Origin of the sequence: Flagellimonas flava (assembly GCF_050617915.1) — a bacterium.
Taxonomy (GTDB): Bacteria; Bacteroidota; Bacteroidia; order Flavobacteriales; family Flavobacteriaceae; genus Flagellimonas; species Flagellimonas flava_A.
Map to the genome: position 1 here is coordinate 749730 of NZ_JBODQE010000001.1, position 56367 is coordinate 806096.

General features: G+C 41.9%; 60 protein-coding genes (2 of these 60 running past the window's edge). 39 read left to right on the top strand and 21 right to left on the bottom strand.

The window, feature by feature from the left end:
• Positions 1–227 carry the 5' end (the start) of a cysteine desulfurase family protein gene (locus tag ACRHOZ_RS03315; RefSeq protein WP_431122349.1) on the bottom strand. It extends 922 nt beyond the left edge of the window, so 227 of the gene's 1149 nt are visible here — the first part of the coding sequence; its start codon is at positions 225–227; the stop codon falls past the left edge of the window.
• Between the two features lie 111 nt (positions 228–338).
• Between ACRHOZ_RS03315 and ACRHOZ_RS03320 the strand changes: the two genes are divergently transcribed.
• Positions 339–857, top strand: a complete 519-nt coding sequence (locus tag ACRHOZ_RS03320) for a hypothetical protein (RefSeq protein WP_431122351.1) — start codon at positions 339–341, stop codon at positions 855–857.
• On the opposite strand, the gene ACRHOZ_RS03325 is transcribed toward ACRHOZ_RS03320, so the two are convergent.
• The gene (locus ACRHOZ_RS03325; protein ID WP_431122353.1) at positions 854–1396 is read right to left on the bottom strand and encodes a Smr/MutS family protein; all 543 of its coding nucleotides are present in this window, start codon (positions 1394–1396) and stop codon (positions 854–856) included. The two genes, ACRHOZ_RS03320 and ACRHOZ_RS03325, sit on opposite strands and share 4 nt — an antisense overlap.
• A 174-nt stretch (positions 1397–1570) precedes the next feature.
• On the opposite strand from ACRHOZ_RS03325, the gene ACRHOZ_RS03330 reads away from it, so the two are divergent.
• From ACRHOZ_RS03330 to ACRHOZ_RS03340, 3 genes are read left to right on the top strand one after another with little or no spacing between them, the layout of a single operon-like run.
• Positions 1571–1789, top strand: a complete 219-nt coding sequence (locus ACRHOZ_RS03330) for a DUF2752 domain-containing protein (protein ID WP_431123323.1) — start codon at positions 1571–1573, stop codon at positions 1787–1789.
• A gap of 10 nt (positions 1790–1799) precedes the next feature.
• Positions 1800–2123, top strand: coding sequence for a CCC motif membrane protein (locus ACRHOZ_RS03335; RefSeq protein ID WP_138834348.1), 324 nt, complete (start codon positions 1800–1802; stop codon positions 2121–2123).
• A gap of 12 nt (positions 2124–2135) precedes the next feature.
• Entirely contained in the window at positions 2136–2444 is a 309-nt protein-coding gene (locus ACRHOZ_RS03340; protein ID WP_431122355.1) for a CCC motif membrane protein, read from the top strand.
• On the opposite strand, the gene recQ is transcribed toward ACRHOZ_RS03340, so the two are convergent.
• Positions 2441–4642: a DNA helicase RecQ gene (recQ, locus tag ACRHOZ_RS03345; RefSeq protein WP_431123325.1), complete on the bottom strand. Its 2202-nt coding sequence runs from the start codon at positions 4640–4642 to the stop codon at positions 2441–2443. The genes ACRHOZ_RS03340 and recQ overlap by 4 nt on opposite strands.
• Before the next feature lie 189 nt (positions 4643–4831).
• On the opposite strand from recQ, the gene ACRHOZ_RS03350 reads away from it, so the two are divergent.
• The 4 genes from ACRHOZ_RS03350 to lptB are packed head-to-tail and all read left to right on the top strand — an operon-like array spanning position 4832 to position 7768.
• Positions 4832–5797 carry a KpsF/GutQ family sugar-phosphate isomerase gene (locus ACRHOZ_RS03350; protein WP_431122357.1) on the top strand — a complete coding sequence of 322 codons (966 nt, stop codon included), beginning with the start codon at positions 4832–4834 and terminating at the stop codon, positions 5795–5797.
• A complete protein-coding gene (tatC, locus tag ACRHOZ_RS03355) occupies positions 5797–6630 on the top strand; it encodes a twin-arginine translocase subunit TatC (protein ID WP_431122359.1) in 834 nt (277 codons plus the stop codon). The genes ACRHOZ_RS03350 and tatC overlap by 1 nt, the downstream gene beginning before the upstream one ends.
• On the top strand, positions 6620–6970 hold the full coding sequence (locus tag ACRHOZ_RS03360; RefSeq protein WP_431122361.1) for a carboxymuconolactone decarboxylase family protein: 351 nt from the start codon (positions 6620–6622) through the stop codon (positions 6968–6970). The genes tatC and ACRHOZ_RS03360 overlap by 11 nt, the downstream gene beginning before the upstream one ends.
• Before the next feature lie 57 nt (positions 6971–7027).
• Positions 7028–7768, top strand: a complete 741-nt coding sequence (gene lptB, locus ACRHOZ_RS03365; RefSeq protein WP_422348560.1) for an LPS export ABC transporter ATP-binding protein — start codon at positions 7028–7030, stop codon at positions 7766–7768.
• A gap of 5 nt (positions 7769–7773) precedes the next feature.
• On the opposite strand, the gene ACRHOZ_RS03370 is transcribed toward lptB, so the two are convergent.
• Complete coding sequence (locus ACRHOZ_RS03370; protein WP_431122364.1) at positions 7774–8202, bottom strand: PH domain-containing protein; 429 nt, start codon at positions 8200–8202, stop codon at positions 7774–7776.
• A gap of 2 nt (positions 8203–8204) precedes the next feature.
• Positions 8205–8939, bottom strand: a complete 735-nt coding sequence (locus ACRHOZ_RS03375; RefSeq protein WP_431122366.1) for a CDP-alcohol phosphatidyltransferase family protein — start codon at positions 8937–8939, stop codon at positions 8205–8207.
• Positions 8940–9044: 105 nt separating this feature from the next.
• On the opposite strand from ACRHOZ_RS03375, the gene ACRHOZ_RS03380 reads away from it, so the two are divergent.
• From ACRHOZ_RS03380 to ACRHOZ_RS03430, 11 genes are all read left to right on the top strand, one after another.
• Positions 9045–10223 (top strand): DUF4105 domain-containing protein, encoded by a 1179-nt coding sequence (locus tag ACRHOZ_RS03380; RefSeq protein ID WP_431122368.1) that lies wholly within the window; start codon positions 9045–9047, stop codon positions 10221–10223.
• 18 nt (positions 10224–10241) lie between these two features.
• A complete protein-coding gene (locus ACRHOZ_RS03385) occupies positions 10242–12119 on the top strand; it encodes an ABC-F family ATP-binding cassette domain-containing protein (RefSeq protein ID WP_431122371.1) in 1878 nt (625 codons plus the stop codon).
• A gap of 37 nt (positions 12120–12156) precedes the next feature.
• Positions 12157–12621, top strand: a complete 465-nt coding sequence (locus tag ACRHOZ_RS03390) for a hypothetical protein (protein WP_431122373.1) — start codon at positions 12157–12159, stop codon at positions 12619–12621.
• 16 nt (positions 12622–12637) lie between these two features.
• Positions 12638–12793 carry a hypothetical protein gene (locus ACRHOZ_RS03395; RefSeq protein WP_431122376.1) on the top strand — a complete coding sequence of 52 codons (156 nt, stop codon included), beginning with the start codon at positions 12638–12640 and terminating at the stop codon, positions 12791–12793.
• Between the two features lie 46 nt (positions 12794–12839).
• Positions 12840–13139 (top strand): hypothetical protein, encoded by a 300-nt coding sequence (locus ACRHOZ_RS03400; RefSeq protein ID WP_431122379.1) that lies wholly within the window; start codon positions 12840–12842, stop codon positions 13137–13139.
• 70 nt (positions 13140–13209) lie between these two features.
• A complete protein-coding gene (locus tag ACRHOZ_RS03405) occupies positions 13210–13770 on the top strand; it encodes a cob(I)yrinic acid a,c-diamide adenosyltransferase (RefSeq protein ID WP_431122382.1) in 561 nt (186 codons plus the stop codon).
• A gap of 120 nt (positions 13771–13890) precedes the next feature.
• Entirely contained in the window at positions 13891–14115 is a 225-nt protein-coding gene (locus ACRHOZ_RS03410) for a DUF2795 domain-containing protein (RefSeq protein WP_013551418.1), read from the top strand.
• 293 nt (positions 14116–14408) lie between these two features.
• The gene (gene secA / locus ACRHOZ_RS03415) at positions 14409–17771 is read left to right on the top strand and encodes a preprotein translocase subunit SecA (RefSeq protein WP_431122384.1); all 3363 of its coding nucleotides are present in this window, start codon (positions 14409–14411) and stop codon (positions 17769–17771) included.
• Positions 17772–17931: 160 nt separating this feature from the next.
• Complete coding sequence (locus tag ACRHOZ_RS03420) at positions 17932–19149, top strand: sensor histidine kinase (RefSeq protein WP_431122386.1); 1218 nt, start codon at positions 17932–17934, stop codon at positions 19147–19149.
• Between the two features lie 43 nt (positions 19150–19192).
• Entirely contained in the window at positions 19193–21706 is a 2514-nt protein-coding gene (locus ACRHOZ_RS03425; RefSeq protein WP_431122388.1) for a M14 family zinc carboxypeptidase, read from the top strand.
• Between the two features lie 6 nt (positions 21707–21712).
• Positions 21713–23290, top strand: a complete 1578-nt coding sequence (locus ACRHOZ_RS03430) for an amidohydrolase family protein (RefSeq protein ID WP_431122390.1) — start codon at positions 21713–21715, stop codon at positions 23288–23290.
• A 64-nt stretch (positions 23291–23354) separates the two neighbouring features.
• Here ACRHOZ_RS03430 and ACRHOZ_RS03435 read toward each other — a convergent pair whose 3' ends face one another.
• Both ACRHOZ_RS03435 and ACRHOZ_RS03440 read right to left on the bottom strand, forming a co-directional pair.
• Complete coding sequence (locus ACRHOZ_RS03435) at positions 23355–23501, bottom strand: hypothetical protein (RefSeq protein WP_420400329.1); 147 nt, start codon at positions 23499–23501, stop codon at positions 23355–23357.
• Positions 23502–23503: 2 nt separating this feature from the next.
• A complete protein-coding gene (locus ACRHOZ_RS03440; protein WP_431122392.1) occupies positions 23504–23740 on the bottom strand; it encodes a hypothetical protein in 237 nt (78 codons plus the stop codon).
• 327 nt (positions 23741–24067) lie between these two features.
• Between ACRHOZ_RS03440 and ACRHOZ_RS03445 the strand changes: the two genes are divergently transcribed.
• On the top strand, positions 24068–24751 hold the full coding sequence (locus tag ACRHOZ_RS03445) for a metal-dependent hydrolase (RefSeq protein WP_431122395.1): 684 nt from the start codon (positions 24068–24070) through the stop codon (positions 24749–24751).
• A gap of 74 nt (positions 24752–24825) precedes the next feature.
• A complete protein-coding gene (gene msrA, locus ACRHOZ_RS03450) occupies positions 24826–25506 on the top strand; it encodes a peptide-methionine (S)-S-oxide reductase MsrA (RefSeq protein ID WP_431122397.1) in 681 nt (226 codons plus the stop codon).
• A 177-nt stretch (positions 25507–25683) separates the two neighbouring features.
• Here the strand turns inward: msrA and ACRHOZ_RS03455 are convergent, their stop codons facing one another.
• Genes ACRHOZ_RS03455 through ACRHOZ_RS03465 form a run of 3 tightly spaced genes read right to left on the bottom strand, consistent with a single transcriptional unit; the run spans position 25684 to position 28253 of the window.
• The gene (locus ACRHOZ_RS03455) at positions 25684–27153 is read right to left on the bottom strand and encodes a hypothetical protein (protein ID WP_431122400.1); all 1470 of its coding nucleotides are present in this window, start codon (positions 27151–27153) and stop codon (positions 25684–25686) included.
• A complete protein-coding gene (locus ACRHOZ_RS03460; RefSeq protein ID WP_431122403.1) occupies positions 27125–27727 on the bottom strand; it encodes a hypothetical protein in 603 nt (200 codons plus the stop codon). Before ACRHOZ_RS03460 ends, ACRHOZ_RS03455 begins: the two co-directional genes overlap by 29 nt.
• Complete coding sequence (locus ACRHOZ_RS03465; RefSeq protein ID WP_431122406.1) at positions 27711–28253, bottom strand: RNA polymerase sigma factor; 543 nt, start codon at positions 28251–28253, stop codon at positions 27711–27713. The genes ACRHOZ_RS03460 and ACRHOZ_RS03465 overlap by 17 nt, the downstream gene beginning before the upstream one ends.
• A 126-nt stretch (positions 28254–28379) precedes the next feature.
• On the opposite strand from ACRHOZ_RS03465, the gene meaB reads away from it, so the two are divergent.
• The 3 genes from meaB to ACRHOZ_RS03480 are packed head-to-tail and all read left to right on the top strand — an operon-like array spanning position 28380 to position 31321.
• On the top strand, positions 28380–29471 hold the full coding sequence (gene meaB, locus ACRHOZ_RS03470) for a methylmalonyl Co-A mutase-associated GTPase MeaB (RefSeq protein ID WP_431122408.1): 1092 nt from the start codon (positions 28380–28382) through the stop codon (positions 29469–29471).
• A gap of 34 nt (positions 29472–29505) precedes the next feature.
• Positions 29506–30468: a glycosyltransferase family 2 protein gene (locus ACRHOZ_RS03475; protein WP_431122410.1), complete on the top strand. Its 963-nt coding sequence runs from the start codon at positions 29506–29508 to the stop codon at positions 30466–30468.
• Positions 30449–31321, top strand: a complete 873-nt coding sequence (locus ACRHOZ_RS03480; RefSeq protein ID WP_431122412.1) for a lysylphosphatidylglycerol synthase transmembrane domain-containing protein — start codon at positions 30449–30451, stop codon at positions 31319–31321. The genes ACRHOZ_RS03475 and ACRHOZ_RS03480 overlap by 20 nt, the downstream gene beginning before the upstream one ends.
• On the opposite strand, the gene ACRHOZ_RS03485 is transcribed toward ACRHOZ_RS03480, so the two are convergent.
• The 6 genes from ACRHOZ_RS03485 to mazG all read right to left on the bottom strand — a co-directional run bounded on the left by ACRHOZ_RS03485 (position 31318) and on the right by mazG (position 37663).
• Positions 31318–32976, bottom strand: a complete 1659-nt coding sequence (locus tag ACRHOZ_RS03485) for an ArnT family glycosyltransferase (RefSeq protein ID WP_431122414.1) — start codon at positions 32974–32976, stop codon at positions 31318–31320. The genes ACRHOZ_RS03480 and ACRHOZ_RS03485 overlap by 4 nt on opposite strands.
• Entirely contained in the window at positions 32973–33542 is a 570-nt protein-coding gene (locus ACRHOZ_RS03490) for a phosphatase PAP2 family protein (RefSeq protein ID WP_431122417.1), read from the bottom strand. Before ACRHOZ_RS03490 ends, ACRHOZ_RS03485 begins: the two co-directional genes overlap by 4 nt.
• Positions 33543–33773 carry a hypothetical protein gene (locus tag ACRHOZ_RS03495; protein ID WP_431122419.1) on the bottom strand — a complete coding sequence of 77 codons (231 nt, stop codon included), beginning with the start codon at positions 33771–33773 and terminating at the stop codon, positions 33543–33545.
• Positions 33774–33804: 31 nt separating this feature from the next.
• Complete coding sequence (locus ACRHOZ_RS03500) at positions 33805–35175, bottom strand: MATE family efflux transporter (protein WP_431122422.1); 1371 nt, start codon at positions 35173–35175, stop codon at positions 33805–33807.
• Between the two features lie 69 nt (positions 35176–35244).
• Positions 35245–36822, bottom strand: a complete 1578-nt coding sequence (locus tag ACRHOZ_RS03505; protein WP_431122425.1) for a sulfatase family protein — start codon at positions 36820–36822, stop codon at positions 35245–35247.
• Between the two features lie 67 nt (positions 36823–36889).
• Positions 36890–37663 (bottom strand): nucleoside triphosphate pyrophosphohydrolase, encoded by a 774-nt coding sequence (gene mazG / locus ACRHOZ_RS03510; protein WP_431122428.1) that lies wholly within the window; start codon positions 37661–37663, stop codon positions 36890–36892.
• 103 nt (positions 37664–37766) lie between these two features.
• On the opposite strand from mazG, the gene ACRHOZ_RS03515 reads away from it, so the two are divergent.
• On the top strand, positions 37767–38438 hold the full coding sequence (locus ACRHOZ_RS03515; protein WP_431122431.1) for a GDSL-type esterase/lipase family protein: 672 nt from the start codon (positions 37767–37769) through the stop codon (positions 38436–38438).
• 2 nt (positions 38439–38440) lie between these two features.
• Positions 38441–40021: a family 20 glycosylhydrolase gene (locus tag ACRHOZ_RS03520; RefSeq protein ID WP_431122433.1), complete on the top strand. Its 1581-nt coding sequence runs from the start codon at positions 38441–38443 to the stop codon at positions 40019–40021.
• Between the two features lie 3 nt (positions 40022–40024).
• On the opposite strand, the gene ACRHOZ_RS03525 is transcribed toward ACRHOZ_RS03520, so the two are convergent.
• From ACRHOZ_RS03525 to ruvX, 3 genes are read right to left on the bottom strand one after another with little or no spacing between them, the layout of a single operon-like run.
• A complete protein-coding gene (locus ACRHOZ_RS03525; protein WP_420400347.1) occupies positions 40025–40459 on the bottom strand; it encodes a DUF5606 family protein in 435 nt (144 codons plus the stop codon).
• A gap of 52 nt (positions 40460–40511) precedes the next feature.
• A complete protein-coding gene (def, locus tag ACRHOZ_RS03530; protein WP_431122436.1) occupies positions 40512–41102 on the bottom strand; it encodes a peptide deformylase in 591 nt (196 codons plus the stop codon).
• Positions 41103–41105: 3 nt separating this feature from the next.
• Positions 41106–41516, bottom strand: a complete 411-nt coding sequence (gene ruvX, locus ACRHOZ_RS03535) for a Holliday junction resolvase RuvX (protein WP_431122439.1) — start codon at positions 41514–41516, stop codon at positions 41106–41108.
• A gap of 99 nt (positions 41517–41615) precedes the next feature.
• On the opposite strand from ruvX, the gene ACRHOZ_RS03540 reads away from it, so the two are divergent.
• Both ACRHOZ_RS03540 and ACRHOZ_RS03545 read left to right on the top strand, forming a co-directional pair.
• The gene (locus ACRHOZ_RS03540; protein WP_431122441.1) at positions 41616–42431 is read left to right on the top strand and encodes a 2,3,4,5-tetrahydropyridine-2,6-dicarboxylate N-succinyltransferase; all 816 of its coding nucleotides are present in this window, start codon (positions 41616–41618) and stop codon (positions 42429–42431) included.
• Positions 42432–42706: 275 nt separating this feature from the next.
• Positions 42707–43510, top strand: a complete 804-nt coding sequence (locus tag ACRHOZ_RS03545) for a glycosyltransferase family 2 protein (protein WP_431122444.1) — start codon at positions 42707–42709, stop codon at positions 43508–43510.
• Here the strand turns inward: ACRHOZ_RS03545 and ACRHOZ_RS03550 are convergent.
• On the bottom strand, positions 43492–44304 hold the full coding sequence (locus ACRHOZ_RS03550; RefSeq protein WP_431122446.1) for a glycosyltransferase family 2 protein: 813 nt from the start codon (positions 44302–44304) through the stop codon (positions 43492–43494). The genes ACRHOZ_RS03545 and ACRHOZ_RS03550 overlap by 19 nt on opposite strands.
• 74 nt (positions 44305–44378) lie before the next feature.
• On the opposite strand from ACRHOZ_RS03550, the gene ACRHOZ_RS03555 reads away from it, so the two are divergent.
• The 8 genes from ACRHOZ_RS03555 (at position 44379) to ACRHOZ_RS03590 (ending at position 52174) form a co-directional block, all read left to right on the top strand.
• The gene (locus ACRHOZ_RS03555; RefSeq protein WP_431122448.1) at positions 44379–45425 is read left to right on the top strand and encodes a glycosyltransferase family 52; all 1047 of its coding nucleotides are present in this window, start codon (positions 44379–44381) and stop codon (positions 45423–45425) included.
• Positions 45426–45436: 11 nt separating this feature from the next.
• Complete coding sequence (locus ACRHOZ_RS03560; RefSeq protein WP_431122450.1) at positions 45437–46609, top strand: cytidylyltransferase domain-containing protein; 1173 nt, start codon at positions 45437–45439, stop codon at positions 46607–46609.
• Positions 46599–47468 (top strand): N-acetylneuraminate synthase family protein, encoded by an 870-nt coding sequence (locus ACRHOZ_RS03565; protein WP_431122452.1) that lies wholly within the window; start codon positions 46599–46601, stop codon positions 47466–47468. Before ACRHOZ_RS03560 ends, ACRHOZ_RS03565 begins: the two co-directional genes overlap by 11 nt.
• On the top strand, positions 47469–48041 hold the full coding sequence (locus ACRHOZ_RS03570; protein WP_431122454.1) for an L-threonylcarbamoyladenylate synthase: 573 nt from the start codon (positions 47469–47471) through the stop codon (positions 48039–48041). It abuts the gene before it with no gap.
• Between the two features lies 1 nt (position 48042).
• Positions 48043–49482, top strand: a complete 1440-nt coding sequence (locus ACRHOZ_RS03575; protein ID WP_431122456.1) for a CCA tRNA nucleotidyltransferase — start codon at positions 48043–48045, stop codon at positions 49480–49482.
• On the top strand, positions 49469–50482 hold the full coding sequence (locus tag ACRHOZ_RS03580; RefSeq protein ID WP_431122459.1) for a COX15/CtaA family protein: 1014 nt from the start codon (positions 49469–49471) through the stop codon (positions 50480–50482). The genes ACRHOZ_RS03575 and ACRHOZ_RS03580 overlap by 14 nt, the downstream gene beginning before the upstream one ends.
• 44 nt (positions 50483–50526) lie before the next feature.
• Entirely contained in the window at positions 50527–51021 is a 495-nt protein-coding gene (locus ACRHOZ_RS03585) for an IS1096 element passenger TnpR family protein (protein WP_431122461.1), read from the top strand.
• Between the two features lie 94 nt (positions 51022–51115).
• The gene (locus ACRHOZ_RS03590; RefSeq protein ID WP_431122463.1) at positions 51116–52174 is read left to right on the top strand and encodes a nucleoid-associated protein; all 1059 of its coding nucleotides are present in this window, start codon (positions 51116–51118) and stop codon (positions 52172–52174) included.
• 136 nt (positions 52175–52310) lie between these two features.
• Here ACRHOZ_RS03590 and ACRHOZ_RS03595 read toward each other — a convergent pair whose 3' ends face one another.
• Positions 52311–53381: a hypothetical protein gene (locus ACRHOZ_RS03595; RefSeq protein WP_431122465.1), complete on the bottom strand. Its 1071-nt coding sequence runs from the start codon at positions 53379–53381 to the stop codon at positions 52311–52313.
• A 74-nt stretch (positions 53382–53455) separates the two neighbouring features.
• Between ACRHOZ_RS03595 and ACRHOZ_RS03600 the strand changes: the two genes are divergently transcribed.
• The 3 genes in view from ACRHOZ_RS03600 to ACRHOZ_RS03610 are tightly spaced (at most 28 nt apart) and all read left to right on the top strand, a layout consistent with a single transcriptional unit that may run on beyond the window.
• A complete protein-coding gene (locus ACRHOZ_RS03600) occupies positions 53456–54352 on the top strand; it encodes an ABC transporter ATP-binding protein (protein WP_431122467.1) in 897 nt (298 codons plus the stop codon).
• A gap of 11 nt (positions 54353–54363) precedes the next feature.
• Positions 54364–55197, top strand: a complete 834-nt coding sequence (locus ACRHOZ_RS03605; RefSeq protein WP_431122469.1) for an ABC transporter permease — start codon at positions 54364–54366, stop codon at positions 55195–55197.
• 28 nt (positions 55198–55225) lie between these two features.
• Positions 55226–56367 carry the 5' portion of a T9SS type B sorting domain-containing protein gene (locus ACRHOZ_RS03610; RefSeq protein WP_431122471.1) on the top strand. 1573 nt of this gene lie beyond the right edge of the window, so only the first 1142 of its 2715 coding nucleotides appear in the window; its start codon is at positions 55226–55228; its stop codon lies off the right edge, out of view.

Below are 56367 nucleotides of genomic sequence, written 5' to 3' on the forward strand. Positions count from 1 at the left end.
TTATCCGCTTCTGTTCCTCCCGAAGTGAAAATAATTTCCGCTGGTTTGGCGTTCAAGGTCTTTGCAATGGTTTTACGGGCCTGCTCAACTGCAGTTTTGGCCGATCTTCCATAACTATGGGTAGAAGATGGGTTCCCGTAAAAATCAGAAAGTGCTACTTGCATTTTTGCAATTACCTCAGGTCTTACCTGTGTTGTGGCGGCATTATCCAGATAAACTTTTTGCATGGGTCAGCTATCAATTTTCGAATCATCAAAAATAGGTGAAATAAAGTTAATTTCTTTTAAAGATTATGCCTTCCTTAGGGTATTAAATTGGAATTCCATTAAATTTGGCGCATGAGAAAATTATGCTTCCCAATGCTGCTTGTGCTCATCTTGTTTTCTTGCAGTGATGGCGACCTACAGATTGAGACCATTGACTTTAATGATCAAACGATTCAATTTTGTGATGACCCTGTACCGAACGCCAGCAACATCCTTTTTAAAATCAATGAAAGCGAGGCACTTATTCTCGACCTACAAAGCGGTGTTTTAAACAATGGTGTTGTAGGGGAAACCATTAGTACTGAGAGTACCATTCCAGGGCAATCGCAGTTGACTTACCGTAACTTTTCAGGGACAGTGAGTTCCACCTATTTTTGTTCCGATATTCCGCCCGCTACCCCAACGGTATCGCAAGAAGTGGAGGCTGAAGATGGCACAGTCACCATTGAAACGGTGGCCAATGCGGACGAAACGGGATTCGACCATGTAATTCTCTTAAGCGGCGTTTCTTTTGTTACCGAGAATGGGGAACGAATCACTAATCTGACCATTGACGAATTTGGAACGGTAAGTACGACAATCACCAATTAGGCCTTTTGGGTAATATATACCTCAGTAGCTCCCAAACCATATTTTTGATAATCCGCATCGTACCATTTTACCCCTTCATATTTTTTAAAGAGGTATTGGAGTTCTTCTTTAAGAATGCCCTCTCCCACCCCATGGATAAACACTACTTTTTGGATACGTTTCCGAATAGCGAATTCCAGCTGGCGTTTGGCGGTTTCCAGCTGCAAATTCATCATATCGAAATTGCTTAAACCCTTGGTGGTTTTTACCAATTGATGGATGTGAAGGTCCACTTCCATTTTTGGGGCATTCCGTAATTTGGGCTTAACCGTAACGGGTCGATTTCTTTTCGGATTTTCCTTTTCTTTTTTTACTTGCGAAGCTTCAAAATTGGTCACTTGGATACCCTCTTTTTTAAGCAGCAGTTCCCTGAAGTGATATTGCAATGGAAAACCATCCTCAGTGATGAGCGTGACCATCTCCCTATCTATGGATTCCACATAGCCGGAAATGTCCTCGTCCAATACTTCTACCTTATCTCCTATCTGAAATCCGGTCATTGTCTGTGGCAAAATTATTTTGAAATTTCAACAGCAATATCAAAAATAATAGTAATTTACTTGGCAGTAACCATGACCATGTTTTCACAACTAACCATTCTTCTTAGCGCCAAGGACTATATGCTTCCTTGTCTCAATAAAAAGCTTTTTGGAATTGATTGTCCCGGTTGTGGTATGCAAAGGGCTGTGAACCTGCTCTTACATGGCGATTTTGTAGAGGCATTTAAAATGTATCCGGCAGTATATCCCATTGTGCTATTGTTACTTTTTTTGATTTCCAACCTCTTTTTAAAATTAAAGTACGCACATCAAATAAAATTTTTTTTGATGTTGGTTACGGCAGGGACCATTATAATAAGTTATATATTAAAAATGAATAGTTTATTCAATTAAATTTCAAATTATGGAAAAACAAAAACTCCCAAATTCAACGCTGATTCTGGTTTTCGGAATCGTTTCCATTGTAACATGTTGTTGCTATGGTGTTTTAGGACTCATCTTTGGTATTATTGCCTTGGTCCTAGCCAATAAAGCAACAAAACTCTATATGGAAAACCCTGAGAACTATGAAGGTTTCAGTAATGTTAAAACCGGAAAAATATTGGCCATCATTGGTATTATATTGAACGTTCTTTATTTGGGTTATACTATATTCTTGTTTAGCACCATTGGAATGGACGGCATTCAAGAGATGCAAAGGGAGCTCATGGAACAATACGGTGGATAATCCCAGTTAGATATGAGTCAACAACCTTTACCAGGAGCAAGTACAGTGCTGACAATGGGGATTATCTCCATTGTTGGCACCTTTTTCTGTTGCGGTCCTTTTGGAGCCATCTTCAGCATAATTGCGTTGCTGAAAGCCAAAACGGCCAATGAACTGTACTTGCAAAACCCGGAAGCTTATACCGATTACAGCAATGTAAAAACAGGTAAAATCCTAGCCTATATTGGCCTGGCGCTTGCCCTGGTTTATTTGGTTCTGGGAATAATTTACTTCGGATTTATATTGGCCGTAATTGGTGCAGAAGAATGGAGCGGCTACTAGTTGGCCACTTCACTGATAAATTTGAGGCGGTAGAGCCGTAACTCTTCATCCTCATAATCTCCTTCAAATTCCTCTATTGCTTCGGATATGGAATCAGATTCGGCTTCTAAGAAATATTCATGGATTTCCTCTTGCTGGTCCTCATCCAAGATTTCGTCTATCCAGTAGCCAATATTCAGCTTGGTTCCACTGAAGACAATCTGCTCCATTTCCTTGATCAGGTTGGGCAGTTCCAAACCTTTGGCCGATGCGATATCATCCAGAGGTAATTTTCTATCCACATTTTGAATAATATACAGTTTCAGACCTGAATTGGCCCCTGTACTTTTTACCACCAAATCATCGGGTCTAATTATATCATTTTCCTCAACATAACTGGCTATCAACTCTACAAAAGGTTTTCCATATTTCTTGGCCTTCCCCTCGCCCACACCATGAATTTTCAGCAGTTCTTCCATGTTAACCGGATATTTCAACGCCATATCATCCAAAGAAGGGTCCTGGAAAACCACAAAGGGGGGCACTCCCAGTTTTTGTGCCTCTTTTTTTCTTAAATCCTTAAGGATTTTCAAAAGATTGTTATCCGCTCCCCCACCGGGAGACTTGGCTGCGGCCACAATAGCTTCATTGTTTTTCTCGCTATATTCATGGTCCTTGGTCATTAGAAATGACCTAGGGTCCTTCAAGAAACATTCCCCATCGGATGTCAAATGTAAAATGCCATACTGCTCTATTTCCTTTTTAAGTAATCCGGCAACCAATACTTGTCTTACCAAGGCCATCCAGTACGATTTGTCATGTTCCTTTCCAATGCCAAAAAACTCCTTTTCGTCTGTTTTGTGTGATGAAATCATGGCGTTTACCTTGCCTACCAAAATCTTGACAATTTCCTTGGTTTTGAATTTTTCCTTGGTATCCCTAACCACGCTCAAGAGTTTGGCCACTTCGTTCATGGCCTCCTCCTTGGGCTTCGGATTCCGGGTATTGTCATCCATATCCGCCCCTTCTCCGTTAACCTCATCAAATTCTTCCCCAAAGTAGTGTAGGATAAACTTTCGTCGTGACATAGAAGTTTCCGCATAGGCCACAATTTCTTGAAGTAGCGCATTGCCTATCTCCTGTTCCGCCACAGGTTTGCCCGACATGAATTTTTCCAATTTTTCCACGTCTTTGTAAGCATAAAATGCCAAACAGTGACCTTCGCCCCCATCTCTACCAGCGCGTCCGGTTTCCTGATAGTAGCTCTCTATACTTTTAGGAATATCGTGATGGATTACAAAACGAACATCGGGTTTATCAATTCCCATCCCAAAAGCGATGGTAGCCACTACCACATCCACTTCCTCCATCAAGAACATATCCTGATATTTGGATCGTGTTTTGGCATCAAAACCGGCATGGTAGGGTACGGCGCTTACACCATTAACCTGCAGTACTTGAGCCAATTCCTCCACCCGTTTACGGCTTAGACAATACACAATTCCGGATTTCCCCTCATTTTGTTTGATAAATCGGATAATATCCGCATCCACGTTTTGGGTCTTGGGACGCACCTCGTAAAAAAGATTGGGTCTATTGAAAGAAGCTTTAAACACTTTGGCATCCGTCATACCCAAATTCTTGATGATGTCCTCCTGTACTTTCGGTGTTGCCGTGGCCGTAAGCCCAATGATGGGAATATTATCCCCCAATCGGCTTATAATGTTCTTCAAGTTGCGATACTCCGGTCTAAAGTCATGGCCCCATTCGGATATACAATGCGCTTCGTCCACAGCCACAAAAGAGAGTGTGACACCTTTCAGAAATTCAATGTTCTCCTCCTTGGTCAGCGATTCTGGCGCCACATATAACAATTTGGTAATGCCATTGGTAATATCCTCTTTGACCTGTTTTACTTCCGTCTTGGTCAAGGATGAATTGAGTACATGGGCAATTCCATGGTTTTCGGAAACCCCACGAATAGCATCCACTTGATTTTTCATTAAGGCGATCAGTGGGGAAACCACAATGGAAGTCCCTTCTTTCATTATGGCCGGAAGCTGATAACAAAGGGATTTACCGCCTCCTGTAGGCATGATAACAAAAGTGTCATTATCATCCAATATATTTTGAATAACCTTCTCTTGAAGACCTTTAAACTGTGAAAATCCGAAGTATTTTTTTAGCGAGGTATATAAATCAGTACTGGTAAGCCCCATTCCCATGCGTTCTTTTAATATCAAGCAACCTAATCTGGAGGTGGTTCATATTCTAATTTTAAATATCAATTTAAAAGAAGAAGCAATCTATCTTTCCTAAATGGTCAGTAAGCGATAGTTTGTTTAGTTTTGTAAACTTAAATATAAGACATTCTTTTAGGAATACAATTAGATAATCAGTTAATTACCTTGGACGAAACCCAATCTATTCTATCTATTGCGAAAAGGACGCTTGAAACTGAAAGCAAAGCCATCCATAATTTGATTAACCAATTGGATGAACAGTTTGCCCAAGCCGTGCAGCACATACTAAAATCCCAAGGCAGGGTGGTGGTGACCGGTGTTGGAAAAAGTGCCATTATCGCCTCCAAAATTGTGGCAACCCTCAATTCCACTGGAACCCCAGCTATATTTATGCATGCGGCGGATGCCATCCATGGCGACTTGGGAACCATCCAAAAAAACGATGTAGTGGTCTGCCTTTCCAAAAGCGGGAACACTGCAGAAATCAAGGCATTGCTACCCTTGATTAAAAATGGCGGCAACAAACTTATTGGCATCACGGGCAATATGGATTCCGTGCTATCCAAACAAGCCGATTTTGTGCTTGGCGCCTATGTGGAAAAAGAAGCCTGTCCCAATAACCTTGCCCCCACCACCAGCACTTCGGCGCAATTGGCCATAGGGGATGCCCTTGCCATCTGTCTTTTGGAACTGCGGGGCTTTAGCAGTTCGGATTTTGCCAAATATCATCCAGGGGGGGCCTTGGGCAAAAAACTGTACCTAAGGGTGGCAGATATCGTGGTGAACAATCAAAAACCTTTGGTGGACATAAATTCCAGTGTTAAGGAAGTGATCGTGGAGATTTCCGAAAAAATGCTTGGGGTCACTGCGGTCATGGACAACAATAAAGTTGTTGGAGTGGTTACTGATGGGGACATCAGGCGTATGCTAAGCAAATATGATAATATTGGGGAGCTCACCGCCAAGGATATCATGACCCAAAACCCCAAATCCGTTGATGTGGATACCTTAGCCGTAAAAGCCCTGAAAATGTTGCAGGACAATGGCATTTCACAATTGTTGGCTTTTGACAATGGGACTTATTCTGGTGTGGTCCATTTACATAATCTCATAAACGAAGGCATCCTTTAATGGCAAAAAAGCAGAACAACCCCGACGAAATGTCCTTTTTGGACCATTTGGAAGAATTGAGATGGCACTTGATCCGATCCGTAGCAGCAATTGTCATTGTAGCCTGTGGTGCCTTTATCATGAAGGATTTCATTTTTGATACCATCATATTTGGGCCAAAGAAAATGGACTTTCCTACCTATCAATTCTTTTGCAAGATTGCCACATTTTTTGGAATGGAATCAGAATTTTGTAGTGATTCCTTACCATTTACCATTCAAAACCGAACCATGGCGGGGCAGTTCTCAGCGCATATTTGGACATCCATTTGGGCTGGTTTCATCATTGCCTTCCCCTATGTACTATGGGAGTTATGGCGTTTTATCAGTCCAGGGCTGCATGCCAACGAACGCAAACATTCCCGAGGCTTTATCTTAGTAGCTTCATCCCTGTTCTTTTTGGGTGTTTTGTTTGGATATTATGTGGTCGCCCCTCTCTCCATTAACTTTTTGGGAACCTACCAGGTGAGTAAGGAGGTAACAAACGAAATTGACATAAGCTCCTTCATAGCCAACGTTAGATCTTCCGTAATTGCCTGCGGGGTGATGTTTGAACTGCCCATTATCATCTTCTTTTTAACCAAGGTAGGATTGGTCACACCTGAAATACTCAAAAAATACCGGAAAATTGCATTGGTAGTGGTATTGATCTTATGTGCAGTAATTACCCCTCCTGATGTTACCAGTCAAATCATTGTTGCCATTCCCGTACTGATGTTATACCAAGCCAGTATCTATATCTCCAGTATTGTAGTAAAAAGAGAAGCTAAAAAAGAAAAACAAAATGCCAAATAAAGTAGAAGAATTCAATGCGTATCGCGCCAAGATGAACGATAAGCTCTTGGCAGAAAACAACAAAGTAATCAAGCGCATTTTTAATCTGGACACCAATGCCTATATGGCCGGTGCCCTGGATGTTAAGACCAAGGAATTATTGGGACTTGTAGCTTCTGCCGTTCTACGATGTGACGACTGCGTTAAATATCATTTGGAGAGTTCCAAAAAGGAAGGAGCCACCAAAGAGGAAGTTATGGAAACATTGGGGATAGCCACCTTGGTAGGTGGTACGATCGTTGTTCCCCATCTTAGACGTGCTTACGAGTATTGGGAAGAATTGGAATCCATCGAGGCATAAAAAATTCCCAAAGTCCATGATCCCAAAAAAGAATATGTTTAGTTTTGGCGAATTCTTATGAAGCTACGTGCTGAAAATATCATGAAGGCCTATCGGGGCCGTAAGGTTGTAAAGGGCATCTCCCTGGAAGTAAACCAGGGAGAAATTGTGGGATTATTGGGACCCAATGGGGCTGGAAAGACCACTTCATTTTACATGATTGTTGGCTTGATCAAGCCCAATGGGGGGCAAATCTTTTTGGATGACATGGAAATTACCACCTTTCCCATGTACAAAAGAGCCCAACACGGCATTGGATATCTGGCCCAAGAGGCTTCGGTGTTTCGGAAACTAAGCATTGAGAAAAACATTTTAAGCGTCCTCCAATTGACCAAGTTGTCCAAAAAAGAGCAACACATGAAAATGGAGTCGCTTATTGACGAATTTGGATTGGGACACATCCGTAAAAACCGTGGGGATTTGTTATCGGGTGGAGAGCGCAGGCGTACAGAAATAGCCCGCGCCTTGGCCACGGATCCCAAATTTATTTTATTGGATGAACCCTTTGCCGGGGTAGATCCCGTGGCCGTGGAAGATATTCAGCGGATCGTTGCCCAGCTAAAAAATAAGAACATTGGAATTTTGATCACGGACCACAATGTTCAGGAAACCTTGGCCATCACCGAACGTTCCTACCTTATGTTTGAAGGTGGCATTCTTAAGGCAGGTGTCCCCGAAGAGCTTGCTGTGGATGAAATGGTACGTAAGGTGTATCTAGGTCAAAACTTTGAGCTTCGAAAAAAGAAGTTGGATTTTTAAATGGCCTATTTGCCCTCTTTTCTCATTTGAATTTCAATCTCTGGATTTATGGATTTAAGGTGATCGATGAACCCCTTCTTTTTCTTGGGGGACACCAAAATAAATCCATTTCCATAGCTTATTCCCAAACGATCCAACGAAGCGGCAGGTGCGCCCATGGGATTTCGGGTTTCCTTGATGCGATTGATAGTGGAAATTTTAATCCTCTTTTGATAAAAAGCAGCATAGTTAACGAGTAGATCATCGCCCTTTATATCATAGGAAATATAGAAGAGCAGATAAAGAACGGATCCCATTACACCAATATTAATCATTGCCCCTATCCAACTCCATTCCATGCTCAAGAAATAGAATACCACGAGAAAATTCAGTAGTGTCAATATAAACAACCAAAGATCTACTTTTGATCTATATCTGACGATTTCAGCGTCCATCCTCAAGTATTTTTATTGATCAAGGACAGCAGAATATACAATATCACAATTACAGGAATCGCTAAAAACCTGAGGGTAATCAAGAGCACCAAACTGGCAATCAAAAACAAATAACGTACGGCATTGTCCTTAAAACTCCAATTACCGAATTTCAAAGCGAAGAGTTCGATCCTGGAATTGAGCAAATAAGCACTCACTAAGGTCAATCCCAACAAAAACCACTGATTTAAAATAATGTTGTTGAGCGCATCATTATGATGGTACAACAAAATTAAGGGCAGGGACAAGATCAAAAGCGTATTGGCAGGAGTGGGCAGACCAATGAAGGATGAAACCTGGTTTTCGTCCACATTAAATTTGGCCAAACGATAGGCAGACGCCAAGGTGATTATAAAGCCAAAAAAGGAAATGGGGGCCACATCCGCTCCCAGCCATGGAATACCTCCCAATTGCCCTTCACTCCAACCAGAGGCCTGCGACATATCCAATAATTGAAACATCACTATACCTGGAACCACTCCGCTGGTAACCATATCGGCCAAAGAATCCAATTGGACCCCAATTTCACTTTGGACATTGAGCGCACGAGCGGCCAAACCATCAAAAAAGTCAAAGAAAATCCCAATAAACACAAAAATGGCGGCCATTTCCAATTGGTTCTGCACTGCAAACACCGTGGCCACACATCCGCTGAAAAGATTCAGGAGCGTTAAAAAATTCGGGATATAAGATCGCATAGGTTTTCTGGTTTTCGTAAAAATAAGCTAAAAAATGAACTGGTTTAAGTAATCGCTTCAGCCGAAGATACACCATGTCCTAATTATTCTGATATTTGCGGGACTATGTCGCAAATGAGACTGTTGGTTTTGCTATTGATGTTCGTTCTGTTGTCAGGAGGACGATTACTTTCACAGACCCCATCACTTTCGGAAAATTCCCAAATAAGCCTGTTGACCTGTGCCTCGGGAGATGAACTTTATTCCATGTTTGGCCACACAGCATTTCGGGTTCAAGATTCTGTATTGGGCATCGATGTAGTCTATAATTATGGTACTTTCGATTTTAACCGCCCCAACTTCTATTCAAATTTTGTTAAGGGTAGATTGATCTATTCCTTATCCAGAAGAAGTTTTGACCGTTTTTTGTTTGAGTATGAGCTGGAAAAAAGATGGGTAAGGGAACAGATTTTAGATCTGAGCTTGGAAGAAAAGAACCAGCTACTTGATTTTTTTGAGACCAATTACCGTCCCGAAAACCGGGATTACCTTTACGACCCCTTGTTGAACAATTGCTCCAGTATCACTGGGGTTATTTTAAAAGACCAATTTGGGAATGCCCTCGTCTTTGATGGCTCTCATTTGGACCAACAATACACTTTTAGGCAGTTGGTAAGACAAAACATGGATTTAAATTCATGGGCAAGCTTTGGCATAGATGTGGCCTTTGGCTCCGTGGTGGACCGAAAGGCATCGGTACAAGAGCACATGTTCCTACCCTACTATGCCATGAAACAAATCAGGAACACCACCAAGGACGGTAAACCCTTGGTAAAAAGGGAGCGGAGCATCCTGGACTATGCAGAAATAACACCGTCTGGCTTTTTTCCGCTTTCTCCCTTGTTTTGGTTTGCGTTGTTACTATTGTTTACCGCAATTGTGACCTATCTTGATCATAGACATGGTACCCGAAGTAGGTGGCTGGATTTTACCCTTTTTCTATTGACTGGGCTTATAGGTACGTTCCTTTTGATTCTTTGGTTGGCCACCGATCATACCTCAACACCTTGGAACTTTAATGTACTGTGGGCGTTACCCGTCAATTTGATAGTGGCCTATGTCTTTGTGTTTCCGCAACATTTGCCTTCATGGTTTGTAAAGTATCTTTGGGCAGCTATTGCCCTATTGGGGATTATGATCATTCTGTGGGTGTTTAAGGTCCAGATTTTTTCACCGGTTCTGATTCCCTTACTTTTGACCCTGGCCATACGATATGGTTATCTCTTGAAATTCGCAAAGAGTTAACGGTCCAAAAAACTTGCAATGAACTTACTGACAGTAGAAAACATATCTAAATCTTATGGTGAACTGGTCTTGTTTTCCCAAATTTCCTTCGGAATCAACAAAGACCAAAAAATAGCCTTGATTGCCAAGAACGGAAGTGGAAAGACTTCCATTCTCAACATCATGTCAGGGAAAGATGTGTCTGAAACGGGTCAGGTGGTATCTAGAAAGGGAATTAAAATCTCCTTTTTGGAGCAAGAACCCAATCTGAATCCCAATTTGACTATCGAGGAAACCATTTTTACTACTGATAATGAAATCCTGAAAGTTATTGCCAACTATGAAAAAGTTGTACTCAATCCTGACGAGACCGACCGTTACCAACAGGCATTTGATGCCATGGAGCAGCACAATGCCTGGGATTTTGAGACACAATACAAACAAATCCTGTTTAAACTGCATCTAAACCAATTGGATGCCAAGGTGAGCACTTTATCTGGCGGGCAAAAAAAACGACTGGCCCTGGCCAATGCCCTTTTGAACAAGCCGGACTTACTTATTCTGGACGAACCTACAAACCATCTGGACCTGGAAATGATCGAGTGGCTGGAAGCTTATTTTTCCAAGGAGAACATCACCCTGTTTATGGTGACCCATGATCGGTATTTTTTGGAAAGGGTCTGTAATGAGATCATTGAACTGGACAACAACCAATTATTTAGTTACAAAGGAAATTACTCCTACTATCTTAGGGAAAAAGAAGCCCGGGAGGAAAGAGAAGCTGTGGAGCAGCACAAGACCAAACTGCTGTTCAAAAAGGAATTGGACTGGATGCGCAGACAACCCAAAGCACGAACCACCAAATCCAAATCCAGGATTGACGATTTCAAGGAAATCAAAAAGAAAGCACACCAGAGAAGGCAAGATCACCAAGTGCAATTAGAGCTGAACATGGAACGCCTGGGCAGTAAGATTTTGGAACTTCACCATGTTTCCAAGGCTTTTGATGAAAAGACCATCCTTAATAAGTTCGATTACAACTTCACCAAAGGGGAACGTGTTGGAATCATTGGTCAAAATGGAACTGGGAAATCCACTTTTTTGAACCTGATTACCCAAAGTGAAAAACCTGATGGCGGAAAGATCGTGGTTGGCGACACCCTAAAGTTTGGTTACTACACCCAAAAAGGAATCCCCATCAAGGAAGGACAAAAGGTAATTGATGTGATTAGGGAGTTTGGCGACTATATTCCCTTAAAAAAAGGGAAGCAGATATCCGCCCAACAACTTCTGGAGCGTTTTCTGTTTGATCGCAAAAAGCAGTATGATTTTGTGGAAAAATTAAGCGGTGGGGAACGCAAACGCCTTTATTTGTGTACCGTTCTGATCCAAAATCCAAATTTTTTGATTCTGGACGAGCCAACCAACGACCTGGACATAGTGACTTTGAATGTCCTAGAGAGCTTTCTTCTGGATTTTCCGGGTTGTTTGATCGTGGTATCCCACGACCGCTATTTTATGGATAAAATTGTGGACCATCTTTTTGTTTTTAAAGGCAATGGCCTTATAGAGGATTTCCCCGGTAATTATTCGGATTATAGAGCTTATGAAAACAGCAGGGTCTTGGCAGAAAGGGAGGCCAAAAGCAATGCTTCGGACAAAGCCGGGAAGACATCCTGGAAGGAAAAGGATGATTCCAAAAAACTGTCCTATCTGGAACAAAAGGAACACAAACAATTGGAAAAGGAAATCCAAAAGCTTGAAGAACAGAAGGCCACCTTACAAAATCAATTTCTGGATCCTGAATTGAGCGGAGATGCGATCGCTAAATTATCTGTAGAGTTAAACGAAATAACAGATCAAATAGAAACCAAAACGGAACGTTGGTTCGAACTTTCCGCAATTTTGGAAGGTTAACATGTATTTCAGGATAACTTCTTATCTAAACTTTCTTTTGAAATCCACAAATGAGCATGGGGTACACTCTCCCTTTGTTTTCAGATTTGTGACCCAATGCTTGTACAGTAAGGGTAAAGCACATAAAAGCAAAAGCATAGATGTCCTTTTAAAGTGTATCTTCTATTTTGATGTAAGCAAGGTGGCCATTTTAGATCATTTGCAGGCCGCCCAAACCATAATGAATTCCTTTCCACATTTGGAATATGACAAACAATCATCTGATGTTGTCTTTGCCAATCAGTTTGATCTATTTCATTTCAATCAACTGTTGACCGAAGGAAAACTTCATAACGATAGTGTGGTTTTAATTGATGGAATACATCAAAATCCGCAAAAACAAGAACAATGGCAATCATTGATAACCTCCCCAAAGATTACGGTAAGCATTGATATGTACCATTTGGGGGCTATTTTCATTCGAAGCGAGCAAGAAAAGGAACATTTCACCATCCGGATTTAAAAAAGTAATTTTAGGTATGGAAAGTGCAACAACAGATTACACCATTTGGTACGTACTTGGAATCCTCTTTCTTATTTATCTGATTATCCTTTTCAGTAACAGAAGAGGCAAAAGGCGCAGAAAATCAAGAAGATTCATGGACGGTAAAAGACGTCACGATAAGAACAGTTGACAATAATCAATGGACAATTAACAATTACCAATAAGTTCCAAACCACTTGAGAAAAATTCTTTATACAAGTTTGATTACCCTTCTGGTTTTAGTAATTGTTCTGGCTACAATTGGTGGAGGGCACGGAACATTTCTAGTAGCCAAATTGATCTATCCATGTTCTATGATAATAGCAGTATCAAATGACCAGATCGGAATAGCTGGGATAATTCTAGCAATCCTCCAAATACCGATTTACGTTATGATTATTAGTAAAAGACCTAAATTGGCATATCAAATATTTGGAATACATATGGTTGCTATAATTATAGTTTTAAATATGTCAACAGAAGCCTTTTCAGGGTAAGTACTACTTAATTTATTGAACCCAGTACTGGTTATTAACCATTGATAATTGTCCATTGATAATTGAATACATGAAAATTTACACCAAAACAGGCGATAAAGGAACCACCGCGCTATTTACAGGCAAACGCGTCCCCAAGCACCATATCCGAATAGAGAGTTACGGAACCATTGATGAGCTGAACTCTTTTTTGGGATTGCTACGAGATCAAGATATGGATAGTCATACCAAAGATGTGCTATCCCTTATCCAGAACAAGTTGTTTACGGTTGGTGCCATCTTGGCTACGGAACCCACCAAGGAAAACCGATTAAAAATCCCTCGAATTGCTGATGAGGACATCAATTTATTGGAGAAAGAAATGGATCAAATGAACGAAGAACTTCCAGAAATGACCCATTTTATTCTTCCTGGCGGACATACAACCGTGTCATACTGTCATATTGCCAGAACTGTTTGCCGAAGGGCCGAAAGAATGATCTCCTACCTTCATGAAAATGACCCCGTACCCGAAAGTCTGTTGTCATATATCAATCGTCTTTCCGACTACCTTTTTGTATTGGCACGGAAGTTGTCAAAAGAACTGCAAGCAGAAGAGGTCAAGTGGATTCCCGAAAAATTGAAAGAATAAATCCTAATTTTCTGCGTTTCAGATTAACACGCTAAAAATATTTTTTAAATAATACCGATTTTACTTGACAAATTCGGTTTAAAAATTATTTTTGCAAAAAATATAAATCAAACCGTAACTATGTACTGGACATTAGAATTAGCTTCATATTTAAGTGATGCGCCTTGGCCAGCCACCAAAGACGAATTAATAGATTACGCCATCCGTACCGGAGCTCCTTTGGAAGTTGTGGAAAACCTACAATCCATGGAAGAGGAAGGTGGTGAAATATACGAGTCCATTGAAGAAATCTGGCCTGATTATCCCACCGAGGAAGATTACCTCTGGAACGAGGACGAATATTAAACTCCAAAACAAAATCAAATTAAAAGCCCTATTCAGGGCTTTTTTTTGTGCTGTTCTTTAAGGAATGCCAACAAAGGAGGACATCAGTTCTTGTATTGGGTATCAGGTATTTAGAGACGATTCAACTGAGGAACATGGGTTGGAAACCCTAATTTGTGGGAGCAAAGGTTAATTTTATAACCAATTTTAATGTGTTTATAAGCAGTTCTCTGTAATTTTGACAGCCTTGCAAGGGCATTCCAAGCCGTTCTGGACAATGGAACAACTTTTGCAATTCAAAAGAAAATTTATTCATGAGCTTTATTAATTCCGTACTAAAGGTTTTTGTTGGGGATAAGTCCGAGAAAGATGTAAAAGCACTACAGCCTTTGGTAAAAGAGATCAGGTCCTTTGAACAAACATTGGAAGGATTGTCACATGATCAACTCCGTCAAAAAACAACTGCGTTCAAATCGCAGATAGCAGAGGATTGTAAGGAAATCAATGATCAAATCGCTGCGCTTAAAGAAGAAGTTCAAAACTCTACCGATATTGATCGTAATGAGGAAATCTACTCCGAAATAGATAAGCTCAATGAAGAGGCCTATAAAATTTCAGAGCAGACCTTAAATACCATTTTGCCCGAAGCGTTTGCTGTGGTTAAAGAAACCGCCAAACGTTTTGCCAACAATGAGACCCTTACCGTAACCGCTACGGAATTTGACCGAAGCTTGTCCGGCACCAAGGACTATGTTATGCTGGAAGGAGATGATGCTGTTTGGAAAAATTCGTGGGATGCCGCCGGTAAGGAAGTGACCTGGGACATGATTCATTATGATGTCCAGCTCATAGGAGGAATTTCCTTGCATCAGGGGAAAATTGCAGAAATGCAGACTGGAGAGGGAAAAACGCTTGTGGCCACTCTCCCACTCTATCTCAATGCACTTTCTGGAAAAGGAGCGCATCTGGTTACCGTAAATGACTATCTGGCAAAGCGGGATAGTGCATGGATGGCCCCCATCTTCGAATTCCATGGCCTATCCGTGGAATGCATAGACAAGCATCAGCCCAATTCTGACGGAAGGAGAGCTGCATACAACGCAGATATTACCTACGGAACCAACAATGAATTTGGCTTTGATTACCTCCGTGATAATATGGCCCATACGCCAGGGGATTTGGTACAACGACCCCACCATTATGCCATTGTGGACGAGGTGGATTCCGTATTGATCGATGATGCCCGTACCCCGTTGATCATATCAGGGCCTGTTCCTGAAGGGGATCGCCATGAGTTCAATGAGTTAAAGCCCAAGGTTTCAGATATCGTCCAAAAACAACGCCAGCATTTGACAGGGGTTTTGGCTGAGGCCAAGAAGCTCATCAAGGAAGGGGATACCAAAGAAGGCGGATTTCTTTTGCTAAGAGTATACCGTGGCTTGCCTAAAAACAAAGCACTTATTAAGTTTTTGAGCGAAGAAGGGGTAAAACAACTACTTCAAAAAACGGAAAACTTCTATATGCAGGACAACAACAGGGAAATGCCCAAAGTGGATGCCGACCTGTTGTTTACCATTGATGAAAAAAACAACCAGATTGAGTTGACCGATAAAGGGGTCGATTATATCTCTGGAGACCAAGACAAGGATTTCTTTGTGATGCCCGATATTGGTGGAGAAATCGCCAAGATTGAAGAGCAAGAGCTGGAAATTGAAAAGGAAGCAGAGCTTAAAGAAGAGCTTTTCAAGGATTTTGCCGTAAAGAGTGAGCGCATCCATACCATGAGCCAATTGCTGAAGGCCTACACCCTCTTTGAAAAAGATGTGGAGTATGTGGTGATGGACAATAAAGTGATGATCGTAGATGAGCAGACGGGTCGGATTATGGACGGTAGACGTTATTCCGATGGTTTGCACCAAGCTATTGAGGCCAAGGAGAATGTGAAGATTGAGGCCATGACCCAAACCTTCGCCACCATCACATTGCAGAATTACTTCAGGATGTATAACAAGCTTGCTGGGATGACCGGTACGGCGGTTACCGAAGCTGGGGAATTCTGGGAAATCTACAAGTTGGATGTGATGGAAATCCCAACCAATAGACCAATCGCTAGGGACGATAGACACGATTTGATCTACAAAACCAAAAGGGAAAAATACAACGCCATAATTGAAGAGGTGACTGATCTCTCCAAGGCAGGAAGACCGGTATTGATAGGTACAACTTCTGTGGAGATTTCGGAATTGTTATCCAAATTGTTGAGCGTTCGTAAAGTTCCACACAACGTACTTAACGCCAAATTACACAAAAAAGAAGCCGACATTGTTGCCGAAGCAGGGAATGCCGGAGTAGTGACCATCGCCACTAACATGGCAGGTCGTGGAACGGATATTAAACTAAGTGACCAGGTAAAAGCTGCTGGCGGATTGGCGATTGTCGGTACAGAAAGGCACGATTCCCGAAGGGTGGACAGACAGCTACGTGGACGTTCAGGACGTCAGGGTGATGTGGGTAGTTCCCAGTTCTATGTGTCACTGGAGGATAACCTTATGCGTTTGTTTGGCTCCGACAGGGTTGCCAAAATGATGGACCGAATGGGACTGGAAGAAGGGGAAGTAATCCAACATTCCATGATGACCAAGTCCATTGAACGGGCCCAGAAAAAGGTAGAGGAGAACAACTTCGGAATTCGTAAACGTCTTTTGGAGTACGATGATGTTATGAATGCGCAACGTGAGGTGGTTTACAAACGAAGACGACACGCGTTGCAGGGTGAACGCTTAAAGGTGGATATAGCCAATATGATCTATGACACCTGTGAGGTTATTGCAGAGACCAACAAACTGGCGGAAGATTATAAGAATTTTGAGTTTGAGTTGATCAAATACTTCTCCATTACCTCTCCGGTTACGGAGGAGGAATTCAGAAAATTGAGCTTCCAAGAAATCGCCAACCAAGTCTACAAAGGCGCGTATGATTTCTATCAGCAGAAGATGGAACGCAGTGCCACAGTGGCCTTTCAGGTAATCAAAAAAGTATACGAGGACCAAACCAACAAGTTTGAGCGTATTGTGGTTCCATTTACGGATGGTATCAAGACCTTGAATGTGGTCACCAACCTGGAAGAGGCCTATAGCAGTGATGGAAAACAGCTGATCACAGACTTCGAAAAGAATATCTCACTGGCCATTATAGACGATTCCTGGAAAACACATCTGCGTAAAATGGACGAGTTGAAGCAATCCGTTCAATTGGCGGTGCACGAACAAAAGGACCCCCTATTGATCTATAAGTTTGAGGCCTTTGAGCTTTTCAAGGACATGATTGACAAGGTAAATAAAGAAGTAATATCCTTTTTGTTCAAAGGGGAGCTCCCATCCGAGAATACCAATCAAATCCAAGAGGCCAGAAACGTAAGGAGACCCAAGGAAAATCTAAAAACCTCCAAAGAGGAAATCCCGAACAGTGATGAACTTGCGGCTCAAAATAGAGCTGCCGGTCAAACCCAGGGCAGAAGACCACAGGTCACGGAAACCGTAGTACGGGAAAGACCAAAAATTGGAAGAAACGAGCGGGTGACCATAAAAAATGTGATGTCGGGAGAAAGCAAGACCGTAAAGTTCAAACAAGCTGAGCCTCTGATAGATAAGGGCGAATGGGTCTTGGTTGAGGATTAACCCGAAATGCAAAAATTGAAAAAGCGGCAGTCATTTACGGCTGCCGCTTTTGTTTATAACAAAAACATAGTTAGTTTTACATCCCAAACACCCCCACATAGCTACTTTTACCACTGCTTTTCAACCATCTGTGGTAAAATGGAATAACCATACCATGACTATGAACATGCCCAACGAGGAAAATCGTCGTTTGCAGGATAAAATCCAGTTGATTCTTAAGGTCAACCACAATTCCATCTTGACTTCCATAATTTTTGGGCTTGTTTGCATTTTTCTCCTGGATATAAAAGGCATTATCCCTTATGTTTTCTTCGGTTACGCCGCTATAAATTTTCTGAATACTTATCTGTACAACAAGCATAAAAACCTTACGGCAACCTACAATATTGCGTCTTTGCTGGCAATGGCTGGCGGAATATTGATCACCATCCATAGCGGAGGTATTCAAAGCCCCTTTATTTTGGTGTTGGCCATTGTGGTATTTGCAGGCTATGTGACCACCAAAATGTATGGACAGTTTTACCTCATTGTAAATCTGATATTGGTAGCTGCCATCTTTGTGTATGATCTTGCCGATTTGAATCTTACGGCAAATATGGTTCCCGAGGGTTCCAGAAGATGGTTTGCTTTTTTAAGCGTTGTGTTTGCCGTGTATCTATTGGGAGGAGTATTTGGAAGGAACCTGTTGCGCGCCCATCACAATTTATATAAGTCCAGAAAAGAAGTACAGGAGCGGATTGAGGAAAAAGAAACCCTACTCAAAGAAGTACACCACAGAGTTAAAAACAATCTTCAAACTGTTTCCAGCTTGTTGAGTTTGCAATCCAGGGCTGTTTCCGATGAGAAAATAAGCAGCATCATCAAGAGTAGCCAAAATAGGGTGGTCTCCATGGCCATGGTACATGAAATGTTGTACAAACGGGACGACTATTTGTCCAAGATAGAGTTGCGCCCCTATGTGGAGGAGCTTTGCAATTATCTCGTTCGGTCTGTAAAAGGCAATACCAATAAAATAAAGGTCAACCTTCATGTAGATGATTACAAACTCAGCATTGACACCGTAATTCCACTAGGTTTGATCATCAACGAAACCATCACCAATGCGCTTAAATATGGAATAAAGGGCGATGATGCCGGTGAAATCCTGATTTCCTTACGCCAGTTATCTGAAAAACGCTATGAAATGCATCTGGGCGATAATGGTGTGGGCTATGCAGATACTATCGGCCCAGAAACTTCAAAGTCCCTTGGTCTTAAACTGATATACAACCTTGCTCGACAACTTAGGGGCACCATTGAACGAGACCCTGAAAAACAAGGCACCTATTACCGGTTGGAATTCGAGGAAATTATAGAGGAAATCAAGGCCATTGATTAAATCCTTTTTCTATCTTTAGAAGATTAACTTAATCTTTCCCAACATGTTGAAAAAACTACTCTTGGCAGTACTTTTTATGGGTACTACAGTTTCAGCACAAGACTATTTCTTCAAAAAATACCATCCTTTTAATTCCGATATCCCTTCACCAGAGGAGTTCCTCGGTTACCCCATTGGTCAGCACCATACCAGACACGATCTAATTGTGGCCTATATGACCAAACTGGCAGAGACTTCTGATAGAGCCAGTATCTATGAATACGGAAAAACCCATGAAGGCAGAAAATTGGTCATCTTAACGGTGACATCACCAAGTAATCTGAATAATCTGGATCAAATCAAAAGTCAGCATTTGCAGTTTGTGGATCCAAACCAAAGCCCCACCAACTACAATGATGTTCCCATTTTTGTCAATTTGGGATATAATGTTCATGGTAATGAGCCTTCCAGCTCTGAAGCGGCAATGCTAGCTGCATATACCCTAACTGCATCCAACCACCCTGAAATTCTCAACTATATCAATAATGGGGTGATTTTTATTGACCCCACCATCAATCCAGATGGAAGGGATCGGCATACCCAATGGGCCAATATGTATCAAGGTAGTCCATTGGTGGCAGATCCGCAGGATGCTGAACATAACGAATACTGGCCTAGAGGAAGAACCAACCACTATTGGTTTGACCTGAACCGGGATTGGCTTTTGGGTATTAATCCAGAAAGTCGGGGTAAATTGACTTGGTACCATCAATGGTATCCCAATGTGGTCACGGATTTCCATGAAATGGGCACCCAAAGCTCCTATTTCTTCGAGCCGATGAAAGACAACGCTTCCTGGGATCCCATAATGCCCAAGGAAAATTATATCGACCTCAACAACCTATTTGGGGACTACTTTGCCAAAGCCTTGGACAGTATTGGTTCGTTTTACTTTACCAAAGAGGTATTTGACGGGACTTATCCTGGATATGGTTCCTCCTACCCCGATTTACAGGGCGGATTGGCTTTGTTGTTTGAGCAAGCCAGTTCAAGAGGCCATAAACAAACCACGGCATTTGGGGAGATTACCTTCCCGTTCACCATAAGAAACCAATATGTTTCCAGCATAGCCACTGTTAAAGCGGCAGTTGAAAACAAAGCGCAATTAAGGAAATACCAACAGGATTTCTTCAAAAGTGCGTTGTCCATTGCTTCAAAAAGTAGAGTCAAAGGCTATACGTTTAGGGATGATCATGATCCAAATAGGGTCAAGGCATTTGTAGACAAATTGCTCCTCCACAAAGTGGACGTTTACCGCTCTGGAAGCCAATTTGTGGTTCCTACCAGACAACCTCAATATCGGATGGTTCAGACGATGTTCGAAACTTATGAAAAGTACCGGGACAGTGTATATTACGATGCATCGGCCTGGTCTGTGGCCAACTTTTACAACATGAAGTACAAACCGGTTTCCAACTTAAACCTGGGAGAGCAAATCACCTCCTTGGATAATTTGGTAAATCCCAATGGGGTGTCAAAGACGGATTATGCCTATATCATTGATTACGATGATTACAACGCTGTTGCCGCATTACATTATTTACAGTCCAAAGGCTTGGTGGTATCATCATCTTTTAAACCCTTTACGGCAAAAACCGTAATTGGTAATCAAAGGTTTAATTATGGGGCCTTGGTTGTGGCGGTAAGTCTTCAAAAAAAGGACTCCGATGAAGTATATAAGCTGATTCAGCAAGCCCAAAAGAAATTTCAGGTGCCCATTTATACTGCGGCTACGGGTTACAATGCTGCGGGGATCGACCTGGGGAGCAGATACGTGGAACCTATTACCCAACCCAAGGCTGCTTTGCTGATTGGGGACGGCGTCCGCTCTTATGACGCAGGAGAAGTATGGCATCTTTTGGATACCCGAGTGCACATGCCCATCACCAAAATCCCAATGCGCAACTTTGGAGGAGCCAATTTGGACAAGTACAATACCTTGGTCATGGTGTCCGGAAGCTATGATTTATCCAAAAAACAGCAGGAAAAAATCAAAAATTGGGTTAGTAATGGGAATACTCTGGTTACCATTGGAACAGCTTCCAAGTGGGCCATTGAAAAGAAACTTGTTAAGGAACGATTGACGGAGAAGGAAGAGGATTCCACTAAGACGGTGGTGAGAAAACCCTATGTTGATGCCCCTGAACATCTAGGGAAAGAGAGTGTTGGCGGTGGAATCTTTAAGGTAGATTTGGATGTTACCCATCCCCTGGCCTTTGGGTATCACGACAGCTCTATCCCGGTATACAAGAACAATTCGGTTTGGTTGGCTCCAAGTAAAAATGAATATGCCACGGTGGCCAAATACGCCAAAAACCCACATATTGACGGTTTCATTACCAAGAAAAACATGGAAGACTTCCTAAAACCCTCCGCTTCCTTAATTGTAAGTAAAGTTGGTAGTGGAAGAGTGGTTCTCTTTGCGGATAATCCGAATTTTAGAGGGTCTTGGTACGGTACCAATCGACTTTTCCTAAACGCACTGTTTTTAGGTGATAAAATTGAAATTCCAGAATAAGATATCATGAAAAAGCTTCTTATCCTTTTGCTTCTTTGCAACGGTTACCTTGTTTTAGGGCAAGACCATCTCAGCGAAGGCCCCTTTCCGCAACTTATAATACGGGGAGTCACCTTAATCAACGGTAACGGAGCACCACCACGCGGGCCCATCGATATTGTGGTTGAAAACAACAAAATTGTGGATATCCAGGTTGTGGGTTATCCGGGGGTCAAGATTGATGAAAGCAAAAGACCCCAACTTAAGCCAGGCGGTAAGGAGCTGGACTGCGAAGGCATGTACCTTTTACCTGGGTTTGTGGACATGCACGGCCATATTGGCGGTGTGGCCCAAGGTGCAGATTCCGACTATGTATTTAAACTTTGGATGGCCCATGGCATTACAACAGTTAGGGAACCCGCTGGAAGAGGGATTGCTTGGACTTTGGATCTTAAGAGAAAGAGCGAAAAAAATGAAATCATTGCTCCCAGAATCCGGGCCTATACCGCATTTGGACAAACCACTAAAGATTTCAACCCTCTGGATAATGGTCCCATTAGTACGCCAGAGCAGGCAAGAGCATGGGTAAGATCCAATGCAAAGCAAGGTGCGGATGGCATCAAGTTTTTTGGGGCAGCTCCTGAAATCATGGCCGCAGCCTTGGACGAAAACAAGAAATTGGGGTTACGTTCGGCTTGCCACCATGCCCAAATGGACGTAGCACGATGGAATGTGCTGCATTCTGCTAGGGCTGGACTTACCAGTATGGAACACTGGTATGGGCTTCCCGAGGCCTTGTTTGAAGACAGGACTGTACAAGATTATCCCTTGGACTACAATTATCAAAACGAACAGCATCGGTTTGAGGAAGCAGGAAAACTGTGGGAACAAGCGGCCAAACCCTATTCAGAACATTGGAACAAGGTAATGGACGAGTTAATCGCACTGGACTTTACACTAGACCCCACTTTCAACATCTATGAAGCCAGTAGAGATCTACATAGGGCGCGAAGGGCGGAATGGCATGAGGATTATACCCTGCCAACCCTTTGGACCTTCTACCAACCCAGTAAAATATCCCATGGCTCTTACTGGCACGATTGGGGTACAGAACAGGAAGTGGCCTGGAGAAACAATTACAAACTATGGATGACTTTCGTCAATGAATACAAGAATAGAGGCGGTAGGGTAACCACAGGTTCCGATTCTGGATTTATCTTCCAGCTTTATGGTTTTGCATATGTTCGGGAAATGGAATTGTTACGGGAAGCTGGGTTCCATCCGTTGGAAATTATTCGCTCCGCCACCTTAAACGGGGCAGAAGCATTGGGCATGTCAGACCAAATAGGTACTGTGGAGGTGGGAAAATTGGCAGATTTTGTGGTTGTTGACGAAAATCCACTAAAAAACCTGAAAGTTCTTTACGGCACAGGAGCTGTGAAACTCACGGAAGATAACAAGGTTGTTCGTGTGGGCGGGGTTACTTATACCATCAAAGATGGCATTATTTACGATGCGAAGGGGCTTTTGCAAGACGTAAAGACAATAGTACAGCAGCAGAAACAAAAACTAAACTACAAAATAAAGCAACCGGGATTAGAATGATGTCCATAATGGGGGTGTGTTGATTAGATATTTCTAAAATAGGTGAATATGCAGGTGTAATGGCTTAAAAATCGCTCTCCTGCGATTTAATCCGATTAAGCGTATCGGTATTGGATTCTGGCCTTCTTTTGCGCAAGGAGAACAAAATGGATGCCACCACAAAGGCGGTGCTAAGAAATAAAGCAAATGGTATTGCGATTTCCAATATCATGATTAAGCCAATTTAGACTTGTTTCTTTTAGTTCTGAAAGAAAGAGCTTTCTTGATTCTGGAGTTCTTGAACATATATAGTCTAGCTACTTCGCTATTCTTTTTAGTCTCTTCCTGAATCTCAACAATCAATTCAACACCTACAGTAGTAGTTTCTACTTTTACCTCTTTGGAAACGTTTTGCGCCATAGCTACAGTTCCGAAAAAGACGATTGCGATGATGGTTAAAATTGCTTTCATGACTTGGGTTATTTTTACATGGTAAAGTTACCTTGGGGTCTATCCGGCTCAGATTTTCATCGCTTAACCCTCCTTTTTTTTCGGTGTGGGAACTTTTTTCGGCTGAAGTGCATTTTATCCTCGATGAAAGATTTCAAGCAAAAAAACAGGCTGCCGATAGCTTGTGCATTTCATCGATATTCCCAGTAATAGCCAATGGTACAGACCGCGCACTTCATCTGGTTTTTTGGTGAAATCATCGGATGAAAGTTTTGGGTCAATACCGTTTATTTCATAATTTCAGGAGCAATTCGCGAACCTTAATCCCGATTTTTTGAATCTTCCATTATGAAAATTACTTTTCTCGGCCATGCAACCATCCATCTTGAGATTGGCGACTCCAAAATCATTATTGATCCGTTTATCAGTGGAAATGAACTTGCCTCCCACATCGATGTGAATTCCATTGAGGTAGATTACATATTATTGACCCATGGCCATCAGGACCATGTGCTGGATGTGGAGGCTATTGCAAAGAACAATCCAGACGCCCTTCTCATTTCCAATTTTGAGATTGTACAGTGGTTTGCCGAAAAAGGAATCCAAGGTCATCCCATGAACCATGGAGGTAAACACAGTTTGGAATTTGGAACCATCAAATATGTGAACGCCATTCATTCCAGTGTACTACCTGATGGCACTTACGGAGGTAACCCTGGAGGGTTTGTTATCAACGCTGCTTCCAAAACCATTTATGTTGCAGGGGATACGGCCCTTACCATGGATATGAAATTGATTCCCCTCACCTCACCTCCCATAGATTTATGCATTATGCCTATTGGCGACAATTTTACCATGGGATATGAAGATGCTGCAATGGCTTGTGATTTTGTGGAATGTAATACAGTGTTGGGCTGCCATTATGATACTTTCCCACCCATTGTATTGGATAAACAAGCTGCCAAATCTTATTTTAAGGCCCAAGGCAAGGAATTGTTGCTTCCAGAAATTGGGGAAAGCATTGAGATTTAGTTTTTAATTAACCTTGAACTACAGTAATGCGCACACCTTCTGCCCGACCAACAAGAAAATTTAAGTTTACAATAATGAAAGTAATTCTCTTTGCGATGCTTTTCATCGCATCCACGGGTTGTAAACCCAAAACTATACAACAGGATAAGTCCGTTGCGGTGAAGCAAGAAAAAGTTGAAAAAAAGCCTGCGGCGGTGCAGAAGGACCTTCAAAATTATGAAACAGCATATTTTGCAAGTGGTTGTTTTTGGTGTGTTGAGGCCATTTTTGAAAGTGTCAAGGGAGTTGCAGAGGTGCATTCAGGGTATTCAGGAGGTTTTGAAAAGAACCCAACCTATGAGGAAGTGGCCTACGGCAGAACCCATCATGCAGAGGCGGTTGAAGTATACTATGATCCTGAAGTAATCAGTTTTACCGAATTGGTCCAGGTGTTTTTTGGCTCACATGATCCAACTTCACTAAATAGGCAAGGGCCAGACAGGGGTGCCCAATACCGTTCCATTGCATTTTATAAAGACAAGGAGCAGAAAAACATCATTAAGAAATATATAGAAACCTTGGAAGCTTCCGAGGTATATGGGAGACCCATTGTAACCCAGGTGGTGAAATTCAACAAGTTCTACAAAGCTGAGGATTATCACCAGGATTATGAGAAGAGGAATCCGAACAATTCCTATATTAGGAATGTGTCCATCCCCAGATTGAATAGGTTCAAAGAGAATTTCAAATCGTACTTAAAGGAAGAAAGCCACTAACCTATTGCTTTACTAAACCAGTACTGTTTTTAAAGAATGGAGAATTGAAAATGGAAAGTTAAAAAGGGAAAATTGAAACCACTTGGTTACCTGCCTCTTAGGAATTGATGCCTGATTTTGGAATTTGGGATTTGGGATTTGAACTTTTTGACTTTTGACTGTGCTTGTCACATTCGTCTATTGATCTAGCACTACTTCGCTATACTTGGAATTAATGTTGATGGTTTTATCACCTTTATTGTTGATGTGGTAGCCTTTGTGCACTACGGTATTGTAATTCTTGGAACTGTCCATTTGTAAACTTTCAGGAAACTCAAAGTCGGACAAAGTCTCGTTCACATAGATAGCAAAAGGTACATTGGGCAATCCGAAATCCACTTCTCCGTTCTCCACAGTGATATCAATATTGGAGAAGGAATCCGCCACAGACTCAATATGCACCGAACCCAAATTATTGGTAACAAAGATCTTGTTCACTAATTTATCAATGGAAACTCTGGAGGAAACCGCATTCAATCTCAGTTCCTTCACTTCCTTAAGATCCACTTTTTCCGAAAAATCCGTCTTTAACTGACCATAATTCCATTTTTGAACCACAACAGGCGTATAGGATGCCCTAATATCCGTTCGATCGCCATCAATGGTGGAAGCAAGCAAGCTTGCATGGGACAAGCTTGCTTTAATGTTTTTGGTATTGGCGGAAAGCTTTACCTCCCCATGCCTAACGTTCATTTTTAATTTCACCGACTTTGGCATTTTAATCTTGATTCGTTTTTTCACCTTGTACTCTCTATGCTCCCCATCATCCGAAGAAAAGTAAAAGATGTTGGAATCATCGTCTCCTCGAATGGTAAAGGTTCTACTCTCTATAATCTGTTCCCTTTGCTTATGCCGATGCTCCCTTTGTTTTGCCCTAGCTTCTTCGCGGACTGCCCGTGCCTCATCGCGTACCGCTCTAGCTTCTTCCCGCAGGACTTTACGTTGCTCCATAAGGGCTTCACGCTGCTCCATTAGGGCCTCCCGCTCTTGCTCCCGCTCCTCGGACATTTCCTTTATCCTCTCGCTCCATTCCTCCAATTTCTTTTGGTAGTCTTTGTTAAAACTCTTGTCGAACGATTTTTTCCATTCCTTCAAATATTTATCTCCATCTTTTTTATAGGCATCATAATCGAAATTTGTAAATGGCACAGGGGGTAATGGCGGTAATTCTGGCAACACGAATACCTCTGGCAATTCAGGAATTTCAAGCTGTTCAAAAAAGGGCTCCACCATAGGGGCATCCGGAATCACAATGTCAAAATCTCCTAAATTCATATTTCCTGAGGTAACTATGCTATAATCACTCCCGCTGGTTTTAACCTGGATCTCCTTGCTGTTGCCCATAATTTTTACAGCATCCTTTTTAAAGTAGTTTTCAGCTTCTTCATCCGAAGCGCCATCCAGCTCCACTACCGCTGTAATTTCAACCGCCGGCTTGTCCCAAGTTTCAAACTCAATGTCGGCATGTTTGGTGTCAATGTTCAACACCGTTTCATCGCCCACATTGAAAGTCTCCTTGTAGGTTTTGGTTTTTTCCTGTGCCTGGCCTATAAAGCTGGCCAGAAACAGGAGGAAAACACTAAATAATATTGGATTGTTTCTGTTCATTTTTTGATGATTTTAATTGATTTAACTTTGATTTTAACTTCTGTAACAACTGCAAACGTATTTGCAGGTTTTTGATCAAGGCATTGATGGTTTGATCATTGGGCCCAACACTATTCAACTCTTTATTTAATGCCTTGTATTCTTCGTCCAATTGGACCAACTGGTCCATAAAACTGTGAATGATCACTTTGTTTTCTTCGGAAAACTCCAATTCAGACAGCTCTAGGTTAATGTTGGTCAAGTAATAACTTTCTATTTTCTGTAAGTCCGGGGAAAGGTCTCCCAAGGATATGGTCTGGATTTCTGTTTCATCAGAATCGGTTCCCACCACTTGTCCATTGGGATCAGGGTCAACTGAACCATTGCTCTGTAAAAAGTAAGCTCCAAGGGCAAACATCACCACAATGGAGGCGGCTATTTTTAGCCAGAACATTCCCTTGGACTTTTTAGCAACTGCCACTTCTGGGATTTCCTGCTCCAATTTGGACAAAAACCGCTCTTCATGTCCTTTCTTCATGGAATAGGTCTTCTGGTCCCTTTCCTTTTCGAACATTTTTCTAAGATCCTGTGCCATAAGCTACATCTTTAAGTTTTTCTTTTAACTGTGCTTTCCCCCTCAGTAATCGGGTGCGGGACGCAGTATCGGAAATTCCTAAAATCTCCGCTATTTCACTGTGGTCGTAACCCTCTATCAAAAACAGTTGTACCACGTACCTATATTTTTCGGGCAAGCCATCCATCGCTTTTTTGACCTTTTCCAAGGTCACACCATCATCCACACTCCAATCCTCATCATCAGTCACATGCAAATGCCCCTCGTTAAGCTCCACCTTTTGCTGGTGTTTCGACTTTAAAAAGTCGATGCACCGATTTACCACAATCCGTTTCAACCACGCCCCAAAAGTGACCTCGCCCCTAAACTGGTGAATGCGTTGAAACGCCTTAATGAAGGCTTCCTGTACCATGTCTTCTGCATCATCTGCATCTTTGACAAATCGTACGGCTACCGCATACATACCCTCGCAATATTGCTTGTACAATTGCATCTGCGCCTTATGGTCGTTTGCCTTACATTGTTCTACCAGTTCAATTTGAAACATGGAGAGTTAAAGGTTTGGTGTTTTAGTTGTTTGCATTAAGGACGATACAAATTTGGGCCCGTTGCAAAATAGTGTCGTTTTACAGCTTTTTTAACAAAAAATGGAAAATCCTCCGATTCGGTTGCCATGAGAAAACTTTATACCTTCGTACAAAACCTAAGCATTCTGCCCTTGGCCAGCGAAAAAAGCATACCTGAAAATACTGCTTCCAAAATAAAACAACTCCGTAGGCAGGAAATCCCATTAGAAAAATTGACTGATGGGATTTTGGAAGGCAATAAAACCATGCTTTCCAAGGCCATTACCCTACTGGAAAGTTCCAATCCAGATCATTTTGCAAAGGCCAACGCTGTAGTGGAAAAATGCCTTGCCAAACCAAACCAAAGCATTCGAATTGGTATCACAGGTGTCCCGGGCGTTGGTAAAAGTTCGTTTATTGAAGTCCTGGGCAAAACGCTAACCGGTCTCGGAAAAAAGGTAGCTGTTTTGGCTGTGGATCCCACAAGCTCCTTGAGCAAGGGAAGTATTCTTGGGGATAAGACCCGCATGCAATCACTTTCCAAGGATACCGATGCCTTTATCCGACCTTCACCATCAGGCGAATCCTTGGGTGGGGTGGCACGAAAAACCAGGGAAAGCATTATTCTTTGTGAGGCTGCTGGATTTGATGTGATTCTTGTGGAGACTGTAGGTGTGGGTCAAAGTGAGACGGTAGTGCACAGCATGGTGGATTTCTTTTTATTATTGAAACTATCCGGTGCCGGGGATGAACTTCAGGGCATAAAACGGGGGATTATGGAAATGGCGGATGCGATTGCCATCAATAAGGCGGATGGACATAACCTTCAGAAGGCCAAATTGGCCGAGACCGAATTTACCAGAGCCCTACATTTGTATCCTCCAAAGGAGAATGGCTGGACTCCCAAAGTGCTGCGTTGCTCTGCTATGGAAAACACTGGAATTCTGGAAATTTGGGACATGATTCAGGAATTTGCCGACCAATCCATCAAAAATGGGCATTTTGACAAAAACAGAAAGACCCAAAACAAAAATTGGTTCCTACAAACCGTTGATGAGGAATTGAAACAGTTTTTTCATCAGAAAAAATCATTTAAATCCCAAAGGGATAGCTTGCTCAAGGATATCGAATCCAACAAAATCTCACCCTTTTACGCGGCAAAAACCTTGTTGGCAAGCCTGACCCAAGAACTTAAATAAAAGAAGTAAATTTGCTCCGTCTATAAGCCAATTCATGAGCACTGTTACCGATTCCTTTCTGTCCATTGTGGTTCCCTTGTACAATGAAGAAGACAATGTGGTTCTTTTGACGGAGAAAATCCACGAAAGCCTTGAGGGGTACCACTATCAAATCATTTATGTGGACGATTTTTCCAAGGACAAGACCCGTAAAGTGGTCAAAGGAATGGATGATTCCAAGGTGCACCTCATTGAACTCAAAAAGAATTACGGTCAAAGCTTGGCCTTGGCAGCAGGAATTGACTATGCTGAAGGGGAGTATATCATTACCATGGATGGCGACCTTCAGAACGACCCATCGGACATCCCTAAAATGTTGGAGGAAGCCATTTCGGGCGATTATGATGTGATTACCGGAATCAGACAAAAACGAAAGGATTCCTTGGTCAAAAAAATCCCTTCCAAAATTGCCAATTTCTTGGTGCGAAGGGTTACAAAACTGGACATTAAGGACAACGGCTGCGCCTTAAAAGTCTTTACCAAGGACATTGCCAAAGGATTGAATCTTTATGGTGAGATGCATCGTTTTATTACACTGTTGGCGCATTTGGAAGGTGGACAGATCAAACAGGTTCCCGTAAAGCATCATGCGCGGCATGCTGGGGTTTCCAAATATGGTCTTGAACGCGTTTTCAAAGTAGTGGCAGATATGATGTTGCTGCTCTTTATACGAAAGTACTTCCAACGGCCCATCCACCTTTTTGGAATTTTTGGGGTATTGCTCATCATCTTGGGAATCTTCATCAACATCTACCTCTTGATCGTAAAACTTGGATTTGGTGAGGACATTGGCACCAGGCCTCTTTTAATTTTCGGGATGATGTTCATTCTTGGGGGCATTCAATTGTTTACCATCGGTATTGTGATGGAGCTGTTGATCCGCACCTATTATGAGTCCCAACAAAAAAGACCGTACCGGATCAAAAAAATAAGCATAGGTGACGGAAAAGCTGCGTAAAAGACTCATCACCGTACTGAAAATAGTTGTCAGTGCTGCCCTGATCTATTTTATTTTCACCAAAATAAACCTGAAGGATGTTGTAAGCACCTTAAAGGATAGCAAGCCAACATATCTTTTTCTTGGCATTATACTATTTATACTGTCCAAGGTTTTGGCGGCCTTTAGACTGAATCTTTATTTTCATCAAATAGATGTTCGGATTACCCAGCTTAGCAACCTAAAATTGTACTTGCTGGGCATGTTCTATAATCTTTTCCTTCCTGGAGGTATTGGAGGTGATGCTTACAAGGGCTATGTGATCCAAAAGAAATACCAATCCGGCACCAAAAAAGTAGTGGGTGTATTGCTGTTGGATCGTTTAAGTGGAATGCTCCTTATTTTTATCTATATCTGCCTATTGGCGATGTTGCTTCAGCAACCTATATTTCAAGATATCAAATGGTTGGTTACCTTCTGTATCCCGCTGTCCCTGTTCACATTTTGGTTGCTCAACAAAAAGTTTTTCAGTTATAGCATGCCCGTATTTTGGAAATCCCTGGGATATTCCTCCTTGGTACAAGGCACCCAGTTGATTTGCATTCTTTGTATTCTAAAATCCTTGTCCATTAGCTGGGATGTTGTGGAATACCTCTTTGTTTTTCTGGTCTCATCCATAGTTTCGGTGATTCCATTGACCATAGGAGGTATTGGAAGTCGGGAAGTCACTTTTCTTTATGGCGCAAAGTGGCTGGAATTGGATGCCAATACATCCATAGGTATTAGTTTTGTGTTTTTCTTGGTTACTGCCCTGATTTCCTTTTTCGGGATTCTCTACCACTTTAAGAAACCTCAACTGGAAACGGTTTCTTAATCCAGCTGAACCAAGTGCATTTTGTTCAGTTTCTTTACCCGGGTGTTGGGATTTAGAAATTTCAGTTGTAGACGCGTAATTCGGAATTGGTCAACCGTAATTTGCTCGTGCCAATGATACCCTGAATTGACCATCTGCTCCAGGTCACCGTCTGTTGCATAAATCCAGATTCCTTTCCTGTTTTCCAAATCCGCAATTGGAATGTTTTTTACAGGATGCTGGTTATAGAAATCCAAAGCCCAGGTATGCCTTTCGGAAATCTTATAAATTTCATCAACCGGTATCTGTTCCTTTTCCACAATCCACGCCATGGTAGAGCCAGCCTGATAAGTCAACAAGTTGGGATAAAAATGCATGTTCAACACTGCATTTAGTAACATGGAACTGCAAACGGAAATGGTGATAATTCTCAGATAATAAACTTCGCGCTTTAAACAGAAATAGGTAATAATTCCCAAAAGGGCAATCAATAGGAAATAGCAGTAGGTTTTTTCAAATCGAAACGCATAAAAGCAGATGAGTACCGTGGTTATAAAAACCAAACTCAAAATAAAATACTGAATCCCCAGTATGATTTTAATCACTTTACGTTTCTGGAATTTATATAGCTTGTATAAATAAGAAGCAGATAAAATGGCATACAGAGGAATCAAAATATTGATGTAATGCGGTAGCTTAAATTGAGCCAAACTTATCAGGAAAAACAAGATGGTAATCCCACCCAAGGTCAGGAATTCAAACTGACGATGGTACTTGAATCGCATTTTTATAAAAAACTTGACCCTACTCCAATAGGCCATTAAAGCCAAAACGGTCCAAGGCAAGAAGACCCACAGAAATGTATGGAAAAAGAAAAAGAAATCGCTGCTGTTTTTCCCAACTCCTTGACCACTCATGCGTTCAAAGCTCTGCTCCCAAAGAATAAAAAATATGCCGCTTCTATGGTCCCTGCCGCGAATCACTTTTTCCGGATGTAAATCGAACTGCAGGTAGTACGCATACAGCATGGGAGCAATGGTAATTGCAAAAACCAACAGGGCCAAGAAAATCTTCCAATTCAATAATCGGTTCCATTTTCTGGAATAGGCCAAATGGCAAAGTAGTACCATACCAATTACAACCAACGCAATCTGCCCTTTGGTGGAAAAGGCCAATCCAGCTCCAAACGCTCCCAACAATACATGGGTCAATGTATTCTTCTCAACAAACAAGGCCAATTGCCATATCGCAAAAATGGAAAAACCGGTCAATACGGCATCCGTACGGACATCAATTCCAGAAAGAACAATGGTCTGTGCCGTCAAAAATATTAGGGCTGAAAGCCTGCCAACATCCTTATTATAGAGCAATTTCCCGAGTCCAAAACAACTATAGGCTCCCAAAAAGATGGCCAGGACACCTGGGATTCTATACGCCCAATCATGAATGCCGAATAGCTTATAGGAAAAGGCAGCTAGCCAATAATGCATATGGGGTTTGTCCAGATATTCCTCAGTGCCCTTAATCAGCGTGAAAAAGTCATTTTCCTGCACCATTCGCATGGCCATTACTGCAAATTGGGCGGAATCGTTTTCAAAAAGGGTTACAAAGAGACCGGCAATGTACACCACCAGAATCAATGCTATTAAAAACCAATACCTTACGGAAGATATCATGTACCCATTTTTTGGAAGGCAAATATAGACAACTTGTAAAATACCCAACCAAAGAAAGCCCCAATGGCTGCACCCGTAAGTACGTCCAAAGGAAAATGGACACCAATGTATATTCTACTGTAGGCCACAATTATTGCCCATAGGATCATTATCCAACCAATAAACTTAACCTTGCCCTTGAACAACAACGCAAAAAAAGTGGCGGGAGCAAAGGAGTTGGCCGCATGGGCGGAGAAATAACCAAATTTACCTCCACAGTAACTTTTTACCAAGCGCATTATGTCACTGATTTCCGGATCATGACAAGGCCTCAACCTACCAATACCATACTTAAAGAAATTGGAAAGTTGGTCAGTGCAGGTGATCAATAAGGCTATGGCAACCAGAACCACCAAAGTCCTTTTGGTCCCAAAATTTTTAAATACCAAATACAACAAGAGAGCATAGAGTGGAGCGGAATTTCTGGTTCTGGTCATGAACATCCAAAACCCGTCCCAAGTCTCGGTTCCAAGTCCGTTGAGATACAAAAAAAGTTCTTGGTCCAGCTGTAGGAGTTGTTCAAGCATCTATAAATCGTTGTATCTGGAAACTTCCCGATCATAAAAAGCTGTTGCTGCTTCAATCAAATTTTCTGCTTCAGCAGCCAATTCTGCCTCATCCTCTTTGGAAAATTCCTCCAACCACTCCACTTCATCATTTTCAAGATTGATTATGAATCTTGGATACTCTGTATGAACGATAAAAATGGAATCAGGATGATCTGTATTATCTCCCAACAAAAATTTAGGTAATTCCATGCGTTTGTTTTGAATGCTAGGTATTAAAGTCTCAATTGGTTCTTATCAACTTTTTGGTCAGATAGTTAAATCGAATATACAACATTACAGCTGATGCCGTCAGCCCCAACAAAAGTCCCAACCAAATGCCCGTACTTTTTAATTCCGAATACAACCCGAAGTAATACGAAACAGGAAATCCTATCAACCAATAAGCCACAAAGGTTATAAAGGTTGGTATCTTAACATCCTGCAAGCCCCGAAGCGCCCCAAGAACAACTACCTGAATTCCATCCGAAATTTGAAAAAATGCCGCTACCAACAATAATTTGGCCGCGATGATTATCACTTCGGTATTATCCATTTGATTGACCATATCATCCACGTCCAAATAAATGGTGGGCAACCAATGCCTACCTATCAAGAAGAGGGCGGCAAAAACAACTTCCAACAACAAGGTGAGAAAGAAAATGGATTGGGCAATCCGCCGTAATTCACCAAACCTCTGAAGCCCCTTTTGATTACCTACTCGGACCATGGCCGCAACACTGAGCCCCATTCCCACCATAAACGTCATACTACTCAAGTTTAACGCAATTTGGTTGGCAGCTTGCGCATTTTTGCCCAAGACCCCGCTCAACCAAATGGCTGCGGTAAAAATGGCAACTTCAAAAAACATCTGTAGCGCCGATGGAAAACCTAAGCTTATGATTTTGTCGATGATTCTTTTTTCAATGTTCTTAAAATTGAATCCTGTTACGTAGAACTGGAATTTTTCCTTTCGCTTCAACAGAAACCAGATATAGCCCACCATGATAAATCGGGATGCCAAAGTTCCAATTGCCGCCCCGACTATTCCCAGTTTGGGAAAGCCGAAAGAGCCAAATATCAACAGGTAGTTGATCACAATATTGATGACGTTGGCCAAGACCGTGGCATACATCGGGTATTTGGTCTGGGAAAGCCCTTCTGAAAACTGCTTGAACGCCTGAAACATGATCAAGGGTACCAGGGAAAAAGCTACCAATTCCAAATAAGGGATGGCCAGTTCCACCACTTCGGCTGGTTGCTTCATATAGTGCAAAAAGGGTTTGCATAGCAGGATAATTCCAAAGAGGGAAATTCCGAGCAGGGTACACAATACCAATCCATGTTTTAGAGCGCTTTTCCCTGCGGCCTTGTCCCCTGCTCCATCTGCTTCCGCCACTAAAGGGGTTATGGCCGTGGAAAAACCAATGCCTAAAGACATGGCTATAAACACAAAACTATTGCCCAGGGAAACAGCGGCTAGCTCTGCTGTACCCAGTTGCCCCACCATTATGTTATCGGCAAAGGCAACGAAAGTATGGCCCAACATCCCCAAAATAACGGGATAGGCCAATCTGAGATTGTACGCAAACTCTTTGGTATAGTTAGAGAGCAATTGAATGGGTTTAGGCAGCCAAATATACTGCTTCCCCAAACCCTAACCGAACCATTTTACGGATAAAAATTATTCAAAGGCCGTGGTCAGAATTTCCTGCATTACCGGATAGTCTTCATCCAAATCCCCGTATTTTGCGCGCTCCCTTAGCAGTTCGTCCTTCATCTCGGAAATAATGGCCGCATACTTTTCATCAGCAATCGCATTTCTGATTTCCGTGGGATCCTCCTGCAAATCGTAGAATTCCCACTGCGGCTCTGTACTTTCAGGTGTAGTTCCTTTTTTTCCCAGGTCTTGGCCATAGAAAAGCGCCAATTTGTATCGATCATTTCTTATTCCAAAATGGGCAGGTCTTACCGGATTGTGCAACCAATAACGATAGTACATTTGCTTTCTCCAATCTTCCTGGGGCTGGCCTTCCAAGATGGGGCGAAAACTCTCCCCCTGCATGTAAGCAGGTTTTTCAATTCCCGCGTAATCCGCTAGCAATGGAGCAAAATCAATATTAAGAATAATGTCGTCTATGCGTTGTCCTCCCTTTATTTTCTTTGGATATCGAATTACGAAAGGCATCCGTAGGGATTCTTCATAAATGAGACGCTTGTCAAAAAAGCCATGTTCCCCTAAAAAGTAGCCCTGATCTGCTGTATACACCACTATGGTATTGTCCGCAATTCCTTCCTCTTCCAACCAGTCCAATAGTTTGCCGATGTTATCGTCAATTGCCGCTCCACAGCGCATAAAATCCTTTACCAATTTTTGATAGATCTTTTTTCTTTTTTGAATACTATCAAGTCCATCCAACGGGTAGGGCAATCCAGGATATTGCGTCCAGAATAGGTCAGGGTTCTTGGTGGCTCCTTCCCATCTGTCCGCCAAACGTTCCAAAATCTGCCCTTCAAAGGTTCTTCCAGTGGTCTCCTTTCCAAAGTCAAGCAAAGATTCGGGCTCTGGAATCTCTTCGTTTTCATACAGATGCGCAAATCGTTTGGGGTATTCAAAAGGTTCGTGGGTGGCCTTAAAATTACAGAACATCAAAAATGGCTTTTCCGTATCTCGTTGTTCCAAGTGCGAAATGGTCAAATCTGTGATCACATCCGTTGAAAAACCTTCGTGCACGGTGCCTTTTGTACTGTCATATCCATCTACCCAATCCTCATCAGTTTTCATAATGGGGTTCCAATACAATCCTTGCCCGGGCAACACATTGAAATAATCAAACCCTTCAGGTTTCCCTACCAAATGCCATTTTCCTATTATAGCGGTTTGATAGCCATTTGCCGATAGGGTCTTGGCAATATTAGGGTGCCCTTTTGGCAAAGGCTCGCTAAGGGTATATACTTGATTTACATGACTGTATTGGCCAGTTAATATGGCTCCCCTACTTGGTGTACAAATGGAATTGGTACAAAAAGCATTGTTTAAGACCGCCCCCTCCCTGGCCAATCGTTCCAGATTTTCATTTTGCACATAATCTTGGAGAATTCCACCATAAAGTCCCCACGTCTGTGAGGTGTGATCATCAGATAAAATGAACAAAATATTGGGTTGGGATGGTTCCTCTGGCTCTACTTTTGATTTGCAGGATACAAGAACTGCTAACCCAAAAATGAATGGGAGAATTTTGGTTTTGGCTATGAATGTCATTTTCAAGGTTTTATTTTGAAGAGGCATAAAACTATTGAAAATTGTCGACTATTCCCGATGAGATTTGTTAGACTTTTTTGGCCTCTTCCCAAAAAACATTCATTTCATCCAAGGTCATTTCCTTGAGCGTTTTACCGGACTCCTTTGCTTTTTGTTCCAAATATTGGAATCGCTTGATGAACTTTTTATTGGTTCTTTCCAAGGCATTTTCAGGATTGATGTCCAAAAATCGCGCATAATTGACCATGGAAAAAAGGACATCCCCAAATTCCATTTCCAGGCGATCGGCATTGCCTTGTTTCAATTCTTCTTGAAGTTCTGATAATTCTTCCTGTACCTTTTCAAAAACCTGTTCGGGTTGCTCCCAATCAAATCCTACACCTGCCACCTTTTCCTGTATTCTATTGGCCTTGACCAAGGCCGGTAAACTGTTGGGAACACCTTGAAGCACACTCTTCTTTCCTTCTTTCAACTTGATGTTTTCCCAATTTTGTTTTACCTCTTCCTCATCCTGCACTTTTACATCTCCATAGATATGTGGATGCCTATTGATTAACTTTTCAGCTATCCCATTTGCCACATCGCCTATATCAAAGTCCTGGGTCTCCGAACCAATTTTCGCATAGAATATGATATGAAGCAATAGGTCGCCCAGCTCCTTTTTAACCTCTTCCAAGTCGTTATCCAAAATGGCATCGCCCAATTCGTAGGTTTCCTCAATGGTCAAATGCCTCAGGGTCTGCATGGTCTGTTTTTTGTCCCAGGGACATCCAGCCCTTAATTCATCCATGATGGTAAGCAGCCGGTCAATGGCCTTTAGCTGCCCAGATCTTTCATTCATCTATAAAATTTTATCTAAAAGTACAAAGACCATACATTTAGGAAGACTGGTTTTTAGCTAATTTTGGACAACATGAAATTATTTATCAACAAGTTACACAGTCATGAAGTTTAGAATGAAGTCACTCTTTATCACAGCCCTATTTTTGTTAGCCCTTAATTATGCCATGGGTCAAGATTCTTTGCCCTTTTCGGGTGAGGTCAAAGAGGTGCAAGAAAATACCCGGAAAGTTTGGGACAGTTCCAAAAACACCATTGTTTTTACGGGCAGTTCCAGTATTCGGATGTGGAGAGATCTACAAGAACGATTCCCGGAGACGCATATTTTGAACACGGGCTTTGGGGGTTCACAATCCTCCGATTTGGAGCATTTTTTGGACGAACTGATTCTGGATTACAATCCTTCGCAAGTATTTATCTATGAGGGCGACAATGATATCAGTGCCAAAAAAAGCCCTAGGGCCATCATTGGAACCATGGAAGATATCCTAGGGGTCCTTCAAACCAGACGTCCAGAGATGGATATTGTATTGATTTCGGCCAAGCCCAGCATTTCCAGATGGCATTTGAAGCGGAAATACATGCGCTTCAACAAAAGACTTCGAAAACTTGCGGCACAAACCCCAGGGGTCCGATTCGCGGATGTTTGGAATGTGATGCTGAACAAAAGAAAGCTTAAGAGAGATCTTTTTATTGAAGATGGGCTGCATATGAATGTCAAAGGTTATGACCTGTGGCACGAAGTCCTTAAAAATTACGTAAACCATACTTTATAATCATGAAATTAAGAGTGATTTGGATTTTTGTAGTCGTTGTTTGTTTGGCGGCTTGTCAACCTAAAAAGAAGGAAATCAATTTTCCTAAAACGGACCTGGCAGAAGTTGCCTTGATTCCAAAGCCGGTTAAAACCATTGCCACCAATAGCGCATTTGCCCTTGATGCCGGAACGGTTATTTTCACCACCCAAACGGACTCCAACTTTGAGGCAGTAGGCAAGTTTCTGTCCCAAAAAATCAAACTAAAAACCGGGTTAAATCTGGGCGTAAACCACACTAATGATGAACAGCCCATGGAACGGGTGGTATATATCAACCAATCAGATAGCGAGGACCTGAAAAGTCCTGAATCATACCAACTCTACATTAAAAAAGATTCCATTCTGTTAAATGCCAAGACTGCGGCTGGGGCTTTTCGAGGGATTCAGACGCTGCGCCAACTCATTCCAGAACAGACCAACGATACTTTAGTGGATCATCCACTTTGGTTAATTCCAACGGGAAAGGTGCTGGACGAACCCAGATATGCTTATAGGGCTTCCATGTTGGATGTTGCTCGGCACTTCTTCACAGTGGACGAGGTTAAAAAATACCTGGATATTCTTGCTTACTATAAATACAACGCGCTACACCTCCATCTTTCAGATGACCAAGGCTGGCGCATTGAAATCAAATCCTGGCCCAAACTTACCGAAGTGGGTGGTGCCAGTGAAGTTGGGGGTGGCGAAGGAGGTTTTTATACCCAAGAGGAATACAAGGATATTGTGGCCTTCGCTGCGGAAAGACACATCACCATCATCCCCGAAATAGACATGCCGGGACATACCAATGCGGCTTCCCTAAGTTATCCCATACTACATGCTGGAGGTAAGGCAGACACGCCTAGGGTCAGAACCGATATGTTGGTGGGTTATAGCTCCTTTCATACAAGAAAAGACACTGTCTACGCTTTTTTGGATGACGTAATCCGAGAAATTGCTGCCATTACCCCAGGGCCTTATTTTCATATTGGTGGGGATGAAAGTCATGTGACCAAAAAGAAGGATTATATCCACTTTGTGGAGAACGTTGAGAAAATTGTGCTAAAGCATGGGAAGACGCCCGTGGGCTGGAACGAAATTGCACAGGCAGATATCAGTTCCTCAAGTGTCCTGCAACTATGGAACGAACCACATAATGCGGTCAAAGCTGCCAAGAATGGATCCAAAATCATTGTTTCTTCGGCAGAGAAAATGTACCTGGATATGAAATACGATTCCATTTCTAAATATGGATTAACATGGGCTGGTATGATTCCTGTTGATGTTGCCTACAATTGGGATCCCAACACCTTTTTGGAGGAACTGCCACAAGAAAGTATTTTAGGCCTTGAAGCGCCGCTGTGGTCAGAGACTATTAGCAATAGTACCGAATTGGAGTATTTGGCTTTCCCCAGAGCCATTGGTTTTGCTGAAATGGGTTGGTCTCCTGCTGCGCACAGAAATTGGGATGAATATAAACTAAGGCTTGCCCAACAGGTACCCTATTTATCTCGAATGGAGGTGAATTTTTACCCAACCAAACTGGTTGACTGGCCGGAATAAGGTTTATTCTTCTTCGGATGATGAGGCCGTAACCTCTTCTTCCTTTGCTTCGGTGAAGTCTGTGATTTTGTTATCCAAAAGCAGGTTGTACCACTGGATTATTTTCTTAATATCGCTGGCATACACTCTATCCTCGTCATAATTGGGCAATATTTCAAAGAAATACTCCTCCAAGGCAATTTTCTCCGCTTTATGGCTCACACTTGTTTTTTGACCATTCTCCTTTTCCTTGATTTTGGAAAATACTTCCCTTAAAGGCACTTCTTCTTGTAGGGTGTAAATGGCAATCTCGGACAATACACTTACGTTATTGCGCATGCCCACCGTTACTCGTTTTCCATCTAAAAGGGATTCACCAACAAATCCGGTACGGGTTTGGGTTAATAGTTTATAAAGTCCAGGTTTTCCTGCAATTGATAAAATTTTGTCCAGTGCCATATTTTGGTTTTATGCGCGCAAAATTATGCTTTTATAGCTAACAGTATTTTTTTTAACGTCCTTTTTTGATATTCGGAAATCTCATTTTGTAGTCCACACTTATTTTTCCTTTGGAAATTTTGTCCAGCCTACTTTTTAGGAGTCTTTTCTTTAAAGAAGAAAGTTTATCCGTGAAAAGCACGCCTTGTATGTGGTCGTACTCATGCTGAATTACCCTGGCCAAAAGTCCATCGTAGGTTTCGGTGTGCGCCTTGAAATTCTCATCCACATAACTAATGGTAAGCTGTGGTTTACGTTTTACGTCCTCCCTAATATCGGGAATACTGAGGCAGCCCTCATTAAAGTCCCATTCCTCACCTGTCTCTTCTTCAATAGTGGCATTGATAAAGACTTTTTTGAAGCCTTTTAACGCTTCCTGTTCTTCTGGACTCAGTTCCTCATCATCCGCAAAAGGAGTAGTATCCACCATAAACATTCGGATAGGAAGGCCTACTTGGGGGGCAGCCAGTCCAACACCGTGGGCGTTATACATGGTCTCCCACATATTGGCAATCAGTTCCGGCAATTTGGGATACGCCTCAGTGATTTCCTTGGCTACTTTGCGCAAAACGGGGTCGCCGTAGGCTACAATGGGTAAAATCATAAACTAAAATCTGTTTAAGTAGGCCTGCAAAATAAGGGTTGCACTTATCTCATCGACCAGGGCTTTATCTTGACGTTTTTTCTTTTTCATTCCACTTTGCACCATGGACTGAACAGCCATTTTTGAGGTGAAACGTTCATCTTGGCGTTCTACCGGTACTTCTGGAAAAGTTGCTGTCAACTTTTTCAAAAAATGTTGGATCAATGCTTCAGATTCCGATGGGGTATTGTCCATTTGTTTGGGCAACCCTACCACAAACCTTTCTACCTTTTCCTTTTTTAGGTAATCCGCTATAAAACTTAGCAATTCTTTGGTTGCTACCGTCGTAAGACCTGATGCAATGAGTTGAAGCTCGTCCGTCACCGCAATGCCTGTCCTCACCTTCCCAAAATCCAAAGCTAAAATTCTTGCCAAGTCTAAATTTTTGGCAAAAATAACCCTAAAAATGTTATGCCATTAAAATAAGGTCGAATATTCTTTTGAGCCGACTATCTTTGTCAAAATTTAAAAAATATGACACAGCTTAGGGCTCGCATTGAAGACGCTTGGGAGAGCAGGGAACTGTTAAAAGAAGAAGAAACCCAAAACGCGATTAGGGAAGTAATCAACCTGATTGATTTAGGGCAATTGCGATGCGCCGAACCCACTGAAGATGGTTGGCAAATCAATGAATGGGTCAAAAAAGCTGTGGTGTTGTATTTCCCTATCCAGAAGATGGAAGTTCTGGAAGCCGGTATATTTGAATATCATGATAAAATCCCGTTGAAGAGAGGCTATCAGGAAAAAGGGGTTAGGGTGGTACCCCACGCTGTTGCCAGGCATGGCGCCTACATTTCTTCAGGTACCATTTTAATGCCCAGCTATGTGAATATTGGAGCTTATGTAGACGAAGGCACCATGGTAGACACCTGGGCAACCGTGGGTAGCTGCGCACAAATTGGTAAAAATGTCCATTTGAGTGGAGGTGTTGGCATTGGCGGTGTTTTGGAGCCCTTGCAAGCCGCTCCAGTAATCATTGAGGACAATGCTTTTATCGGCTCCCGTTGCATTGTGGTAGAAGGGGTACGGGTTGAAAAAGAAGCCGTTTTGGGCGCCAATGTGGTGTTGACCGCTTCCACTAAAATAATCGACGTTACCGGCGATGAACCCATTGAACTAAAGGGCAGGGTTCCTGCACGTTCTGTGGTAATTCCAGGCAGTTATACCAAAAAATTTGCTGCTGGTGAGTACCAAGTCCCTTGTGCCTTGATTATAGGAAAAAGAAAGGAAAGTACTGACAAGAAGACGTCTCTGAACAATGCGCTTAGAGAGCATGATGTTGCCGTTTAAGTACTGCAAGATTGTTCAGTTCTTAAGCTTTGAAGCCAAATAAAATCTTAATTACCTCAATAAATTGAGGGCGGATGATATTTTTTCATCGTACCAAGCAACCTATTTTATTTTTGACATCTATTCCTTACAAAACCACCTACATTGTTAAAATTTCATGGAGTAATTGGAGGATTTCGTAATTCGAAATGGTGTAAGAAAATTACGCTTTAAAACAATTTTCTCCTGATTATTTTGTTATAGTTTTGTAATCACCAAACCGTGTACCAATAAATATGGCTGGATTGAGCACCCCAAAGCAAAAGCTATCCGCGCTTGTCATTACCTACAATGAAATAGGATATATTGAGCGATGCATTGAGTCAGTTACCTTCGCTGATGAGATTCTAGTGGTGGATTCTTACAGCACCGATGGTACTTATGAATATCTTCTCAACCATCCTAAGGTAAAAGTAATTCAACACCCTTTCCAGAATTTTACTGCCCAAAAATCCCATGCATTGAAGCAAGCTTCAAACGATTGGGTGTTATTTTTGGATGCCGATGAAGTTGTGGGCCATAAGCTACAGAAAGAAATAGTTGCCACGATAAATGACCCAAAAGCCTGTGAGGCCTATTGGTTCTATCGTATTTTTATGTTTCAGGATACTAGACTGAACTTCAGTGGGTGGCAAACCGATAAAAATCACCGACTTTTTAGAAAAAGTAAGGCCAAATTCACTGATAGAAAGTTGGTGCACGAAACCTTGGAAGTAGACGGTAATTCCTGTATCCTAAAGGAACGTTTGACCCATTACTGCTACAAAAATTACGAAGATTACAAGGGTAAAATGCTCAGATACGGTCAGCTTAAGGCCAAGGAAGCTTTCTATAAGGAAAAGCAGTTCAATTATTTTTCATTGGTTTTTAGGCCCCTTTGGAAATTCTTCAACCATTATGTGATTAGATTAGGCTTTTTAGACGGCAAAAAAGGAATCACTATCAGTTATCTGAATGCCCTCGGTGTTCTTGAAAGATATCGGGAATTGAAACGCTTGGAAAAGAAAAACCAGCTCACCTACTATTTGGTGATGCCATAGTGTGTCCAAACACTTTTACCTTGTTTCACTTCTTTTCTAATGGCCTTGTTCTTGGCCAAAGCTTCTGGATTTACATAACCTCTATCGTGATCAAGATGAATACAAACCGCACTATACCTTAATTGCTTGGTTTTTATTCCAAAATTAACCATGCGCTCCCCCATTTCGCGGTCTTCTCCACCATATTGCATACGTTCGTCAAACCCATTGACATTTAGAATATCCTGTTTCCAAGCAGATGAGTTGTGCCCATTCCAACTTGGGTTCGTAGGCGTGAATGCATTTAAAAGCTTGGAAACAAATCCATTGGCCGTCAACTTATTGTTTTTAAAAGTCTTTGGAATTCCTTTTTCCTTAAGCCAATTGATGTTGAAGCAGTTTTGCTGCAAAATATCTTCCTTGGTAATGGCTAGGGAAATATTCATGGGCAACATATAATACCCCCCGGAAATAAAAGTAGAGGGTGCTTTATTGATGTAGTGTACCTGTACAAAATCCTCCCTGGGAATACAATCCCCGTCAGTCATTATAATATAGTCCGTTTCTGTGGCAACAATGGCTTTGTTCAAAATCCTGCATTTTTGAAAGCCATCATCCTCTTGCCAAACATGCTTAACAGGATAACTTAATTCGTTCCTTAAGGACTCTATCCTGTTTTTCGTTTCTTCAGTAGACCCATCATCAGCAATGACCACCTCAAAATCCTTATAGGTCTGGCAATGGAACCCCCAGAGCACTTTTTCCAACCAGTCCGGTTTGTTGTAGGTACTTATGATTACACTGACAGCAGGCATTAATTAGAGTTTTTCAGTACTTTTGCAAATGTAGTTTTTTGAGGTACATCTCCAATATAATTCCCGCAATTTATATGCATCGAACCTATGTAGGCTCTACTATATACCACATTTATCTTTCCTTGATCCATATCATTAAAAATTCGGAATACTCCTTGGATAACTGTGGAAACAACCTTTTGTTTTTGGTGGAAAGCACCCCGATGATCGAAACATTGATTCCCAATCTTAAAAAACGTTTTTTCAGGGATGTCCATATAATCTCGGAACGTAGGGATCATGTGAAAGACTTGGGAAAATTCAATTATTCGTTGCGAAGAAAATCCAAGTTGATCCCATATTTGGAGGCCAAACATCCGGAACTGGCCATTGAAAAAGAATTTATCAAAAACGCTGACTTGTATTTATGCGATACTGATTCTTCCAAAAGTTATTTTCTGTATGAATTTGGAAAGAAAAAAGACATTAATATGATTGAGGACGGGGCTAGAACATATATACAAAGGCATTCCCCGTTTGAGCAACTCCTCAAGACCTATATAACCAAAACACCCATTGGCGGTGGTTTTGACAAGGAAATAGCAACCATTTATGCCCAATTCCCCCAAAAACTCCCCGCGGGTATTCGGAACAAAGCAAAGGAACTCAACATTAAAAGAGAAGTTGCCCAATGGCCAGAAAGTATAAAACAAGAGGTTTTCCAGTTGTTTATCCAAGATGGCACGCTTGAGGTTGCCAACAGTAATAACGCTTTAATCCTTACCCAGCCCATTTCCGAAGATAAGGTAGTTGCCGACGAGAAAGTCAAAATTGCGATGTACAAAGATCTTATCTCCAAGGTACCGCAGGATATGAATGTCATTCTAAAGACGCACCCCAGAGAGCTCACCAATTATAGTGAACACTTTAAAAATATTACGGTATTGCCAGCTCTTTTTCCGATAGAAATCCTGGGATTAAAGGAAGGTTTTAATTTCGAAAAAGGGTATACCTTATTTTCCACGGCCTTGTCAAACTTGGAAATAGTTAAAGAACGCTTTTTTCTAGGTAAGGATTATTTGGATAAATTTACCGTCGGCGCAACCAGGGACTTGATCCAAAACATGGAAATCCCTTCCTAAAAATGCAAAGCATGCAAAAAAAGACCATAGGTTTTATCCCCTTACGAAAGAACTCCAAAGGCATCCCTGGTAAAAACAAGAAGAAGTTGTTGGGCAGACCCTTATTTTCTTGGGTGTTGAGTGAAGCCATTTTTTCCAACTTGGACGAGGTTTATGTGTTCACCGATGACGAGGAAATCATTGCTTACATTGATAAAAACTATGCATGGACGGATAAGGTCAAACCGCTTTTGCGCTCAGCTGAAAACGCATCTGATACCGCCTCTACTGAGTCGGCAATGCTGGAATTCTCCGAGCTTATCAACCATGATTATGATGTTTTTTGCCTCTTACAGGCCACCTCTCCCCTCACACAAAGAACAGACATCAACAAAGGATTGGAACTTGTTTTGAATGGAACATATGATGCTGCCCTAAGTGTTGTTCGCACGCACAGGTTTATTTGGTCCGAAGATGGTAAAAGTCTTAACTATGATTTCAAAAAAAGGCCTAGAAGACAGGATTTTGACGGTTTGCTCATGGAAAATGGCGCTGTTTACACCTCTCTAAAGAAAGCTTTCCTAGAATCAAGCAACAGACTTAGTGGTAAAATAGGATTGGTGGAAATGTCTGAGAACACTTTAGTGGAAATTGATTCTGAAACGGACTGGAATGTTATAGAACAGCTGTTAATTTCCAGTTTCAAAACCAAAAAAACACCACAGCGCATCTCGCATCTTATACTGGATGTGGACGGAGTATTTACGGATGGTAAAGTAACCTATGGAAAAACCGGAGAGCTGTCCAAAACATTTGACATGCGGGATGGTATGGGATTGGAGATCCTTAGGCAGCACAAGGTCAACGTAATGGTAATGACCTCGGAAGATTCCGAAACGGTGGCACAACGCATGAAAAAATTACAAATCGAGGATGTTTTTCTTGGGGTAAAGGACAAATATTCCTTCTTGGAAAACATTTTACAAGAACGCAAGCTTACGGCTCAAGAATTGGCGTACATTGGGGATGACGTCAACGATATGGCCAATATGCTTCGAGTGGGCTGGTCTTTTTGCCCTTCCAATGCCACAAAACCCATAAAATATCAGGCAGATGTGGTTTTAACCCATGCATCCGCCAATGGAGCCATCAGAGAGGCTTGCGAATTTATCATGAACTACAATTTAAGATTTAATGACCTATAAAGAACCCTATATCATTGCAGAAATTGGCTGTAACCACAAAGGTGATATGAAAATAGCCAAAGAGCTCATTTACATGGCCAAGATTTTTGGCAATGCCGATGCGGTAAAATTTCAAAAAAGGAACAACAAGGAATTGTTGACAGAGGAGCAGTACAACGAACCGCACCCCAATCCCGTCAATTCTTATGGCAATACGTATGGGGAACACCGGGAGTTTTTAGAGTTTGATGTGGAGCAGCACAAGGAATTGATGGCCTATTGCAATGAAGTGGGCATTACCTACTCTACTTCGGTTTGGGACACCACCTCAGCAAAGGAGATTGCCAGCCTCAATCCTGAATTCATCAAAATCCCATCTGCATGCAACAACCATTATGAAATGTTGGGATGGTTATGCGACAATTACCAAGGGGAGCTACACATTTCCACGGGAATGACCACAAAGGACGAGATTTCTACCTTGGTGGACTTCTTTGAACAGCGCGGTAGGGCCAAAGATTTGGTGGTCTACAATTGCACCTCGGGCTATCCGGTACCCTTTGAGGATATCTGCCTGCTAGATATTCTAAAGCTTAAGGAAAAGTATGATGCCCGTGTAAAGAGCATCGGTTTTTCAGGGCATCATTTGGGCATTGCCGTTGATGTTGCTGCCTACACGCTGGGCGCCCACATCATTGAGCGTCATTTTACATTGGACAGAACTTGGAAAGGCACAGACCATGCTGCTTCACTGGAACCCATGGGACTTCGCAAACTCTGCAGGGATGTAAGGGCAACCCATCAAGCATTGACCTACAAACAAAAGGACATTCTGGATATTGAGAGCGTACAGCGCGAAAAACTGAAATACAAAAAGTAAATGAAGCCTGACTTTGGTCCAGAACTCGCCAAAGCAAAGGAAATTTTGCAATCTGGCGGGCTCATTCTCTACCCAACCGATACCATTTGGGGTATTGGCTGCGATGCCACCAACCCCGAAGCTGTAAAAAAGGTATACGAGCTTAAACAGCGAGAAGACAGCAAAGCCTTGATTTGTTTGGTATCCAGCCAGGCCATGCTGGAGCGCCATATAAAGCAGGTTCCCGATGTGGCCTATGATATTATGGATTTCGCTACCAAACCTACGACCATTGTCTTTGATGAACCCATTGGGGTCGCAAAAAATCTAATTGCTTCAGATAACACCTTGGCCATCAGGGTAGCATCCGATAAATTCTGTCAATATCTCATTAACAATTTTGGAAAACCCATTGTGTCCACCTCCGCAAACATATCTGGCTTTCCTTCTCCCAAACATTTTGGGGAGATAACCCCAGAAATTTTAAAAGGAGTTGACTATGTGGTAAATTTGCCGGACGAAAACAAAGACCCTTCACCTTCTTCCATCATCAAGCTTAGCAACGATGGACAGGTCAAGGTAATCCGGGAGTAGCATGGCGCAGGAATTCCATAAAAAGGTACTAGAAAATCCAATTTTTAAAATCATTGGCGAGGCTTCCAAAGAATTGGGTCTGGATTCCTATGTTATTGGTGGATTCGTTAGGGACTACCTGCTTCAAAGAGGGGCTCCAAAAGATATTGACATTGTTGCCGTGGGAAGTGGAATCAAGTTGGCTGAAAAAGTAGCATCCAAACTACAGGGAAATCCCCAGATTTCTGTTTTCAAGAATTTTGGGACTGCCATGATCAAACACCAAGATTTTGAGCTTGAATTTGTGGGTGCACGTAAAGAAAGTTACGACCGAAATAGCCGTAAACCTGTTGTGGAAAACGGAACTTTGGAAGATGACCAAAACAGGAGGGATTTTACCATCAATGCGATGGCATTGAGTCTTAATCCAGAAAGTTTTGGACTTCTATTGGATCCTTTTGATGGAAGAAAAGACTTAAGGCGTAAGTTTATCCGAACACCACTTGATCCAAAGGTTACTTACTCGGATGACCCGCTTCGGATGATGCGTGCCATTCGGTTTGCCACCCAGTTAAATTTTACCATTGAATTACGTTCGCTTCAGGCCATTACGGAAAACAAAGACCGCATAAAAATTATTTCCAAGGAGCGCATTGTGGATGAGCTGCATAAAATTCTATTGAGTAATAAACCCTCAATTGGTCTTGGTTTAATGCATCAAACTGGACTAATTCCATACATTTTACCTGAATTGACCGCACTCCAAGGCATAGAGGAAATTGAAGGGCAACGACACAAGGACAATTTTTGGCACACTTTGGAAGTAGTGGACAATATTGCCCAAACCACAGATAATCTTTGGTTGCGGTGGGCCGCTTTGCTGCACGATATTGGCAAAGCCCCTACCAAAAAATTCCACAAAAAAATTGGATGGACCTTCCACGGCCACGAGTTTGTTGGCTCCAAAATGGTGTACAAACTCTTTAAACGCCTGCGGATGCCTCTAAACGAGAAAATGAAGTTTGTACAGAAGATGGTACTCATGAGTTCCAGGCCCATTATTTTGTCCGAAGATCATGTAACGGATTCGGCAGTTAGGCGATTGGTCTTTGATGCAGGGGAGCATGTGGAAGATCTCATGACCTTATGTGAGGCGGATATCACTACCAAAAATCCCAAAAAACAGAAAAAGTATAAGAACAACTTTAAGGTTGTCCGGCAAAAAATCGTGGAAGTTGAGGAACGGGATCATGTCCGAAATTTTCAACCTCCAGTTTCCGGGGAAGAGATTATGAAGGTTTTTAATCTTAAACCATCTAAAGAGATTGGTATCCTAAAGGATGCGATCAAAGAGGCCATCTTGGAAGGGGAAATCCCGAATGAATATGAGGCAGCCTATCAATTTATGTTGGAAAAAGGGAAACAAATGAATCTTGAACCCGTTGCGGATGAAAAAAAATAAATACGTTATCTATTGGCTCCTGACCGGCTGTGTCCTTATTTTCATTATGGTAGTAGTGGGTGGAATCACTAGACTTACCCATTCTGGACTTTCCATATCGGACTATAAGCTGATCAGCGGAACCTTACCTCCCATGAATCAACAAGAGTGGGAAGAAGCATTTGAACTCTATCAGCAGTATCCCGAGTACCAAAAATTAAACTACCATTTTACCCTGGAGGATTTTAAGAGTATCTATTTCTGGGAATGGTTGCATAGGGTGATTGGTAGGTTCATAGGCATAGTGTTCATTGTACCATTCCTGTTCTTTTTGCTTACCAAAAAACTGGATCGACCCACCGTAAGGAAATCGCTGGTCTTACTTTTTTTGGGAGGATTTCAAGGCTTCCTGGGATGGTACATGGTCAAAAGTGGATTGGTGGACCGACCCGATGTTTCCCATTATCGTCTGGCCGCCCATCTCACTACCGCCTTCTTGACCTTTGCCTATAGCCTCTGGGTAGCACTTGATCTTATGTATCCCAGCAAGAAGGAGGTTCAGAAATCCATCAGAAACCTAATTCGCGTGGCCCTGGTGGTTTTGATTATCCAAATTATTTGGGGAGCCTTTGTTGCCGGATTGGACGCCGGGTTCATTCATAATCATTGGCCGCTGATGAGCGACGGAAAGTTGATTCATGAAACTGTGTACATTGAGCAACAGCCCTTTATCAAAAATCTTTATGAGGGTAAAAGCGGTGTTCAATTCGTGCATCGTTATCTGGCCTATGTAGTGGTGGCTTTTGTTTTGGCCATTTGGTACAAAACCAAGAAAGTAAAGATGACACCACCACAACAAAAAGGAATACAAATGCTGATTATATTGGTGTTTGCCCAGTTTTTGTTGGGTGTTTTAACCCTGATTATGGCGGTTCCCTTGTGGTTGGGTGTTTTGCATCAAGTTGGTGCCTTTTTCCTTTTGGCAGCAATGACGTTTAGCTTGCACCGATTCACCAAATAACCCACTATTTATTGTAACTTTGACCCCACTTTAATTTTTGCTGGATGATATACAAAATCAGGATAATTCTTGATGCTGAAGAGGATATTTTTCGGGATTTGGAGATTGAGGCTTCCAACACCTTGGAAGAGTTTCATAATTCCATTACCCAAGCCTTTGGATTTGGAGGAAGTGAAATGGCCTCCTTTTATACTTGTGATGAGGATTGGAACCAGGATGAGGAAATCGCGCTATTTGATATGAGTGAAAATGGTTCTGATGTGCGTTTAATGAACGAAACAGTTCTGGAAGACGTACTTACCGAACAAAGTCCCAAAATGATTTATGTATATGATTTTTTGAGCATGTGGACCTTTTTTGTGGAATTGGCCGATATGGTTGAAAAGGAAGATGGACGTTCTTATCCCAACGTATTGTTCAGCTTTGGTGAGCTTCCAGATGCCCCACCAGAGAAAAAATTCGAATCCAAACCTTCTATGGACTTTGACGATTCATTTGACAGCTACGATGATTTGGATTTTGACGAAAATTGGAACTGATTAAGGACACATTCAAACTCAAGTTCAAGTTCAAGTTCAAAAATCAAGATTAAAATACCCGCAACCTTTAACCTATTAATCCCTTTACCCAATAATGCTAAACCTATACCCTGCCCAAATTGAAAGCGTATCCCTTCATCGTGTTGGCAATAAAAGCAAGAACGAATCCATCTTTTTGTCCGCTCAGCCCTTCAATTTAAATGATGAAATGTCCGGGCTTTTGAAAGAGTATTTCTTTAGACCCTTTAGAGAAAAAGAGGAGAATTACTTTCGGTTCGACAACGAAGTGGATGTAGAGTTCAATGAAGTTTACAAGCTTGTTGGGGAGATTTTTGAAGATGTTTCCCAAATCCATTCGGTTTCCAAGCAAATTACCACCCATCTTTTTGAACAGTCCAACCACCCTCACATAAAAAGTGGGGAGGTCTATGTGGTTCACTTTTCAGACATGGTATTGGACAACCAAAAAGTGGAAGCCGTTGGAATTTTCAAAAGCGAGCTAAAACACGATTTTTTACAGTTCCAGGAAGAAGGTCAAAACTTGGAAATCCTTATCAAACAGGGAATCAACATTAATAAGTTGGACAAGGGTTGCATCGTTTTCAATGTAGCCAAAGAAGATGGATACAAGGTTTTATCCGTGGATAGCAATCGGTATGACGCAAAATATTGGTTAGAGAACTTTTTGGGCCTGTCCCCGCTTACAGATGAGAACTTTTACACCAAGAATTATCTAAAGTTCTGTCAAAATTTTGCCAAGGACGTGGTTTTACCAGCCGAAGACAAACAACAGGAAGTGCTTTTTATGAATCGCGCGGTAAACCATTTTGCCAAAAATGATGCGTTCGAAGAAACTTCATTTTTGAATGAGGTCATGGAAAATCCTGAACTGATTCCTGAGTTTAAGCACTACAAGGTTGAAAAAGGGCCTAAATACAGCATTGAGGACGTTTCCAATTTTGACATTGCCAACAAGGCCGTGTCCGATGCCCGTAAAAAAATAAAGAATGTCATTAATCTGGATACCAACATACAGATTAAAATGGATTTTATCAACCCAGAATCTGCTGAAAAATTCGTGGAAAAAGGCTGGGACGAGGAACGGCAGATGTACTACTATCTGGTGTATTTTAACAAGGAACAGAAAAGCTAAGTAGACGCAAGTTCAAGTTCAAACTCAAGAGACAAGAGACAAGAGACAAGAGACAATTAAAAAAATCTAAAAACGGATAACTAATTACTGACATCTGATATCTCACATCTGACACCTGACACCTGACACCTGACACCTAGCTATCAAATATCTTGCTCATATTAACGTCCTGGTAATTCCGCTTCACAAAATCGAGCGCTAGGGCCAAAACTTCTCCCATGGTATTGCATTTTTTAAAATTGATGTCTTTGGCCAATTCGTAGATTTCCATTTTCAAGCGAGTGATGTTGTCCTCCAGGGAAATATCGTCTATAACACAAGCATCCAATAATCTTTTGATTCGATCCCCGGAGCTTAATATTCGCTTGGCCACAATGGAGCGTTCTTCAATTTTGTACTGATCCACGGAATATTTCTGCAATTTGGTTCGTACCAGCTCCACCATCCGAAAATTCTCCTTAAAAAACTGTGGACGGTAAACCTTCAATTTCCCCTCAAAGCACTGCTGATCAAAATCAATGGCCCTTATTTTATACACCACATGATCAAAGTCATGCACTGGAACAATAACATAGTTGTAAGATCGCATATCTCCTAGAAGCCTAATCATACAGCGCTCGTTGAACTTTACAAATTCCTTGGCCAACTGTGCTTTCTCCGCCTCGGTGCATTTGGGCAACATGTCCTCAATAAATACATCGCCAGGAATCCCCGCAATATGTTCCTCAATCAAGGTATCACCAAACACCAAGAAGTTAAGGTTATATGGCGAAAGCATATGTTCCAGTTCCAATCCATATACCCTGGAAGCATCCGTTTTTTTGACATAGAAGTAGGTGTAATTGTCATTGAGAATGTTCCGAACCTTGATGCGGAAGGGTTTGGAATTCCCAAAAGTGCAGTAGTCCACAGCATCCACATTGAGATATTCCAAAATTCGGTCACCACCATCCGAGTGCAAAATGGAATACACTTTTTTCAGGCTTAAATCGATTTCTTCGCGATCAAAATCGGAATAATACACCCGTACCCAAAGGGTATCCTCGCCATCCGCATCATAAACCACAACAGAACCTGCAAAGCGCAAAAGATCTTCGTAAAAAATGGGAATCTCAATTTTACGACTGTACCGGTGTAGGTATCCATCCAGTTTTTTGTTTACCGGATAGGCCGGTTTTTTCTTCGACATCAATTTTTCTTCGGACATTCTTTCCCTAATTTGTAACAAAATTGGCTATACCTCGTCAAGTTACTATAAACTAATCAAAAAACGATTCCGTCTTGGAAACAATACTGACCGTACAAAATCTGACCAAGAAATTTGGTTTTCTTACTGCTGTAAAAGATTTGTCCTTTACTATAGAAAAAGGCAACGTCTATGGCATTTTGGGGCCTAACGGTAGCGGTAAATCCACCACCTTGGGCATTATTTTAAATGTGGTTAACCGCACGGCCGGCGACTTTAGCTGGTTTGACGGCAACACCTCTACCCATGAAGCCTTAAAAAAGGTAGGGGCCATTATAGAGCGACCCAATTTCTATCCTTATATGTCCGCGATTCAGAACTTGAAGCTGGTTTGTAAGATCAAGGAAGTCCCGGAAACCAAGATTCAGGAAAAATTGGAATTGGTAGGTCTTTGGGATCGAAAGGACAGTAAATTCAAAACCTATTCGTTGGGAATGAAACAGCGCTTGGCCATTGCCTCGGCCCTGTTAAACGACCCGGAAATTCTTATTCTGGATGAACCTACCAACGGATTGGATCCCCAAGGCATTCATCAAATCAGACAAATTATCAAGAAAATTGCCGGTCAAGGCACTACCATCCTTTTGGCCTCACACTTGTTGGACGAAGTAGAAAAAGTATGTTCCCATGTAGTAATCCTGAGAAAGGGAGAAAAGTTGTATTCGGGCCCTGTGGATGGCATGTTGGCCAGTCATGGGTTCTTTGAGCTTCGCACAACGGATATGGACAAGTTGGAACAACTGCTGGATAAAAACGCCAGTTTCGGAAAAATCACCCGGGAGAATGGCACCCTTACCGCCTATCTCAAAGAAGAAATGCAGGCAGAGGAACTGAATAAGATTCTGTATGAAAAAGGGTTGGTTTTATCCCATCTGGTAAAACGGAAAGAAAGCCTTGAGGAGCAATTTTTGACCTTGACCAAAAACAACTAATCAGAAAACGAATGGTACGCTTACTACAAATAGAATTCATCAAGCTCTGGAACAATAGGGCCAGTAAAATTTTAATCACATCGTACTTTGTGCTATTGACCTCCATAGCGTTGATTGCAGCCATTAAATTTGACATAGGCCCTGTGAAATTTCATTTAGCGGACCAGGGAATCTTCAATTTCCCCTACATCTGGCACTTCAACACCTTTGTCACGGCTATTTTCAAACTGTTCCTCGCCATAGTCATTGTATCCATGATGGCCAACGAGTACAGCAATAAAACCATCAAACAAAACCTTATCGACGGGTTGTCCAAAAAGGAATTCATTGCTTCCAAATTTTTGACGGTTATCTCATTTTCCTTGATTTCCACCGTTTTCGTCTTTGTGGTTTCCATGATTTTGGGGCTCGTTTATTCCGATTACAATGAAATTTCAATCATATTCTCTGACTTGGAATACCTCTTGGCCTTTTTCATCAAATTGGTTGGATTTTTCTCGTTCTGTCTCTTCCTCGGTATTTTCGTCAAACGCTCTGCATTTGCGCTGGGCTTTCTAATTCTATGGGCTGTTTTGGAACAAATTGTCTTTGGTTTATTGGGCTGGAAAGTTATGAGTTGGGACAGTGCCAAAGCGGTCAAAGACTTCTTTCCTTTGGAATCCATGACCAACTTGATCAAGGAACCGTTTACCCGATTATCTGCCGTTCAGAACATTGGGCAGCAAATTGGCGAGAACATGAGTTTTGACTACCATGTATATTGGTACGAGTTCTTGATTGTCATCTTTTGGACTGTACTTTTTGTCTATTTATCATACGTATTGTTGAAAAAGCGGGATTTATAGTATCTTGTCAGGTACTGTTATCCACTGAATGCTATATAGATACGTAAGTTTTTTACTGTTATTTTTCTCTTCCATAGGGCTTTTTGCACAGGGAGAAACTTCCAATTGGTATTTTGGAAACGGAGCTGGAATTGCCTTCAATAATGATGGTACGGTAAGCCCGTTATCAGGCGGGCGCATCAATACCTTTGAAGGCTGCACCTCCATTTCGGATGGCATTGGCAATCTCTTGCTTTATACGGACGGTATTACCGTTTATGATCGCACCCATAATATAATGCAAGGGGGCAGTGGGCTATATGGCGACCCGTCCAGTACCCAATCTGCAATTGTGGTGCAAAAACCCCAAGACCCCAATATTCTGTACATCTTTACTGTGGACACCTCAACTTTTGAGGAGGATCCCGATCGCGGACTAAGCTATTCTGTAGTGGACATGACGCTCAATGGCGGAAATGGAGCCGTAATCCAAAAAAATGTGAACCTCCTTCCCGATTGTTCGGAGAAAATTACCGCAGTGATCAAAGATTGTTCAGATGAGTCCATTTGGGTGGTTACCTTGGGATTTGAAAATCCCGGGGATGAATTTTTCAACACCTATCATGCTTTTGAGGTAAGCACAGCCGGAGTCAATACCACAGCTGTAAAATCCACCTTTCCCAGTCTGGACATCCAGGATCCACGTGGCTATCTAAAATTTTCGGCAGACGGAAAAAAATTGGCCAGTGCCAATATGGCCTTTGGGCTTTATTTGTATGATTTTAATACCACTACGGGCATCGTATCCAATCAGGAAAGGGTTATCGTAACCGCCCCAAACAAGATTCCGTACGGTTTGGAGTTCTCCCCCAATCAACGGTTTTTGTATGTTCATACTTCCAATAACCTCCCAGCACTTGAAGAGCAAGGTCACTCTTCTTCGCTATTGCAGTATGACCTTACGGCACCTAATGTAGCAGCATCCGAAATGGAAATAGACCGAAGATCCATTTATCGTGGAGCATTGCAATTGGGTCAAAACGGAAAAATCTACAGAACAATAGCTGAAAATTACATCCGAGGCACCTCATTCTTGGGGGTTATTGAAAACCCCAACGAACTTGGAAACGCTGCCAACTATAACCATAATGCGGTAAATCTGGGAAGTGGAAGGGCTACGCAAGGACTCCC

What these genes read in the sequence shown, in the direction of transcription:
- ACRHOZ_RS03595 (WP_431122465.1), bottom strand. Translation starts at nt 53,381, where the DNA reads ATGTCCGAAGAAAAATTGATGTCGAAGAAAAAACCGGCCTATCCGGTA.
- ACRHOZ_RS03590 (WP_431122463.1), top strand. Translation starts at nt 51,116, where the DNA reads ATGCTAAACCTATACCCTGCCCAAATTGAAAGCGTATCCCTTCATCGT.
- ACRHOZ_RS03540 (WP_431122441.1), top strand. Translation starts at nt 41,616, where the DNA reads ATGACACAGCTTAGGGCTCGCATTGAAGACGCTTGGGAGAGCAGGGAA.
- def (WP_431122436.1), bottom strand. Translation starts at nt 41,102, where the DNA reads ATGATTTTACCCATTGTAGCCTACGGCGACCCCGTTTTGCGCAAAGTA.
- ACRHOZ_RS03475 (WP_431122410.1), top strand. Translation starts at nt 29,506, where the DNA reads ATGAGCACTGTTACCGATTCCTTTCTGTCCATTGTGGTTCCCTTGTAC.
- ACRHOZ_RS03605 (WP_431122469.1), top strand. Translation starts at nt 54,364, where the DNA reads ATGGTACGCTTACTACAAATAGAATTCATCAAGCTCTGGAACAATAGG.
- mazG (WP_431122428.1), bottom strand. Translation starts at nt 37,663, where the DNA reads ATGAATGAAAGATCTGGGCAGCTAAAGGCCATTGACCGGCTGCTTACC.
- ACRHOZ_RS03560 (WP_431122450.1), top strand. Translation starts at nt 45,437, where the DNA reads ATGCAAAAAAAGACCATAGGTTTTATCCCCTTACGAAAGAACTCCAAA.
- ACRHOZ_RS03565 (WP_431122452.1), top strand. Translation starts at nt 46,599, where the DNA reads ATGACCTATAAAGAACCCTATATCATTGCAGAAATTGGCTGTAACCAC.
- ACRHOZ_RS03445 (WP_431122395.1), top strand. Translation starts at nt 24,068, where the DNA reads ATGAAAATTACTTTTCTCGGCCATGCAACCATCCATCTTGAGATTGGC.
- ACRHOZ_RS03335 (WP_138834348.1), top strand. Translation starts at nt 1,800, where the DNA reads ATGGAAAAACAAAAACTCCCAAATTCAACGCTGATTCTGGTTTTCGGA.
- ACRHOZ_RS03370 (WP_431122364.1), bottom strand. Translation starts at nt 8,202, where the DNA reads ATGGACGCTGAAATCGTCAGATATAGATCAAAAGTAGATCTTTGGTTG.
- ACRHOZ_RS03485 (WP_431122414.1), bottom strand. Translation starts at nt 32,976, where the DNA reads ATGATATCTTCCGTAAGGTATTGGTTTTTAATAGCATTGATTCTGGTG.
- ACRHOZ_RS03570 (WP_431122454.1), top strand. Translation starts at nt 47,469, where the DNA reads ATGAAGCCTGACTTTGGTCCAGAACTCGCCAAAGCAAAGGAAATTTTG.
- ACRHOZ_RS03465 (WP_431122406.1), bottom strand. Translation starts at nt 28,253, where the DNA reads ATGTTTCAAATTGAACTGGTAGAACAATGTAAGGCAAACGACCATAAG.
- ACRHOZ_RS03520 (WP_431122433.1), top strand. Translation starts at nt 38,441, where the DNA reads ATGAAATTAAGAGTGATTTGGATTTTTGTAGTCGTTGTTTGTTTGGCG.
- ACRHOZ_RS03395 (WP_431122376.1), top strand. Translation starts at nt 12,638, where the DNA reads ATGGAAAGTGCAACAACAGATTACACCATTTGGTACGTACTTGGAATC.
- ACRHOZ_RS03405 (WP_431122382.1), top strand. Translation starts at nt 13,210, where the DNA reads ATGAAAATTTACACCAAAACAGGCGATAAAGGAACCACCGCGCTATTT.
- ACRHOZ_RS03525 (WP_420400347.1), bottom strand. Translation starts at nt 40,459, where the DNA reads ATGGCACTGGACAAAATTTTATCAATTGCAGGAAAACCTGGACTTTAT.
- ACRHOZ_RS03440 (WP_431122392.1), bottom strand. Translation starts at nt 23,740, where the DNA reads ATGAAAGCAATTTTAACCATCATCGCAATCGTCTTTTTCGGAACTGTA.
- ACRHOZ_RS03490 (WP_431122417.1), bottom strand. Translation starts at nt 33,542, where the DNA reads ATGCTTGAACAACTCCTACAGCTGGACCAAGAACTTTTTTTGTATCTC.
- ACRHOZ_RS03580 (WP_431122459.1), top strand. Translation starts at nt 49,469, where the DNA reads ATGAAAAAAAATAAATACGTTATCTATTGGCTCCTGACCGGCTGTGTC.
- secA (WP_431122384.1), top strand. Translation starts at nt 14,409, where the DNA reads ATGAGCTTTATTAATTCCGTACTAAAGGTTTTTGTTGGGGATAAGTCC.
- ACRHOZ_RS03430 (WP_431122390.1), top strand. Translation starts at nt 21,713, where the DNA reads ATGAAAAAGCTTCTTATCCTTTTGCTTCTTTGCAACGGTTACCTTGTT.
- ACRHOZ_RS03340 (WP_431122355.1), top strand. Translation starts at nt 2,136, where the DNA reads ATGAGTCAACAACCTTTACCAGGAGCAAGTACAGTGCTGACAATGGGG.
- ACRHOZ_RS03375 (WP_431122366.1), bottom strand. Translation starts at nt 8,939, where the DNA reads ATGCGATCTTATATCCCGAATTTTTTAACGCTCCTGAATCTTTTCAGC.
- ACRHOZ_RS03550 (WP_431122446.1), bottom strand. Translation starts at nt 44,304, where the DNA reads ATGCCTGCTGTCAGTGTAATCATAAGTACCTACAACAAACCGGACTGG.
- msrA (WP_431122397.1), top strand. Translation starts at nt 24,826, where the DNA reads ATGAAAGTAATTCTCTTTGCGATGCTTTTCATCGCATCCACGGGTTGT.
- ACRHOZ_RS03420 (WP_431122386.1), top strand. Translation starts at nt 17,932, where the DNA reads ATGAACATGCCCAACGAGGAAAATCGTCGTTTGCAGGATAAAATCCAG.
- meaB (WP_431122408.1), top strand. Translation starts at nt 28,380, where the DNA reads ATGAGAAAACTTTATACCTTCGTACAAAACCTAAGCATTCTGCCCTTG.
- ACRHOZ_RS03380 (WP_431122368.1), top strand. Translation starts at nt 9,045, where the DNA reads ATGTCGCAAATGAGACTGTTGGTTTTGCTATTGATGTTCGTTCTGTTG.
- ACRHOZ_RS03555 (WP_431122448.1), top strand. Translation starts at nt 44,379, where the DNA reads ATGCATCGAACCTATGTAGGCTCTACTATATACCACATTTATCTTTCC.
- ACRHOZ_RS03385 (WP_431122371.1), top strand. Translation starts at nt 10,242, where the DNA reads ATGAACTTACTGACAGTAGAAAACATATCTAAATCTTATGGTGAACTG.
- ACRHOZ_RS03515 (WP_431122431.1), top strand. Translation starts at nt 37,767, where the DNA reads ATGAAGTTTAGAATGAAGTCACTCTTTATCACAGCCCTATTTTTGTTA.
- lptB (WP_422348560.1), top strand. Translation starts at nt 7,028, where the DNA reads ATGAAGCTACGTGCTGAAAATATCATGAAGGCCTATCGGGGCCGTAAG.
- ACRHOZ_RS03545 (WP_431122444.1), top strand. Translation starts at nt 42,707, where the DNA reads ATGGCTGGATTGAGCACCCCAAAGCAAAAGCTATCCGCGCTTGTCATT.
- tatC (WP_431122359.1), top strand. Translation starts at nt 5,797, where the DNA reads ATGGCAAAAAAGCAGAACAACCCCGACGAAATGTCCTTTTTGGACCAT.
- ACRHOZ_RS03325 (WP_431122353.1), bottom strand. Translation starts at nt 1,396, where the DNA reads ATGACCGGATTTCAGATAGGAGATAAGGTAGAAGTATTGGACGAGGAC.
- ACRHOZ_RS03410 (WP_013551418.1), top strand. Translation starts at nt 13,891, where the DNA reads ATGTACTGGACATTAGAATTAGCTTCATATTTAAGTGATGCGCCTTGG.
- ACRHOZ_RS03455 (WP_431122400.1), bottom strand. Translation starts at nt 27,153, where the DNA reads ATGAACAGAAACAATCCAATATTATTTAGTGTTTTCCTCCTGTTTCTG.
- ACRHOZ_RS03360 (WP_431122361.1), top strand. Translation starts at nt 6,620, where the DNA reads ATGCCAAATAAAGTAGAAGAATTCAATGCGTATCGCGCCAAGATGAAC.
- ACRHOZ_RS03505 (WP_431122425.1), bottom strand. Translation starts at nt 36,822, where the DNA reads ATGACATTCATAGCCAAAACCAAAATTCTCCCATTCATTTTTGGGTTA.
- ACRHOZ_RS03425 (WP_431122388.1), top strand. Translation starts at nt 19,193, where the DNA reads ATGTTGAAAAAACTACTCTTGGCAGTACTTTTTATGGGTACTACAGTT.
- recQ (WP_431123325.1), bottom strand. Translation starts at nt 4,642, where the DNA reads ATGGGGCTTACCAGTACTGATTTATATACCTCGCTAAAAAAATACTTC.
- ACRHOZ_RS03330 (WP_431123323.1), top strand. Translation starts at nt 1,571, where the DNA reads ATGCAAAGGGCTGTGAACCTGCTCTTACATGGCGATTTTGTAGAGGCA.
- ACRHOZ_RS03320 (WP_431122351.1), top strand. Translation starts at nt 339, where the DNA reads ATGAGAAAATTATGCTTCCCAATGCTGCTTGTGCTCATCTTGTTTTCT.
- ACRHOZ_RS03585 (WP_431122461.1), top strand. Translation starts at nt 50,527, where the DNA reads ATGATATACAAAATCAGGATAATTCTTGATGCTGAAGAGGATATTTTT.
- ACRHOZ_RS03460 (WP_431122403.1), bottom strand. Translation starts at nt 27,727, where the DNA reads ATGGCACAGGATCTTAGAAAAATGTTCGAAAAGGAAAGGGACCAGAAG.
- ACRHOZ_RS03575 (WP_431122456.1), top strand. Translation starts at nt 48,043, where the DNA reads ATGGCGCAGGAATTCCATAAAAAGGTACTAGAAAATCCAATTTTTAAA.
- ACRHOZ_RS03435 (WP_420400329.1), bottom strand. Translation starts at nt 23,501, where the DNA reads ATGATATTGGAAATCGCAATACCATTTGCTTTATTTCTTAGCACCGCC.
- ACRHOZ_RS03495 (WP_431122419.1), bottom strand. Translation starts at nt 33,773, where the DNA reads ATGGAATTACCTAAATTTTTGTTGGGAGATAATACAGATCATCCTGAT.